We start from the raw sequence: 55,263 nt of genomic DNA on the forward strand, positions 1-55,263 counted from the left end.
TGCCCACCCCGCCGTTCTGGGGCACCCGCGTCATCAAGGGCATCCAGCTCAAGGAGTACGCCTCCTGGCTGGACGAGAGCGCGCTGTTCAAGGGGCAGTGGGGCCTCAAGCAGGCCCGCGGCGGCCCCTCGTACGAGGAGCTGGTGGAGAGTGAGGGGCGGCCCCGGCTGCGCGGCTGGCTGGACCGGCTGCAGAGGGAGAACCTGCTGGAAGCGGCGGTCGTGCACGGCTACTTCCCCTGCTACTCCAAGGGCGAGGACCTGATCCTGCTCGACGAGGACGGCGCCGAGCGCACCCGCTTCACCTTCCCGCGCCAGCGCCGCGGCCGGTATCTGTGCCTGGCGGACTTCTTCCGCCCCGAGGAGTCCGGCGAGACGGATGTGGTGAGCCTCCAGGTCGTCACCGTCGGCAGCCGCATCGGGGAGGCCACCGCCGAGCTGTTCGAGGCCGACGCCTACCGCGACTACCTCGAACTGCACGGCCTGTCGGTGCAGTTGGCCGAGGCGCTGGCCGAGTACTGGCACGCCCGGGTCCGCTCCGAGCTGGGCATCGCGGCGGGCGACCCGGACCACCTGGACGGCATGTTCCGTACGGAGTACCAGGGCTGCCGCTACTCGCTGGGCTACCCGGCCTGCCCCGACCTGGAGGACCGCGCCAAGATCGCCGATTTGCTGCGGCCCGAGCGCATCGGCGTCGAACTCTCCGAGGAGTTCCAGCTGCACCCCGAGCAGTCCACCGACGCCATCGTGCTGCACCACCCCGAGGCGAGCTACTTCAATGCGGGAGGCCGGGCATGAGCGTGGCGCAGTCGGTCTTCGGGGCCGAAGGGCCCTCCTTCTCCTTCGAGTTCTTCCCGCCCAAGACGCAGGCGGGCGAGCGCACCCTGTGGAAGGCGATCCGCCGGGTGGAGGCGCTCTCGCCGACCTTTGTGTCCGTGACGTACGGCGCGGGCGGCTCCTCGCGCGAGCGCACCGTCGCCGTCACCCGCCGGATCGCCGAGGAGACCACCCTGCGGCCGGTCGCCCATCTCACGGCGGTCGGCCACTCGGTCGCCGAACTGCGGGCGATCATCGGCCAGTACGCGGACGCCGGTATCCGCGACGTACTGGTCCTGCGCGGCGATCCGCCCGGCGACCCGCGCGGCCCGTGGACCGCGCACCCCCAGGGGCTGACGTACGCCCGCGAGCTGGTCGAACTCGTCCGCGAGCTGGGCGACTTCACCATCGGCGTGGCCGCCTTCCCCGAGGGGCACCCGCGCTCCGACTCCGCCGAGTCCGACCTGCGGCACTTCGTCGACAAGTGCCGGGCCGGCGCGGACTACGCCGTCACCCAGATGTTCTTCGACGCCGAGTACTACCTGCGGCTGCGCGACCGGGTGGCGGCGGCCGGCTGCGACACCCCGATCATCCCGGAGATCATGCCCGCCACCGACGTACGGCAGATCCGCCGCTTCGCCGAGCTGAGCGACGCGGCCTTCCCCGAGGACCTGGCCCGCCGCCTGGAGGAGGCCCGCGACGACGCTCCGGCCGCCTACCGCATCGGGGTCGAGCACGCCACGGCCATGGCGCGGCGGCTGCTGGACGAGGGCGCGCCCGGCCTGCACTACATCACCCTCAACCGCTCCACGGCGGCCCTCGACATCCACTGCACGATCCGTTCCACCCACGTCTCGCACAGCCGGCAGTCCTGTCGGATCTGCCAGAGCCCAAGGAGCGTAAGTGTCCACTGACTTCACGGACTTCAAGGTCGCCGACCTGTCCCTGGCGGACTTCGGCCGCAAGGAGATCACCCTCGCCGAGCACGAGATGCCCGGTTTGATGGCGATCCGCGAGGAGTACGCCGCCGCCCAGCCGCTGGCCGGGGCGCGGATCACCGGTTCGCTGCACATGACCGTGCAGACCGCCGTCCTCATCGAGACCCTGGTGGCGCTCGGCGCCGAGGTCCGCTGGGCCTCCTGCAACATCTTCTCCACCCAGGACCACGCCGCGGCCGCCATCGCCGCGGCGGGCATCCCGGTCTTCGCCTGGAAGGGCGAGACGCTCCAGGAGTACTGGTGGTGCACCGAGCAGGCGCTGACCTGGCCCGGCGCGGACGGCCCCAACATGATCCTGGACGACGGCGGGGACGCCACGCTCCTGGTCCACAAGGGCGTCGAGTACGAGAAGGCCGGGACCGTCCCCGACCCGGCGAGTGCCGACAACGACGAACTGCGGGTCGTTCTGGCCCTGTTGCACTCCTCCACCCTGAACTGGACGAAGCTGGCCGCCCAGATCCGCGGGGTCACCGAGGAGACCACCACCGGTGTCCACCGCCTGTACGAGATGCACCGCGACGGCTCGCTGCTCTTCCCCGCGATCAATGTGAACGACGCCGTCACCAAGTCGAAGTTCGACAACAAGTACGGCTGCCGGCACTCCCTGATCGACGGCATCAACCGCGCCACCGATGTCCTGATCGGCGGCAAGGTGGCGGTGGTGTGCGGCTACGGCGATGTGGGCAAGGGCTGCGCGGAGTCGCTGCGCGGCCAGGGCGCCCGCGTCGTCGTCACCGAGATCGACCCGATCTGCGCGCTCCAGGCGGCGATGGACGGCTACCAGGTCACCACCCTGGACGAGGTCGTCGAGAGCGCGGACATCTTCATCACCACCACCGGCAACAAGGACATCCTGCGCGCCGCCGATCTGCGGCGCATGAAGCACCAGGCCATCGTCGGCAACATCGGCCACTTCGACAACGAGATCGACATGGCCGGTCTGGCCGCCACCCCCGGCATCGTCAAGGACGAGGTCAAGCCGCAGGTGCACACCTGGACCTTCCCCGACGGCAAGGTCCTGATCGTGCTCTCCGAGGGCCGGCTGCTCAATCTCGGCAATGCCACCGGCCACCCGTCGTTCGTGATGTCCAACTCCTTCGCGGACCAGACGCTCGCCCAGATCGAGCTGTTCACCAAGCCGGGGGAGTACCCGACCGAGGTGCACGTGCTGCCCAAGCACCTGGACGAGAAGGTGGCCCGACTGCACCTGGACGCGCTGGGCGTGAAGCTGACGACGCTGCGCAAGGAGCAGGCCGACTACATCGGCGTCCCGGTCGAGGGCCCGTACAAGCCCGACCACTACCGTTACTGACGTCACGCAACGTCACCCAGTGGCGTAAGGCAACGTCATCGACGGAGGAGAGCTGGAACTATGGTCGCCGACACCCGTGACCCAAAGCTGCCGGGGCGGCTGCTGCGCACCGAGCGGGACGCCCTGATGCCGCTGCTGCGCGCGGTGCCCGAAGAGCGGTTCGCCCTCCGTACGGCCTGCCCCGGCTGGACGGCACGCCAGGTCCTCGCCCACTGCGGCGCGGCCCTCATACGCATCGTGGAGGGCCGCCTGGAGGAGGGCGTCTTCTCGCCCGCCTCCAACGCCGCCGATGTCGCCGAGCGCGACGACTGGCCGCTGGAGCGCGTCCTGGACGAGCTGGAGCGCGGCTTCACCGAGGCCGGCGAGGTCATCGCGGCCGGGGACGGGCGCCTGGACGTGGTGGCGCTGGGCGAGTGGGTGCACGCGGGCGATGTCCGCGAGGCCTTCGGCGAGCCCGGCGCCTACGCGGGCGAGGGCACCGCCGCGGCCCTCCCCCTGCTGGCCGTGGCCTCCCGCATCCGCGAGACGCCGCTGCTGCACGCCACCCTCCCCGGGCACGACGCGCCGCTCTCCTTCGGCAACCCCGTCCAGGGCCGTCCCCCGGCCCGGCTGACCGCCGACGTCCCCACCCTCGTACGCCTCTACGCGGGCCGCCCCCTGGTCGGCACGCGCTACGAGCTGCACGGCGCGACGGAGCGGGAGCTGGTCATCTACAGCTGATCCGTCGCCGTCCTTCGCGGCTCTTCGCGACCCTTCTCGCGGCTTTTCGCGGCTTTTCGCGGCTCTTCGCGGCTCTTCGCGACGCGAGCGGCCCTGCGGGTACCTGCCCGCAGGGCCGCTGTGCGCTCCGTGCGCCCCAGGTCACGCAGTCTCCACGACCTGGAAGGCCTCCGCCAGGCGGCCCGGCGGCAGGCCGCCCGCGCGGGCGTGCTCGGTGAGCCAGGTGCGCAGCAGGCCCGCCAGGTCCTCCAGGTGGGCGGTCTGGGAGGTGTGCAGGCGCAGCGCGTCGACCTTGCGGTCGAAGACCGGGGTGACATCGACGTACTGGTTGGGGTGGGGCCCGGTCATCAGCCACAGCTCCGGGACGGTCCAGGGGGCCAGGCCCTCGGACTTGAGCAGCTCGGGGTGGGCGAAGGGGTTGCGGGACTCGGGGTAGATCGCGCGCAGCGCGGCGTCGCCGACGGCGCGGTGGTCGGGGTGCAGATCGGCGAGCCGGGACCAGTTGATCTCGGGGCTGGGGATGACGGCACGCTGCGGGCGGACCTGGCGGATGACCCGGCACAGGTCGCGGCGGAGCGCCACGCTCGGCTCGACACGGCCGTCCGGGTAGCCGAGGAAGCGGACGTCCTGGACGCCGCTGAGCTTGGCCGAGTGGGTCTGCTCGGCGCGCCGCAGGTCGGCCATGGCCTGCCGGGGCAGCTTCTCGTCGTAGCCGCCGGCGCCGCCGTCGGTGACGATGCAGTACGTGACGCGGGTGCCGTGCGCGACCCAGCGCATCACGGTGCCGCTGACGCAGAACTCGATGTCGTCCGGATGCGCGGCCACCACCAGAAGGCTCTCGGGGGCGCCGTGTTCGGGACCGGTGGGACCTTGGCCGAAGGAGCCGGTGGGGCCGGTTCTGGAGACGTCCATGGAACAAGGCTGTCGGCGCCGGGCACACCGCAGCAATAGGGCGCCGTGGCGTATTCACGTCACGGCGTGACCGCGCAGTCGAATCTCCCGCAGTATTTCCCCGGACCTCTGCAACGATGAACTCGGGATGGAATCCTGGAGCGAGTGTTCCGCGATTTGCCTGCCCAACAAGGGAATTGACGGACTACTTGACAGACTATTCGCGTCGAGTTGCGGCGCGGAAGAATACGGCTTTCCCGGGTCCGGCCCGAGTGGGGAGAAGACGAGGATGAAGTTCGATCAGCTGCGTGTGGTGGTGACGGGAGCGACCCGTGACTTCGGGCGGGCCCTGGCCGTCGGATTCGCGCACCTGGGGGCCGAGGTGTACGTCGTGGCCCACACCGTCGAGGCGGCCGAGCGCACCCGCACCAACGTCATGGGCTCGGCCCGCGACCGTATCCACGCCTTCGGCTGCGACCTGAGCCGCCCCGCCTCGATACGGGAGTTCGCCCGCCAGGTCGCAGAGCGCACCGACCGCATCGACCTGCTGGTCAACAATGGTGCGCGGTGGCTGGACGGCGCCCGTATCGAGGACGCCTCGGACGCGGAGATCGTCGAGGCGATCGAGACCACGGCGGGCGGCACGGTGCTGATGGTCAAGCACTTCCTGCCGCTGCTGCGCCGCTCCGCCCGCCCCGACATCGTCAACATGGTCTCGGTGTGGGGCGGCGGCCAGGAGAGCCACGGTGCCTCGCCCGCGCACGAGGCCTTTTACGCGGCGAAGAGCGCACAGGCCGGATTCTCCGACATCCTCGCCCGGCGGCTGCGTTCGGACGGTATCCGTGTCTTCTCCCTCTACCCGCCGGATTTCGGCACCTACGATCCGCGGCTGTCGGAGTGGGACAGCACGGGACAGAGCGCCCGGCCGCCGTACCCGTCCGCCGACGAAAAGCTCACCACCCAGGCCCTCTTCGAATGCATCGTCTACGCGGTCGAGCAGCCCAGGGACTGCTTCATCCGCTCCTTCCATTTCGAGCCCCGCTGATATTCCGGCCCCGGTCGGGGCCGATCCGATCAGCCCGCCCCGCCCCAGCGCCGCAGCGCAAGGAGGTCCGACCATGAGTACGCCGTTCTGGATCACCGCGACCCCGCCCGCCACCGACGGTGAGCTGCACATCGGCCACCTGGCGGGCCCGTACGTCGCCGCGGACGTGCTCAGCCGCTACCTGCGCGCCGACGGACGGGAGGTGCTGTTCACCACCGGCACCGCCGACCACAGCTCCTCGGTCCAGGCGCGGGCGCTGCGCGGCGGGCGCAAGGCCGAGGAGGTCGCCGAGGGCTATCACGCGGCGATGACCGCCGACTGGCTGCGCTCGGGCGTGCGGTTCGACCGCGTCCTGCAGCCGCTGCGTGACCACGGATACCAGCGCTGGGTCAGGGAGTTGTTCCGCGAGCTGCACGCGCAGGGCGTCATCGTCGCGCGCACCCGGCCCACCCCCTACTGCGAGCCCTGCGGGCGCTGGCTGCACGGCGCCCATGTCAACGGCGGCTGCCCGCACTGCGGCACGGCGGGAGAGGGCGGGCTGTGCCGCGCGTGCGCCCGCCCCAACGACGGCGGCGATCTGATCGACGCCTGCTGCGCGCTGTGCGCCACCCCCGTCCGGCCGCGCCGCTGCCGCCGGCTGTACGTATCGCTGGAGGCCTTCCGCGAGCCGCTGGCCGAACACTGGCTCTCGCGGGACCTGCCGCCGCGGCTGGCCGCCCTGTGCGAGGGCCTGCTGGAGGACGGCCTGCCGGACGTGGCGGTCAGCCAGCCCGGCGAGTGGGGCATCACCGTGCCCGTCGAGGAGTTCGCCGGGCAGCGCATCGACCCCGGCTTCGAGGCCGCCGCGATGCATCTGTACGGCTCCGGGCACGAGTGCCGTCGGCTGCCCGAACGGGCCGTGCACTTCTGCGGGTTCGGGCACTCCTTCTGCCACGCCGTCCTGCTGCCCGCCGTCCTGATCGCCCAGGGCGTCAAGCCCGAGCAGGACTTCTGTGTGAACGAGGACTGCCGCATCGGGGGCGAGACCGTCACCAGTGGCGGCGCGCACGCGGTGTGGGCGCTGGACCTGCTCACCGAGTTCGGCTCGGACACCCTGCGCCGGCACGTCTTACAGGCCAGGCCCACCGGACGCCGCACCGACTTCGACCGCACGGAGCTGGCGCACACCCGCCGGCAGCTGGAGCGCGGCTGGAACGGCTGGCTGGCCCGGCTGTTCGGCGCGGTGCGCGAGGAGTGCGGCGGACTGGTGCCCGACGTCGCGCCCGGCGGCTCGGGGTGGCAGGTGGCGCGGCGGCGGCTGGCCCGCGCGGCCCAGGACCTGCGGGACGCGTACGGGCCCGAGGCGTTCGACCCGCGGCGCGCGGTGGCCGTCCTGGACGAGGTCGTCGGCTCCATCGCCGACTTCGGCCATGTCAACGCACACGAGCGGCGGCGCACCAACGGCACCGACCGCCATCTGCCCTCCCTCGCCGCCCAGTTGGAGGTGGCCGCCGCGCTGACCGCCTGGGCGCGCCCGGTGATGCCCGAGGGCGCCGACCGGCTGGCCGCCGCCCTGCGGATCGCGCCGGGCGGGGCGGTCACCGAGGACGCGCTGGCCGCCCCCGCCCCCGGCACTCGTCTCGCGCCGCCGTCGGGGCCGGTCTTCGGCTTCTGACCCGTACGTGCCGTACGCCCTTATGGCTCAGGCCAGTTGTACGACCGGCAGGGCCCGCACGTACCGCACACGCCGTATCCGCAGCGCCCGCGCCCCGCGCATCGCCATGCTCAGCGTCCACACCTCGCCCCTGCACCAGCCCGGCACCGGCGCCGCTCGCGCCCGGCGTACACGTCCGCCATCTGCCCGCGGGGCCACGCGGCGCCCTGCCCAAGGAACAACTGCCCGCCCGCATGACGGAGTTCTCCCTTTCCCTGCTGCGCGCCGCCTCCGGACCGGCCCGGCCGCCCGTACGACATCGTGCACTCCCACTACTGGCTCTCCGGGCAGGCCGGGCGGCTCGCCGCCGCCCAGTGGCGGGTACCGCTGGTGCACACCATGCACACCCTGGCCCGGGTGAAGAACGCCGCGCTCGCCGACGGCGACACCCCCGAGCCACAGCGGCGCATCCACGGCGAGCGCGCCATCGTCGCCACCGCCGACTGGCTCATCGCCAACACCCCCTTTGAGGCGGCCTCGTTGGCGGAGCTGTACGGCGCGGACCCGGACCGCACCGATGTCGTACGGCCCGGCGTCGATCTGCGCGCCTACCACCCGGGGGACGGCAGGCGGGCCGCGCGGGCGCGGCTGGGGCTGCCCCGCGACGCCTTCGTGCTCGTCGCGCCCATGCGGCGGGCGGCATATCGGTACGCCGCGGAATCGGGCTGGGGCGTGACGGCGGCCAAAACACTCGCGGTCTACGGGCGTTGCTCTCTTTCGGGTGGCCAAAACATAGGGCCGCGGAAAGAGCGGGAGGCATTGTATGTCACATCGGCCGGGTCGCGCTGACGCGTATGCGCCATGGCGGATATGCGTCTCGCCCGTCAGTGGATTCCCGTTCCGGGGCGGGCAATTATCTAGGTGTCTTCACACGATGTGGGGCACCGTTGATTTCCGCTTCCTGGAGGAATGATGTTCAGCAGTACCGCATCCGCCGCACCGATCATGGGGGCCCGCCGCGCCGCCTGTACGGACACGGCGAACGGGTCCGGCAGCGAGTGGCCCCTCACGCCGTGCGGCAGTCGGGACACCGTCCTTTGAAAATCATCTCCGCGGCGTCGATGCGCCAGGCGCTGAGGCTGCCCCGGGGCACCGGTGGCGCCTCGGTCTCCACATTGTCCACCCGGCCGCAGCCGACGCACAGCGCATGCTGGTGCGGCTCCATGGGAATTTCGAATACGGCGGGCCGGCCCGGCCGCTCGAATTTCGTGACGAGCCCGGTCTCCTGGAAATGCCGCAGCATTTCGTAGACCGCCTGACTGGTGAGCGTGCCCAGCTTTTCACGGGCGGCAGCGGTGACCGATTCCACGTCCCAATGGCCGCCCGAGGAAAGCACCGTGAGAACTTCCAGGCGCGGCCCCGTCACCCGCAGCCCGGCGTCCCGCAATTGCTGGATCACCGTCTCGCGGTCCGTCAGCACCGTGTCGCGCGCCATGTCCCCGCCGTCCGGTCGCACCAAAACTTTGCGCGCATCGTACCTCTTGTCCCCTCACCGGGGCCGGGCGCGCCGGGCGCCGCTCAGTCCAGCCAGCCCAGCCGGGTGGCGCGTACGCCCGCCTCGAAGCGGCTGGTCGCCCCCAACTCCTGCATCAGTTCCGACAGCAGCCGGCTGACCGTGCGCAGCGAGACCCCCAGATTGCGGGCGATCTTCTCGTCCTTCATGCCGGAGGCCAGCATCCGCAGCGCCGCCCGCTGCTGCTCGGACAGGCCGTCGCCGCCGCGCTCGGGGCTGGGCTGCTCGCCGTACTGCGTGGCGGTGTGCCAGCAGTGCTCGTACAGCGCCAGATAGGAGCGCACCAGCGCCGGGCCGCGGGCCAAAATGGCGCCCTCGGCGGGGTTTTCGGGGTTCACCGGCAGCAGCGCGAACTGCTGGTCGGCCAGGATCATGTTCATCGGTACGACGGGGGAGAGGCGGATCTCCACGCCCAGCTCGACCTTGCGCCGGAAGTACTCCGCCTGCTCCGGGACCGAGGTGAAGCGCTGGTTGTAGATGGCCCGTACGCGCACGCCGTTCTCCAGCTGGCGGCGGTCGCGGTTCAGCGCCCGCTCGGGGAACTCCCGCTGGAGCGCGCCCGGGTGCATCGAGGCCTGCTCGTGCCGGACGACGTCGGAGATGTCCTCCAGCACCTGCTGGATGCGGCGGTAGTCGGTGAGCACCTCCACCTCCACCGCGGCCTGGGTTATGGTGCCGGCCCGCAGGAAGCGGGCGGCCAGCGCCTCCAGGGCGCCGTAGGAGCGGTCGGCCTGCGCGAGGTGGTCGCGCAGCCGCAGCTTCTCCTTCTCCAGCAGCCGCAGCAGGGCGATTTCGGGGTCGATGACGGCCACCGCGTCCGACTCGGCCTCCGGCGTGGTGCCGGACTGCACGGCCAGACGGCTGTCGTGGGTGGAGCCGGTGGGGACGATCAGACCGAGGTCGAGCAGCTCGGTGCGGCAGCGCTCCTGTTCCTCGGGGGACAGGCCGAGTTCGGACAGCACGTCCGTCAACCCCGAGGCCCCGCGCGAGCGCAGGGCTTGATAAAGGGAGAGGGTGAGGTCGGTGTGCCCGCTTCGTCCCCCGGAACCGGTTCTGGTCACAGCGCAGCAGACCCCCCTCGTCATCCTCAGAGCCGCCCTGCCTGACATTGTCACAAATGCAACGAGGGTTCGTCTCCCGTTGATCGCTGTGTGATGTGAGTCACGTACGGCGCACGGGAGTTGAGGAGGGGCGGCGAGGGTGGGGTCAGGGGCGCCGCGTACGGCAGACCAGCAGGACGCTGTGGGTGCGCTCGTCGATGCGGCGGCAGCGGCGGTCGGCGATGCGCAGACCGGCCGCGCGCAGGTCACGGGCCAAGTGCCCCTGGTCGACGATCCACTTGTCGGTGCTCAGCACCGCCCGGCGCACCCGGCCGCCGGCGCCCCGCGCGGGCCGGTACTCGCAGTGGTAGGAGATCCGCTCGCGCATCGTGGCCGCATCGAAGCGCTGCCGGGCGAGCACCCGCTCGCCGACCCCGTCGAACCGCGGCACCTGGAAGGCCCAGCTGCGGCAGGGGTGTTGGGCCAGCTCGGTGGGGTCGTGCGCGGTGTAGTCCAGCGCCAGGGCGCCGTTGCTGCCCAGGTGGGAGGCGATCTCATGCAGCAGCGCGGCCCGCGCGGACGGCGCGACGGCGCTGACCATGGTGCCCGCCAGCAGGGCGAGTTGGTAGCGGCGATCCAGCCGCAGCCCCTCCAGGTCGGCGGCGGTGGTCGCCAGCAGCCGGTGCACCCGCGGGCCGCTGCGCAGCGCCCAGCTGCGCAGCCGGGACAGGCTCGCCCCGTCGCGGTCCACCGCCTCCACGAAGAAGCCGTGCCGGGCGAAGGGCACCGCCAGCCGCCCGGCCCCCGCCCCCAGATCCAGCACCGGTCCGCCACAGGCCCTGGCCAGATCCAGGTACGGCACGATGTCCGCACTGTGCGGCCCCAGCAACGCGTCGTGCAACCACCCCGACTCGACGTCGTGCGCCGCAACCGACTCCAGCCCGGGCAGCCGGGGCGGCGCGTCGGTTGTTGTGTGCATCGCTCCTCCAGGGGCTTGGGGCCCCGTAAGGGGCGCGGGACGGTGTCGATATGCGGCTCCGCCGCGTGGGCGCGACCAGCCACCGACGGCCCGCAGTCGACCTGCTGCTCGTCCCTGAAGAGCGTGTCGCGAGCAGGGGCCGCCGGGCCAGCCGTACGGCCTGCGCATCCGCGCCATCGCGTGGATCTGCCACGTCCGTACGCCCCTTGGGCGGGCTCAGACCGTACGCATCCAGCGGGTGCCCGCCGGCGCGGCGGGGCCGAAGCCGAGCGCGCGGTAGAACGGCACCGCGGGGTCGTCCCCGCGTGGCAGTGACACGGACTGCCGCCCCGCCCCGTGCTTGGTCATCCGCAGCGTGACGGCGTCCAGCAGCCCGCTGCCGATGCCCTCGCGGCGCCGCGCGGGCGCCGTGCACAGGCAGTACACCTCGCCCTCGCCCGGTGTGGGCACACCGCCCGCCGCCGCGCCGACGACGGCGCCGTCCTCGGCGGTGGCCACCAGCCAGCCCAGCCAGCCCGGCGCGCCGCCCGGAATTCCGATTTCCGCGCTGATACGGGGAAGTGCGCAATGCTGCGCCACCAGCCGCCCCACGGCCGTACTCCCGAAATGTTCCGTATAGCTGTCGCGGATGACTTCGGCCAGCAGCCGGGATAGGGCGGGCGCCTCGGCCGGGACCGCAGGGCGTACCTCCACCGGGCGCATCTGGACAGTACCTCCCCCGGGGCGGGCTCGCCCTTACCTGACCGGCAACGGGCCGCGCAAGGCCCGACAACTGCCTTAACGATAGCCGTGAATTTGCTTTGCAGGGCCCCGAATGCAATCTACGAAATTACTTAGTAAATCAGTAGTGCGAGGGAATCCAGGGCGGCTTTATCCGCTTTACCCGCCCACCGAACAGCACGCCGAGACGAGCGGCGCGACGGCGCCCGCCGCCGCGAAGACGGCGAACAGCCCGTGGAGCACGGGGTGTCCCCTGCGGCGCGGCGCCAGGATGCGCCGCATCCGCACCACGGCGGAGGGCCCGCCCGCCGCGAACGCCTCGCGCGGCGCCTGCGCGACGGCCATCGCGTACAGCGCGGTCGCCAGCGCGTCCCGCGAACACCGGCGCAGCGCACGGTCGTCGGCGGCCATCTCCAGCAGCAGCGGCACCTCGGTGCGTACGCGCCGGGCCAGCGGCAGCCACCGGAAGGTGGCCGCGAAGGCGGCGGAGGCGGCCACCAGGAGGTGGTGGCGGCCCGAGATGTGCGCGCGCTCGTGCGCCAGGGCGGCCTCCAGCTGGGCCGCGGTCAGGGTGCTCAGCGCGCCCGAGCTGACGATGATCTGCGGAGTGCGGCCCGGCAGGCAGTACACGGCCGGCACCTCGTGCTCCAGGACCACCGCGCGCAGCCGCGGCTCGTGCACACCGACCAGCCGCAGGAGTTCGGCGTGCCGCCGCCGCGCGCGGCGGGCCCGCAGCAGCTCCCGTACGAACACGGTGCCGGGCGCCAGGAGGACCGCCGCGGCCGCCGACAGCGCCGCCAGCTCTGGCCCGCTCGGGCTGAACAGCTGCGAGAGCGAGGGAAGTTCGTGATGGGAGGCGCTCCAGGGCATGCAGGCCGTCAGCACCTCCAGCATCCGGTGGCTGCTGTCCATCGGCAGGATCAGCTGCACCAGCGACATCGCCACCGACGCGGTGAACGCCAACGTCAGCCCGCACCACACGGCCGCCGCCAGCGGGGGCGCCTGATGCGTCCAGCGGGCCCGCCCCAGCAGATACGGCGCCAGGAAGCCGGTGGCCAGGGCGAGTCCGAGGGGCGGCAGGAGGTGGTGGCTCAGGTTCACGGACAGCCCTCCGCGCCGGTGCCGCCCAGCGAGCGCAGCGCCGCGTCCAGGGCCTGGACGTCCTCGCGGGACATGTGCTCCACGAAGCGCAGCAGGGCCGCCTGGCGGTCCTGGCTGTTGCCGAGCGCGTCGCGCATCAGGGCCGCGGTGTACTCCTCGCGGCTCTGCTGCGGCTCGTACACCCAGGCCCTGCCGACCTTCTCGCGGCGCAGCCAGCCCTTGCGGTGGAGGATGTCGGCGACCGTCATCACGGTGGTGTAGGCGACGGCCCGGGTGCGGTTGATGTCGTCGACGATCTCGCGGACCGTGGAGGGCCGCTGCCAGCTCCACAGCCGGTCCATTATTTCGGATTCCAACTCGCCCAGCCGGCGCACGGTCTCCCCCTCCTCGGACCTTGGTGGTTCGGGATGTGGCACATCGTACGGCGCGTGCCGTACGGGCAGCGGAGCTCGTACCGGCCCTTCGCCCCGCATACCCCCAAGGGGTACCGTGCGGTCATGTTCTCCTTCACGAAAGAGATCGACCTCAACGGCCTCGGCCGCAGCGCGAGTACGACGGACCGCCCCTGCGCGAAGGTCTGCGGCATCGGCTCGGCCGAACTGGTGCTGCTGCGCCAGGTGCTCGGCCTGTGTCTGCGCCTGAGCCTGCGGCTGTCCGCCGACTGCCCCTCGCACAAGGGCGGTTGACTCCCTCCCGTTCTCCCATCACGCCCGTACGAGCCGGGCGATCGCCTTGGACGCCTCGCCGACCTTGGCGCTCGCCTGGTTTCCGCCCAGCCCGATCGCCTGCCGTACACAGGAGTTGAGGTGCTGGTCGAGCAGGGTGACGGCGAAGGCCTGCAGCGCCGCGCCGGCGGCGGAGACCTGGGTGAGCACGTCCACGCAGTAGGTGTCCTTCTCCACCAGCCGCTGCAGGCCGCGGATCTGGCCCTCGATGCGGCGCAGGCGCCTGACCGCGTCGTCTTTGGCATCCTCGGCGCGCTGCTGGGTATCGGTCCGGTCGGCCACGGTGACCTCTCTTCCTCGCGCTCCGAAGTGTCCGGAGCAGAAGTGTCCGAAGGAGGGCAGGGGGCCCGGCGGCGGTCACCGCCGGGCCCGTCGGCCCCGCCTGTGTGTGCCCCGGTGGGCCGCCGGCTCAGCGGATCGCGGAGCGGAAGCCCCGCAGCCGCAGGCTGTTGCCGACCACGAAGACCGAGGAGAAGGCCATCGCGGCACCGGCGATCATCGGGTTGAGCAGGCCGGTGGCGGCCAGCGGCAGCGCCGCGACGTTGTAGGCGAAGGCCCAGAACAGGTTGGACTTGATGGTGCCCAGCGTCTTGCGGGAGAGCCGGATGGCGTCGGCGGCGGCGCGCAGGTCGCCCCGTACGAGGGTGAGGTCACCGGCCTCGATGGCGGCGTCGGTGCCCGTGCCCATCGCCAGGCCCAGGTCCGCCTGGGCCAGCGCGGCCGCGTCGTTGACGCCGTCGCCGACCATCGCCACCGAACGCCCCTCGCCCTGAAGGCGCTTGACCACATCCACCTTGTCCTGCGGCATGACCTCGGCGATCACCTCGTCGATGCCGACCTCGCGGGCCACCGACTCGGCGACGGCCTTGTTGTCGCCGGTCAGCAGGATCGGGGTCAGGCCCAGCGCCCGCAGCCGCTGGATGGCCTCCGGGCTGGTCTCCTTGACCGCGTCCGCGACCTCCAGCACCGCGCGGGCCTCGCCGTCCCAGGCCACCGCGATGGCGGTGCGCCCCGCCGCCTCGGCCTCGGCCTTGGCACGCGCCAGGTGGAGGGGCAGCTCCATCGCCCACTCGCCGAGCAGCTTGTCGCGGCCCACCAGGACGGCGTGGCCGTCGACGACGCCCTGGACGCCCAGGCCCGGGACGTTCTGGAAGTCCTCGGGGACCGGCAGGGTGCCGACCTTCTCTGCCGCGCCGGTGGCCACGGCCTGGGCGATCGGGTGCTCCGAGGCGTGCTCCAGGGCTCCTGCCAGCCGCAGTACGTCGGCCTCCGCCACGCCGTCGGCGGTGTGCACCGTACGCAGCGTCATCCGGCCCGTGGTGACCGTACCGGTCTTGTCCAGGACGATGGTGTCGACCTTGCGCGTGGACTCCAGGACCTCGGGTCCCTTGATCAGGATGCCGAGCTGGGCGCCGCGGCCCGTGCCGACCATGAGGGCGGTGGGGGTGGCCAGGCCCAGGGCGCAGGGGCAGGCGATGATCAGGACCGCGACGGCGGCGGTGAAGGCGGCGGTCAGGCCCGCGCCGTTGCCGAGCCAGAAGCCCAGGGTGCCGAGCGCGAGGGCGATGACGACCGGGACGAAGACCGCGGAGATCTTGTCGGCCAGGCGCTGGGCCGCGGCCTTGCCGTTCTGCGCGTCCTCCACGAGCTTGGCCATACGGGCCAGTTGGGTGTCCGAGCCGACCCGGGTGGCCTCCACGACCAGCCGGCCGCCCGCGTTGAGCGTGGCACCGGTGACGGAGTCGCCCGCCGAGACCTCGACCGGGACGGACTCGCCGGTCAGCATGGAGGCGTCCACCGCCGAGGAGCCCTCGACGACGGTGCCGTCCGTGGCGATCTTCTCGCCGGGGCGTACGACGAACCGGTCGCCGACGGCCAGCTCCGAGGTGGGGATGAGCTCCTCGCGCCCGCCCCTCAGGACGGTGACCTCCTTGGCGCCCAGCTCCATCAGGGCCTTGAGCGCCGCGCCCGCCTTCCGCTTCGAGCGGGCCTCGAAGTAGCGCCCGGCCAGGATGAAGGCGGTGACGCCGGCCGCGGCCTCCAGGTAGATGTTGCCCGCGCCGTCGGTGCGGGCGATGGAGAACTCGAAGGGGTGCGTCATGCCGGGCGTGCCCGCGCTGCCGAAGAACAGCGCCCACAGCGACCACAGGAACGCGGCGATGGTGCCGACCGAGATCAGGGTGTCCATGGTGGCCGCGCCGTGCTTGGCGTTGGTCCAGGCGGCCTTGTGGAAGGGCCAGGCGGCGTAGGTGACCACCGGCGCGGTCAGCGTCAGCGACGCCCACTGCCAGTACTCGAACTGCAGGGCCGGGGCCATGGCCATCGCGATGACGGGTACGGCCAGCGCCCAGGCGGCGATCAACCGCTGGCGCAGCGGCCGCAGTTCGGCCTCCGCCTCGTCCTCGCCGCCCGCGTCCGCGTCCGCGGCGCCGCCGGTGCGGGCCGGGGCGGGCTCCTTGGCGGTGTAGCCGGTGGCCTCGACGGTGGCGATCAGGTCCTGGACCGCGATGTCCTCGCGGAAGGTGACCTTGGCCTTCTCCGTGGCGTAGTTGACGGTGGCCTCGACACCGTCCATCCGGTTGAGCTTCTTCTCGATACGGGCGGCGCACGAGGCACAGGTCATGCCGCCGATGGCGAGTTCGACCTCGGCGGCGCTGGGGGTCGTGGTGGTCATCACGTGCTCCTCGAAAAATGCTGGAGGGCGGGTGGGGCGGGGCCGGGCCGAGGGGCCCCGCCCGCGACGCAAGGCGGGGAGTGGGAAGGAAGACGAAAGAAGGGGAAAGAAGGAGGGGGCGCGGGGTCAGGCGCGGCCGGCGAAGTCGTAGCCGGCGTCCTCGACGGTGTCGGCGATCCGCGCGTCGTCCGGCTCGCCGTCGGTGGTGACGGTGACCAGGCCCGTGCCGATGCCCGCCTCGACCGTGCGGACGCCGCCCAGGCCGCCGAGGGCGGTGGTGACCACGCCCTGGCAGTGGGCGCTGTCGACGCCCTGGACCCGGTAGGTGGTGGTGACGCTCTGGGGAGTGGACATCGGGGCTCCTCACCGGGACTGGATACCCAGGGGGGGTATCGGTTCGTTGCCTCAATGTATACCCCCCTGCCGTATGTGGCGCAAGGGTGGGGCCGGGGTTGACTTAATACCCCTGGGGGGTATGTTTTGCTGTGTGTGAGCCGCCATCGGGAGCGGCCCCGCCCGAAGGAGACCCCCATGCACACCGGAGTGAAGATCACCGCCTTCGCCGCCGCGCTCGCCGCGACCTTCGGCACCGCGTACGGGGTGGGCACGGGCCTGGACCCCGTCGTCGCCGAACAGCCCGCGCGGCACGGCGGCCACGGCGGCGAGAAGCAGAAGGAGGACGGCGGGGGAGGGCCGGGACACGGCGGGCACGAGACCGCCTCCGCCGCGGCCGGCGGCCTGCAGATCTCCGAGGGCGGCTACACCCTCGACCTGAAGACCCCGCGGCTGGCCGCCGACGAGCCCGGCCGCATCAGCTTCGCCGTGAAGGACGCCAAGGGCCGCAACGTCACCGCCTACCAGCGCGAGCACGGCAAGGAGCTCCACCTCGTCGTCGCCTCGCGCGACCTGGGCACCTACCGCCATCTGCACCCCACCCGCGCGGCCGACGGCACCTGGTCCACCCCCGCAGAACTCCCCGAGGCGGGCGGCTACCGCGTCTTCGCCGACTTCAAGCCGGCGACCAAGGGCGCCAAGGGCGTCACCCTCGGCGCCGACCTCGCCGTCTCGGGCGCGTACGAGCCCGCCGCGCTGCCCGCGGCCGGCGCCAGTGCCGAGGTGGACGGCTACACCGTCACGCTGAAGGGGGCGCTGCGCCCGGGCGCGGCCGGTGAGCTGAAGCTGTCGGTGGCCAAGGACGGCAAGCCCGTCACCGACCTGGAGCCCTACCTCGGCGCGTACGGCCACCTGGTCGCGCTGCGCTCCGGCGACCTGGCCTATCTGCACGTCCATCCCAACGGCGCGCCCGGCGACGGCAGCACGAAGCCCGGCCCCGAGGTGTCCTTCACCGCGACGGCGCCCAGCGCGGGCGCGTACCGCCTCTTCCTGGACTTCCAGCACAACGGCACGGTCCGCACGGCCGCCTTCACCGTGCACGCGGGCGGCCACGGGGGCGGTGGCGCGCAGGCCGGTACGGGTGCCGGCGCGGACTCCGGTACGGACAGCGGCGCCGGATCGGGCGGCGGTCACCGGCACTGACCGCCCGCGGGCCGGGCGGCGGCGCCCGCTTGCCGCCCGCGACTTTGCTCGGTTGTTCCCCACCGGAGGCCGCTGACCCCTTACTCTGGACATTGGACTAGACCTCTCGGCCCCGGCGTCCCCCGTCGGCGCCCGGCGCCCGGCGTCCGCAGGTCCGGTCCCCAACCAACTTCCTCAAGGAATGGGGTCACATGACCGAGCGCGCACTCCTGGAGGTGATCGCCCTCGACGCGCAGGACGCGATCGCCGCTCAGGCCGGCGGGGCGGACCGCCTCGAGCTGGTCACCGACATGGCCGCCGACGGGCTGACCCCGTCGCGCGAGACCTTCGCGGAGATCAGGGCGGCGGTCGACATCCCGCTGCGGGTGATGCTGCGTGCGGCGGACGGATTCGCGGCGGGCGGCCCGCAAACCGTTGCTGCGCTGTGCGCCCGGGCCGCCGAGCTGCGGGCGGAGGGCGCGCGGGAGTTCGTCCTGGGATTCCTGACGCCGGACGGGCAGCCGGACCTGGAGGCCGTACGCGCCCTGGCCGAGGCCGTCGACGGCTGCCGCTGGACCTTCCACCGCGCCGTGGACCGGGCCGCCGACCGCGACGGTCTGCGCAAGCAGCTCGCCGGGCTGCCGGGCCTGGACACCTACCTCACCGCGGGCTCCGCGCGGGGCGTGGCCGACGGCCTGCCCACGCTGGTGGCCGAGGCGGCCCGTACGGCCGCCGCCGAGCCGGGCTACGAGCCGCGCATCCTGGTCGGCGGCGGCCTGACCCTGGAGCATCTGCCGCGGCTGCGCGCGGCGGGCCTGGACGCCTTCCACATCGGGGGTGCCGCCCGGCCGGACGGCTGGTCGGCGCCGCTGTCCGCGGACGCGGTACGCACCTGGCGCGAGGCGATCGACGGCTGAGGCCGCCGCTGCCGCGGAGCGTGCCGAAGGGGGCACCCGGTTCTCCGGGTGCCCCCTTTCGCGTACCGGGGCGCGGGTCCTGTCGGCTGCGTACGGCCGCCGCGTCGGTCAGCTGCGTACGGCCACTGCGTCGGTCAGTTGCGTACGGTCGCGTCGGTCAGCTGCGTACGGCCACTGCGTCGGTCAGTTGCGTACGGTCGCGTCGGTCAGCTGCGTACGGCCACCGCGTCGATCTCGAAGAGCATCCCCGGCAGGGCCAGCGCCGCCACACCGCTGAGGGTCTGCGCGGGCAGGTCCTTGCCCCAGGCCCCGGCCAGGAACTCGCCGAGCACGGCGAGCTTGTCCAGGTCGTGGTCGACGATGTGGGTGCGGATCTGTACGACGTCCTCGAAGCCGAGGCCCACCGCTTCGAGCGCGATACGAAGGTTGGTCAAGGACAGCTCGACCTGCTCGCGGAAGCCCTCCACCGCGACGCCGCCGTCCGGGCCCGAGGCGTACTGGCCCGCGACGAAGACGAGTTCACCTGCGGGGGCGCTGACGACGTGGCTGTAGCCGAAGCCGGAGGGGTCGTGCAGGCCGTCGGGGTTGGTGATGGTGCGCGGCATGGCGGGGTCCTCTCGCTGCGGGCCGGTGGGCCGCTGGTGATCCGATCTTGTCCGTAATCTGGAGCGTATGTGTCCAGAATCGGTTGTGCAACCCCCTTCAGGCGCTGGTCAGATGCGGGAGGCGTCCGTCGCGGCGTGGCCGGAATCCGCCGTCGCGGCCGAGGTACGGCCGGACGCCACCAGCTGCGCGCCGGACCGGGAGCGGCGCCGGGTGGTCGCCGCCGCCACGACGAACGTCACCACGGCCAGACCGGAGGCGGCCAGCGGGAACCACCTCTCGCCCAGCAGTGCTATCTCCGCGCTGCCCGCCGCGCCGGCCGCCGCCATGCCCAGGTACATGCCGCTGCTGTTGAGGGAGAGCAGCAGCGAGGCGTTCGCCGGGTCGATGGAGGACATCCGGTGCGCGAGCGCCACGGAGACCGGCCAGCCCAGGAGCGCGGATGCCGCGCCGTAGACGAACGCGCCGCCCATCGACTGCGAGAGCCAGGGCAGGGCCACGAAGAGCACCACGATCGAGGCGCTGCTGGCCAGCAGTACGGGCCGTACCCCCAGCCGGTCCACGACCCGGCCGCCCAGCCAGTTGCCGGTCACCGAGGCGACGCCGATGACCAGCAGGATCAGGCTCAGGCTGCCGGAGTCGCCGCCGGTCGCCGGGCGCAGGGCCGTGGCCAGGAAGATGTAGACGGACTGGAAGGCGAGGAAGAACAGGAAGGTCGTGGAGACGGCGCCCAGGACGCGGCCGTTGCCCAGCGGGGCCAGGCGCTCGCGCAGTCCGGGGGCGGCGGTGGGTGCGGGCAGCTCGCGCAGCAGCGCCGAGAGCCCGGCGAAGGCGAGCACCCCCAGCCCGACCACCAGCCACATCGCCAGCCGCCAGTCGGTGCTGCCGATGTAGGTGCCGAGCGGGACGCCGAGCGCGGTGGCCACGGTCATTCCGCCGATGACGGTGGCCAGCGCCCGGCCGCGCCGCTCGGGCGGGACGATCGAGGCCGCCACGCCGTTGGCGGTGGGCGTGTAGAGCGCGGCGCCGGCCGCCGCCAGTACCCGGGTGGCCAGCAGGAAGGCGTAGGTGGGGGCCACGGCGCTGAGCGCGTTGCCCAGGGTGAAGACGGCGAGCGCGGTCAGCAGCAGGCGGCGGCGCGGCCAGCGGGCGGTCGCGGTCGCCAGGACGGGCGCCAGCAGTCCGTAGGAGAGCGCGAAGACGGTGACCAACTGGCCGGCGGCCGTGACGGAGATGTCCATGTCGCGGGCGATCTGGCCCAGGAGCCCGGCCATCACCATCGAGTCGGTGCCGACGGCGAAGGTGCCCAGGGCGAGTGTGAGCAGGCGGAGGCGCACGGGTGTCCTTCCGGGAAGGGGAGTGCGAGGCAGGAGCGGCTAAAGTTTGATGTGCGTCAAACAATATGGATTGTTTGACGCTTGTCAAACAGTTGCTGGGGGCGCCTCCTGTTGAATGGACCGTGCGATGGGTCGTGCAGGGAGTTCGGGAGAGGAGTCAGGCGTGGCGAGCGCGGAGGACGGCAGGCTGCTGCCGCAGCCCGAGACCGAGGACATCTCGCTGGTGAAGGTGCTCAGCGCGCTCGGCGATCCCGTACGGATGCACCTGTTCAAGGTCTACGCGGGCGGCGAGCAGTACGACTGCTCCGGCGAGCGGCTGGGCGTCGGCCACCTGCACAAGTCGACCGTCTCGCACCACATGCGCGTCATGCGCGCCGCGGGCATCAGCTCGACCCGCATCGTCGGCCGCAACCGCTACGTACTGCTGCGCCGCGCGGACCTGGACGCCCGCTTTCCCGGCCTGGTCGACGCGCTCCTCGCGTCGATCGACGACGACGTGCTGGATCAGGTCACCGAGAAGGGCTGACCCCGCCCGCCGCGCGCCTCGGCCGCCCCGCTCGCCGCGCGCCTCGGCCGCCCCGCCCGCCGCGCGCCCCGGCCGCCCCGCTCGCCGCGAGCCTCAGGCGAGCCGGTCCGGCAGCGGCGCGGAGTGCAGCACGGTCAGGCCGGAGACCGCGCGGGTCAGGCAGACGTACAGCCGCCGCAGGCCGGTGCGCTCGTCCGGCTCGCCGTCGACGATCGCGGCGGGCTCGTCCAGCACCACGTAGTCGTACTCGAGTCCCTTGGCGAGCGTGGCGGGTACGAGGGTCAGCCGGGCCTCGGCGGAGGTCTCCTCACCCGGCTCCAGTACGGCCAGGCCCGCCTCCTCCAGGGTGGCGCGCAGCTCCGCAAGCCGCGCCTCGGCCGCGATCAGGCCGATCGAGCCCTCCTTGGCCAGTGCCTCGTGGCAGGCGGCGACGGTGGCCCCGGTCAGCTCGTCCGCGGCGGTGCTGCGTACCGCGAAGTCCCCCGCGGACTCACGGATCGAGGTCGCCTCGGCCAGGCCCGGAGCGATGGCCGGCAGCAGCCGCGAGGCGTACGCGATCACCTCGCGCGGCACCCGGAAGCCCTGCGTCAGCTCCTCAACCGCCGCCTCCGGCTTGCCCAGATGGGCCAGCGCCTCCTCCCAGGAGCCGGTCGCCCACGGCGTGGTGCCCTGCGCGATGTCGCCCAGCACCGTCGCCGAACCCGTCGAGCAGCGGCGGCCCACCGCCCGGTACTGCATCGGCGAGAGGTCCTGCGCCTCGTCCAGCACCACGTGCCCCAGCGAGTGCGTGCGCTCCACCAGGTCCCGCGCCTCGTCGATCAACACCGCGTCCGCCGCCGACCACTTGGCGCTCTTGACGCTGCGGGCGGGCTTCGCCCACAGGATCGTCTTCTGCTCCTCGGCGGTGAGAACCCCCTCCGCCTGCGCGGCCAGGAACTCCTCGTCGCCCAGCAGTCGCAGCACCAGCTTCGCCGGGTCCACCGGCGGCCACAGGGCCTTGACCGCCGCCTTGACCGCGGGGTTGCGGGCCACCGCGTCCTGCACCCGGTCGTCCGGCGCCTCGCCCGCCTGCTCCATCCGTACGAGCACCGCGTGCGCGATCCGCTGCGGCAGCGCCTCGCGGGCCGCGCCGTAACGGATGTCGCGCTCCAGCAACTGCTCGACCAGCTCCTGGAGTTCGTACGCCGGGACCCGCCAGCGGCGCGAGCCGCGCACCACCACGCACGCCTCGGTGGGCATGGTGACGTGCGAGCGCACCGCGCGGCGCAGCACCTCGGCCATCCGCGCGTCGCCCTTGATCATCGAGGCCGCCGCCTCGTCGCTCCCGCGCACCTCCACATGCGCCACCAGGTCGTCGACCGTGGCCTGCTTGACCTCCAACTCGCCGAGCGCGGGCAGCACTTGCTCGATGTAGTGCAGGAAGGACCGGTTCGGCCCGATGACCAACGTGCCCGCGCGGGCCAGCCGCTCGCGGTGCGCGTAGAGCAGATAGGCCACCCGGTGCAGGCCCACCGCCGTCTTTCCGGTGCCCGGCGCCCCCTGGACGCAGACCGTGCCGCCGATCCCGGCGCGCACGATCTCGTCCTGCTCGGGCTGGATGGTCGCCACGATGTCCCGCATCGGGCCCACGCGCGGCCGTTCGATCTCCGACTGGAGCAGCTTGCTGGTCTGCTCCGCCTCGGCCGGGTCGGTGAGGTGCTCGTCCTCGTACGCGGTCAACTGCCCGCCGGTGTAACCGAAGCGGCGGCGCAGCCTGAGGTCCATCGGGTCCTTCTTGGAGGCCCGGTAGAACGGCTGGGAGACCGGCGCGCGCCAGTCGATGACCATCGGGTCGCCGTCCGCGTCGTGGACGTGCCGCCGCCCGATGTAGAAGTTCTCCCCTTGCGCCCCCTCCGCGAGGTCGATGCCGGGGGCGTGCAGATAGTCCAGGCGGCCGAAGAACAGCGGGGTGTGCGAGAGGTCGGCGAGCGCCTTGATGCGGGCGTCGATCTCGCCCTGGAGGACCTCGGCGTTGACCCAGTTCGCGGTGACGTCCGCGATGTTGAGGTTCTCGGCGTCCTCGCGCATGGCACGCAGCGCGGCGCGGGACGCGGCGAGGTGGGAACGCTCCTGCTCCAAGGGGTCCTGCTGGGGGGATACGGGGACGTGCGAGGACACGGCGTTGCCTCCGGCGGATGCGGTACGGGTGGATGCGCGTGCGGCGGGTCCGGCCGGTTTCCGACCGGACGGCGGCGCTCCCCAGCGGACGGCGGGAGGCGGGCAGACCGGCGATTGTATCCAGCACGCATGTAGTGCGCGAGCTGATTTCCGCGCCCCGGCGGCTCTGGGGGACCCAGGGCCTTTCCCTCAGGGATGCCGTACATCTCCCGTAGGGGACGGCATGGGTCCCGAGTCTGACTTCTGGCCGATACGAGATGGACCCGTGGGCCGATGTGCTGCAAACGCGTGAAATCCATCATGGAGACATGAGCACAGCGACCATCACCCCAGGCCCCTCGCACACGGCTCAGGGCTCCACTGCTCTGCGCCCCGACACCCACAAGGACCGCCATCTGCTGGGCAACGCCCTGCGCGCGGTCAAGGTCTTCGCCGTCGCGGCGGTCAGCGTCGTCCTCCTCGGTGAGTACGCCGACGACTGACCCCCGCCCGGTCCGGTCCGGCCCCCGCCCGGTCCGGTCCCCGCAGCCCGCCCGCCCCACCGCAGCAACCACCGGTCGACATCCGGACGACATCCGGAAGACCGGAAAGCATTACGGACAGTCGGCCCCTATCGACTAGCGTCGCCGCGGACAGCACATACGGCGCACACGGCGACGAGGAGGCCAACGAGTGTCTGCCGCCGACGGGACGCGAAAGCGCAAGTGGACGCGTACGCGGAGGTGGACGCACAGCGCCACCGGCATCAGAACCCTGCTCGCCGCCGCCCTGCTCGCGGCCTCCCTGGCCGCCTTCGGCGTGCTGTACCACTGCGTACCGCTGCCGATGGCCGACATAGTCGTCTACCGCGCCGAGGGTCAGGCCGCCGCCACCGGCGGTGACCTGTACGGCTTCACGGTCACCCAGTGGCACCTGCCCGCCACCTACCCGCCCTTCGCCGCCCTGCTGTTCATCCCGACCGTCTGGCTCCCGGTCGAGGCCCTCAAGATCGCTTCCGTCCTCGGCAACGTCGCGCTCCTCGCCCTGCTCATCCACCTCTCCTGCAAGGCGGCGGGCCTGCGCAGAGCCCGTACGGCACCGATGCTGCTCACCGCCACCGCGCTGGGCATCTGGCTTGAGCCGGTCTTCCAGACCCTCGCCTTCGGACAGATCAACCTCGCCCTGGCCTGCCTGGTCCTGTGGGACCTCTCCCGTCCCGACGGCACCCGCTTCAAGGGCCTGGCCGTCGGGATCGCGGCCGGCATCAAGCTCACCCCCGCGATCTTCGCCGTCTACCTCCTGATCACCGGCCGCGTACGGGCCGCCCTGACCGCCTTCGCCGGCTTCGTCGGCTCGGCGCTGCTCGGCGCGCTCGTCCTGCCCGGCGCGAGCGTGGAGTTCTGGACGCAGCGGATGTTCGAGACGGGCCGGGTCGGCAAGGCCTGGATCGTGGACAACCAGTCCCTCCAGGGCCTGGTCGCCCGCGCCCTGCACACCCCCGAGCCCGGCCTGGTCTGGATGCTCGCGGCGCTGCTCACCGCCGCGGCCGGCCTGTTCGTCGCCCGCCGGGTCTACGTACGGCGGGGCCTGGACTCCTGGGGCGTGCTGTGCACCGCCGTCACCTCGCTGCTGGTCTCGCCCATCAGCTGGTCCCACCACTGGGTCTGGTGCGTCCCGCTGCTCGCGGCCCTGGCCGCGCACACCCACGGCATCCGCTGGCGCCGCGCCCTCCTGGCCGCCGTCACCCTCGCCTTCACCGCCCGCACCATGTGGATACTCCCCCACAAGGGCACCCTCGACCTCCACCTCCCCTGGTGGCAACAGCCCCTCGCCGCCCCGTACCCGGTCCTGGGCCTGGCCCTCTTCGCAGCCGTCCTCTACCGGACCGGCCACGCCCGCCGCCGCCCCCTGCCCCTCGGCACGGTCCCCACCCCGCGCCCGCACCCCACCCCAACTGAGTACGCCGACCCACACCGCTGAGTACGCACCCCGGTCCGCCCCCCGCCCCCGCGCGCCAGACTCAAGACCATGACCCCCCGGCCCGCCGCCCGCCCTCCCCGCCCACCCGAGGCGGATCACGGCGGCCATGGGGCGCCGGACCGCTGTGGCGGCGGGATGCCGGGCCAGGATGGCCACGAGGCGTCGGTCCCCGGCGGCCACGGGACACCGGACCACGCTGGCCGCGGGGCGCCGGACCACGATGGCCACGAGGTGCCCGTGCGCTGCGGTCGCGAGGCGCCGGTCCGCTGCGGTCGCGAGGCGACCTGGCACGACTCCGCGGGGCGGCGTACGGCGCTGTTCGGGCTGGTGCTGCTCATTCCCGCTGCGCTTCTGGTGGCGCTCCTGCTGGCGGGGCTGCGTATGACCCACGATCACTGTTCCGCCGACGGCTGTACCCGCACCCTGACCGCGCTCACCCCGTGGCTCTTCCGGTCCCTGTGGGCCTCCGCCGCCCTCGGCACGGTCGCCCTGCTGCTCCCCGGCCCCGGCCCCCACATCGACACCGCCCGCCGCCTGGCCGCAGCCGCCCAGGTTCTCCTCCTGGCCGCCCCCTTCGCCGTACTCCCCGCGGCCTGACCCCGCACACCACCGGCCCGAGTACGGACCCCACCTTCATTGAGGTCCGCTACTCAGGACCGCACCCCCGCCCACCTGCTGAACTTCCCCCATGACCACCGACGCACCCGCAGCGGCAGACCCCTGCGCCCCCACCGCCAAAGACCTCCGGATCATGGCCGGCGGCGGTTTCCTGCTGCTGGCCGTCGCCCTGATCGCGTACGCGCTGATCACCCTCAACGACGCCGTAAAGGGCGATGGAGCGGCTGGCGCACTCACCACCGCGGGCGGCTGGGCCCTCTGGCTCTCCTTCTTCACCGGCCTGGCCGCCCTCGCCCTCCCGGCCACCCTCCTGCCCCGCGCCCCGAGAACCGCCCTCGTGGCGGCGCAGTACGCCCTGCTGGTCGCCGGCCCCGTCCTGACCGCCCTCGACTGACACCGGGCGCCCTCCGCGCGGCCGTGCCCCGTAAGGGGCGCGGGTCAGTGTCGCCATGCGGCTCCGCCACGTGGGCGCGACCAGCCACGACGTGCCCGCAGAGGACACCCCGCACATCCAGTGGAGCGCGCAGCGGCAGCGGGGCGCGGCCACCGCGCGGGCTCGTCGCCGGTCAGTCCTCGATCAGCAGGATGTCCGCGTCGTCGAAGATGCGCAGCACCACCAGCAGCAGGCGGCCGCGCGAGACCATGTACTCCGCCACGATCTGTGACGTGAGACGGATCTCCCGGTCCTGCTCGCCACGCCGATCGACCGGGAGAGTTCCGTGTAGGGGTCGCGGGCCAGCAGCTCGACCGCCTTGTCGAACGAGGCACGGCACGCGGGGTCCAGACGGTCGCGTTCGCGGGCCGCCGACTCGGTGAACAGCACCTCGTAGATCTCCGCGTGAGGCATTGCGCCCTCCCTGCCGTAGCCGTAAGTCACCCTTGAGCGTGCCGATGGGGCCACGCGCGAGGCGGTGCTGGTGATTCAGCCCGCCCCGCCCGCCAGCAGCTCGTCCGCGTCCACGATCCGGTACGCGTACCCCTGCTCGGCCAGGAAGCGCTGGCGGTGGGCCGCGAAGTCCTGGTCGATGGTGTCGCGGGCGACGACCGAGTAGAACCGGGCCTCGTGGCCGTCCGCCTTCGGGCGCAGGACGCGGCCCAGGCGCTGGGCCTCCTCCTGGCGCGAGCCGAAGGTGCCCGAGACCTGGATGGCCACCGTCGCCTCGGGGAGGTCGATGGAGAAGTTCGCGACCTTGGAGACGACGAGCACGGAGATCTCGCCCTCCCGGAACGCGTCGAAGAGCTTCTCGCGCTGCGCGTTGGAGGTCTCGCCCTTGATCACCGGCGCGTCCAGGTGCTCGCCCAGCTCGTCGAGCTGGTCGATGTACTGGCCGATGACCAGGGTCTGCTCCCCCTTGTGCTGACGCACCAGCGCCTCGGTCACCCGCTGCTTGCTCGCCGTCGTCGCACAGAAGCGGTACTTCTCCTCCGCCTCGGCCGTCGCGTACGCCAGCCGCTCCGACTCGGAGAGATTGACCCGCACCTCGACACAGTCGGCGGGCGCGATGTACCCCTGCGCCTCGATCTCCTTCCAGGGCGCGTCGAAGCGCTTGGGTCCGATGAGGGAGAAGACGTCCGACTCGCGGCCGTCCTCCCGCACCAGCGTCGCCGTCAGGCCGAGCCGCCGCCGCGCCTGGAGGTCCGCGGTGAACTTGAAGACCGGCGCGGGCAGCAGGTGCACCTCGTCGTAGACGACCAGGCCCCAGTCCCGGGAGTCGAAGAGCTCCAGGTGCGGATAGATGCCCTTCCGCTTCGTGGTCAGCACCTGGTACGTGGCGATGGTGACCGGCCGGATCTCCTTCTTCGTACCGCTGTACTCACCGATCTCGTCCTCGGTCAGCGAGGTCCGCTTCACCAGTTCGTGCTGCCACTGCCGCGCGGAGACGGTGTTGGTGACCAGGATCAGCGTGGTCGCCTTGGCCTGCGCCATCGCACCGGCCCCCACCAGCGTCTTTCCGGCGCCGCAGGGGAGGACCACCACACCGGACCCGCCGTGCCAGAAGCCCTCCACGGCCTGCTGCTGGTACGGCCGCAGCGACCAGCCGTTCTCGTCCAGCTCGATGGGGTGCGCCTCGCCGTCCACGTACCCGGCCAGGTCCTCGGCGGGCCAGCCCAGCTTGAGCAGCGTCTGCTTGATCTGCCCGCGCTCGGAGGGGTGCACGACCACCGTGTCCGGGTCCAGCCGCGCCCCCACCAGCGGCTGCACCTTCTTGGAGCGCAGGATCTCCTCCAGCACCGGCCGGTCGGTGGTGGTCAGCACCAGCCCGTGCGCGGGGTCCTTGGTCAGCGTGAGGCGCCCGTACCGGGCCATCGTCTCGGCGATGTCGACGAGCAGCGCGTGCGGGACGGGGTAGCGCGAGTACTGCACCAGCGCGTCCACGACCTGCTCGGCGTCGTGCCCGGCGGCCCGCGCGTTCCACAGCCCCAGCGGCGTCACCCGGTAGGTGTGGATGTGCTCCGGCGCCCGCTCCAGCTCCGCGAACGGCGCGATGGCCCGCCGGCACGCATCCGCCTGCTCGTGGTCCACCTCCAGCAGCAGCGTCTTGTCGCTCTGGACGATGAGAGGTCCGTTCACGCGCCTCAAGCCCTTCCGCTCGGTGATCCGGGCCGCCCCGGGAGCCGCGGGGCGTCCGCGGTCCGCAGGCCGTACGGCCAAACGTCCAGTGTGCCGCATCGGAGGGAAGGGGCAGGGCGGAGCGGGAGGACGGGCGGGCACGGGCCGTCGGGCCCGGCGGCCTCAGGGGGCGCGTCGTTGCAGTGCGCGCTGCTTGAGGGCGCGGAACCGGTCGACCGCGGCCTGGTCGGCGGGGGTGAGGGCGTTGGGGGTGACGGTGTTCTGGACGTCCTGGAGGGTGTGGGCGAGGCGGGTGCGGGACTGGCAGGCGGCGTCCGTAGTGGCGGTGCGGATCTCGTCTTCGGCGAGGGAGCGCAAGGTGGTGGCGGTGGCGGACGCCAGGCGGTCGGTGATCCGCTGCTGGGGGGCGTCGAGGGTGCCGGCGCGGTAGCCGCTGTCGGCCATGCAGCGGGACCAGGTGCGGATGGCCGCACGGTAGGCGGGGGCGGCTTCGACCGCGGAGTGGACGCGGGCCGCCAGACGGCCGGTGGTGGCCTGGAGGCGGTCCCACTCCGCGCCGTAGAGCCGCGCCTGAGAGCGGGCCACACAGCCGTCGGAGGAGTACATCAGCTTCGAGCCGTCCGGCAGCCGGACGGTCACCCGGTGGCGGGGCGTACCGGTCAGGGCCTGCTGCCACTGGCGCTTGCGGCGCTCGTCCAGCCCGGCGGGGATGGCCGCGTCCCCCGCGGGCGGCGGGTTCTGCTGGAGATGGAGGAATTCGCCGACGATGCCGTAGCCGTCCTGACGGGCGCGCTTTTCGGTGAGGAGCCCGTACGGATTCTTCTGCGCGGCGCGGGGTGAGGTGTCGGCGGGCTGGGGGAGATAGCGGAAACCCCGGTCGGCCATACAGGCGGTGACCGCCCGCTCTTCGAGGTCGTGCAGGCGCACGGCCGCCTCATGGGTGAACGCGGTGGCGCCGGACAGCGGACGCACATCGGGTGCCGGTGCGGGCCCGCGGCCGGACTGCCCCGATGAGGAGCAGCCGGCTGCGGTCAGCGCGCAGAGGGCGCCGATGGCGATGCGCTGTACGGCAGGTCGGCTCAACACCACTTGTTCGAGGCGACGTTGTGCCAGAAACGGGTGCCGGAGAGGTCGTCCGAGACGTACCCCTTCCTGAGCGTCCAGCCGTCACCGCCGTAATTGACCTTGGGCCAGAGAGTCACGTTGCAGGAAGCCCCGTTGTTGTAGAGCGACTCCGCGTTGTTGAACTTGTTGTACTGCAGCAGATTCTTGTTGTCGCCCTTCACCTTTCCCGGACTCCCCGCCCCCTTCTTGCCGAGATAGGCGCACAGATACTGGCTGGGACACTGGTCGTACGACGCGTTCGCTGCGCCTGCTGTGGCGAGAGTCAACCCGCCCAGAAGCGCGGCCCCGCCGATCAGTGCTCCTGCTCTCTTTGCTGCTCGCAGCATGCTGTTCCCCCTCTTTCGATGGCTGCTGATTCTCATCATCGACTCAGGTCAGAGCCGGTTTGAGCTGCCGATCGAGAATGCTAGAGGGGGCCCGGTGCCATTTGAAGACACCGGTGGGTTGATTCGATGCGATACGGATGCAGTATTCGCCGGAGCGGCTACAACTTTCGCGGTACGCCGCCCCTGAGGTTTTTATTCCAGGCGGCTGCGATAGGAAATTTTAAGGTACGCCGATCCGGTTATTGATTTCGCGGTGTCCGCGGTGCGGAATGACGCTACGCAGTTGACTCGTCGGCGAGTTCGGCGACCCCCGTGACGCGGTGCAAGGGGTAGGTGCGGATCTCGTCCGCCGTATGGTCGTACGCCGTCACGAAGCCGCCCTCCACCCGCACGGGGGCGATCACCCGCTGGCTGGCGGCGCCGTCGGCGTTGACGTAGCCGATCCACACCGCGGAGCCGGTCAGGGCCGCGGCCTGCATCGTGGCGAGGGTCTCCGCGGAGGTGGTGCGCGGGAGTTCGCCGCGGGCGGGGGGCTCGGTGGTCACCGGCCTGCGCTCCGCGGTCGCCGCCAGATCGCCCGCGCGGATGGCGCGTACGGCCGCCTCCAGCAGGGCGCGGTCGGGGGCGGGCGGGCCGTCGGGCACGGGGGCCGGGGCGGTGCGCGGCGGGGTGCGGTAGGAGTCGGCGCGGGCGATCAGCACATCGCCCTCGGCGGACTCGGCGGCCGGGGCGTACCCCATCGACCGCAGCGTCTCCAGGAGTTGGTCGGGAGCAGCGGTGCTCGCCAGCACGGTCGGGGCGAGGCGGCGCAGCCGCAGTCCCGCGGCGCGGCGGTCGGCGAGGATCTCCGCGAGCAGCGCGTCGTCGTCGCAGCGCAGGTACGCCGAGGCCGCGCCCACCCGCAGCCTGCCGTGCTTACGGGCCACGTCGTCGATGAGGTACGCCAGCGGCTGCGGCACGGGCGTGCGGGAGTGCGCGGCGAGGAAGGCGTGCAGGTCGGAGGCGGAGCGGCCGGCGTCCAGGGCGCGGCGTACGGAGGCCGGGGTGAAGCGGTAGACCGTGGCGCCGCCCTTGGACTCGACGTCGGCGAGGACCTCCAGCGCGTCGGCGAGCGGCCGGTGCAGCGGGCCGGGCGCGACGGCGGTCAGGTCGGCCTGGAGCAGGACGTGGTCCAGCGGCTCGGGCAGGAGCGGGGCGAGCAGGGCCGCGGCCTCGGTGGCCGATGCGGTGGCTTCGGCGGGGGTGCGGGGGGTGTCGGCGGGCGGGTCCGTGGTGGAGGCGCCGGCCTGCGGGCCGAGCAGGGCGCGGCCGTGCGAGGACAGCGCGCCGCGGCCCGTCACGCCCAGCGACTCGGCCTCGGTGAGCGTCCATTGGGCGATGCGGGCGCGCAGGTCCTCGGGTGCGGGTGCGGGCGTCTCCATGGCCGTACGGGCGCGGGGCGGCGCGGCCGTACGGGCTCCGCGCGCGACGCCGTTGGCGGCGGCGGTCTCCTTGGGGCCCTCGGCGGCCGGGGCGGCGGGCGCGCTGCGCAGCGGCCGCTCCCAGCGCAGCCGGGCCAGTACGGCCTCGGCCGGGACGGCGGTGCCGGGCGGCAGCGAGGCGAGCAGGGCGAGCGCGCGGTGGCGTACCTCCGGCGCGGGGGAGCGGTCGAGCCCCGGGCCGAGCGCGGACAGCGTGCGGCCCTTGGCATCCGCGGTGCCGGCCAGGCCTGCCGTACGGGTCGCGGTGAGCCAGGCGGCGGCCAGCACCGACCAGCGCCGCTCGGCGGGCAGTTGGCGCCACTCCTCGGCGGCGGGCGTGGGCGCGTACCGCTCGTCCGCCTCGCCGTCGGAGGCCAGCAGCCCGGCGGTGTAGGCGAGTTCGAGCCAGAAGGCGGCCAGCGGCTCGGTGGCGTCCAGGGCCACCGCGGTCCGCTTGAGGTCGCGCACGCTCAGCCCGCCGGCCCGCAGCACCGGCGGGCCGCCCAGGTCCCACTCCTTGAGCAGCTCCTCGACGGTGGCCAGCGCCGTGAACGCCTGGCCCGCCGCCGCGGCGTCCACCGTGCCCGGGTCCCGCTGGGTGGCGGGCGCGAGGGCGGGCGGCAGCGGCTCGGGCGTCCGGTGTGCGCGCCCGGCGCGCAGATGCAGGGCGGCCTCCCGGGGGAGGACGACGTTGCGCGGCCCCGAGGGCAGCAGCAGCCCGCGGTCCAGCAGCCACGTCAGATGGGCGGCCGGGCGGTCGGTGACCGCGCCGTAGGGCGGCCCCCAGCACAGCCGGTCCAGTACGGCGGCGGACTCGGCGGGCGCGGTGCGCAGCAGCTCCGCCATGCGCGTCCGGTCGGCGAACAGCGCGCCGAGCGCGGCCACCGCGGTCACCGGGTCGTGCGTCGGCGCCAGCCCGGCCCGCGCGATGATCTCCTGGATGCGGCCGGGGGACATACCGGCGGTGGCCTCGGCGACAGTGGGGCCCAGGCCGGTGGGGGAGGGGCGGGTCGCGGACGGCGCGAGCAGCTCGCGGGCGGTGCGCACCAGGCGCAGGCGGTCGTCGTTGCCCCAGACCAGCGCCTGGGTACGCAGGCTCGCCACGGCGTGCGGCAGGCGGGCCGCGATGTCCGCGCCGCCCTCGGCCCCGGTCCCGCCGTCGCCGGTCATCAGGGCGCTGAGGGTCTCGTACGGGCACGGGTCCGGCGCGACGGCCAGCGCCTCGGCGGTCTGCAGCGCGAAGCGGTCCAGGCGTTCGACCGCGCGCACGACCGAGGCGCGGGTGCCGGCGCGGGTGGCGAGCTGGGTGAGGTCGCCGGGGACGGGGTTGAGGAGGTCCGGGCGGGCCCGCAGCAGGTCGGCGAGTCCGCCCGGGCCGCCGTCGGGGCGGGAGCGGAGCGCTTCGGCGAGCGTGCGGGGCGTGTCACTCATTCGCTCCACGTTACCGTCGCGGGGCGCCGCGCCCGGCCCACACGCCCCACGGCCGACCGTTGGGGGACCGCCGCGCCGCCCCCGTTGCGCGGCCCGCCGCCGGCGGCGTGACGGGCGGCACGGCAGTACAGCCGGGCGGACGGGGACGGCCCCGCCGGGCGGCGAGACGATACCGTCGGCACATCAACAAGGCCGCTCCGCAGGGGATTTCGTGGGGATCGAGAGCGATCAACTCATCTTGGACTATCTGAGCCGGGTCGGGGACCTGGCCCAGCGCGGCGGACTGTCGTCCAAGGACCGTATGCAGCTGGTGGCCCGGCTGCGGACGGAGATAGCCGCCCAGCAGGCCGACACCGTCACCGGGGTCAAGCGGGTGCTGGCCCGTTACGGGACGCCGGAGGAGGTCGTGGCGGCGGCGGGCGGCGCGGGCATGGCCCTGCCGGACCCCGCGCCCGGGGACACCGGGCGCACCGGCAGACCCGGCGCGCGCGAGCGGCTGAGCGGCCTGTCCTGGCGCGGCGCGCTGACGGGGAACGGGCCCGCGGGCAAGGCCGGCAAGGCCGGCAAGGCCGACAAGGACACAGCCGGCAAGGAGGCCGGCCTGTCGGGGCGGGTGCCCCCGCCGCGGGACGGTGAGCGCCCGGTGGTCCCCGAGGCGATGGGCACGCCGCCCCATCTGGCGGGGATGGACGAGGTGGGCGACGGGGAGGTGGAGCCCGACTGGTGGCGCGTCGAGCCGGGCACGTACGCCCCCGACGAGACGGTGCCGGGCTTCGTCGGCGGCATCGAGATCCCGGAGATGAAGAAGCGCCCCGGTGACGAGGGCGAGGAGGGGGACGCGGCGGGCGGGCGGCCGCCGTCGCTGGAGAAGGTGAACGAGCCGGAGCGGGCAGCGGCACCGGCCGCCATAGCGGACGGCGGAACGGCGGCGGGCGAGGAGACCCGGCAGGCCGGGGCCGTCGTGGAGCCGGCCGGGCGGCAGGGCCGGACGCGCCGCGCCCTCGCCCGGTGGCGCGGCACCCGCCGGGGCGCGGTGCGCGCGCCCATGGGCCTGGCCGTGCCGCTGGCGGCGCTGTGCCTGGTGGCGGGCGCCGTGGCGGGCTGGTGGGCGGCGCTCGGGGTGGGTGCCGCGCTCGCCTTCGCCTCGCGCCGGCTGACCTGGGGCGAGGCCAAGTTCGCGGTGCTGGGCGTGCCGGGGGTGGGCGTCGGCGCGCTGGTGGTGTGGGTGTGGGGGCGGCTGGACGGCAGGTGGGGGGAGCCCGTAGCGCAGGGGCAGCTGGGCCAGGAGATCGTCGACGGGCTGCCGGTGGCCGTACGCGCGGCGGCTGTCGCCTCGGCCCTGGTCCTGGTGTGGCGGGCGAGGCGACAGCCGCGGTGAATCACGGGCGGCCCTGGACGGTCACTTCTTCGTCAGGTCCTTCTGCAGCTGGTCGAGGATCTTGTCGGCCGCCGAGTAGCCGATGCCCTGGATCCACAGCTGGTCGTCGATGCGGAAGGTCTTGCCGTCCTTGACGGCCTTCATGTTCTTCCACAGGGCGCCGCCGGTGATCTGGTCCTCGCGGGACTTCTCCTTGGCGCCGTAGGAGGTGTAGAAGATCGCGTCCGCGTCGGCCTTGTTGATCTGCTCGGGGCTGACCTCGACCATCAGGCCGTCCTTGGCGTCCTTGATGAACTCCGTCGGGGCCAGGCCGGCGTCCTTCAGTACGGAGGCGACATAGCTCTCGCAGCCGTAGACGCGGGTGTCGGCGCCCTGGATGAAGCGGACCACGTTGGTGGTGATGCCCTTGGTCGCCGGGTCGGCCTGCAGTGCGGCGGACACCTTCTTGGCGTGCGCCTCGTAGGCGGCGACGACCTTCTTCGCCTGGGGGATCTTGCCGAGCGCGTCGGCGTGCGTGGCGAAGTTCTGCTTCCACGGGTAGCCGGTGGTCTCGGTCATCACCGTCGGGGCGATCTTCTTGAGCTGCTCGTAGCGCTGGCCGTCGCGGACCTTGCTGGTCAGGATCAGGTCCGGCTGGAGCTTGGCGACGGCCTCCAGGTTGGGGGCGGCGATGTTGCCGACGTTGGCGATGCCCTCGACCTTGTCCTTGGGCAGGTAGTCCAAAAAGCCGGACTCGACGTTGGCGCGGGTGGCGCCCACCGGCTTGACGCCCAGCGTGATCGCGGAGTCCAGCTCGGCGGTGTCCAGGACGACCACGCGCTTGGGGGAGTCGGGGACCTCCACCTCGCCGTTGACCGTCTTGACCTTGTGCGTACCGGTGCCCGGGGGCAGCTCGGGGAAGGCGGTGGTGGGCGCGGGCTTGCAGTCGGCGGCCTTGAAGGACTTGCCGGAGCCGGAGGAGGAGCCGCCGTCGCCCGAGCCGCAGGCGGCCAGGGTCAGGGACGCGGCCACCGCGGTGGTCACGGCGAGCGCGGTACGGCGGCCGGAGAGCTTGGTGAGGGGCATGGTCGGCCCTTTCGTGGAGTACGGACTGAGCGGTGGTCAGACCTTGGCCGGGGACTGCCAGGGCCGGCCCGGGACGACGAGGGGGGAGCCGGTCACGGGGTCGGGGACGACGACCGAGGAGAGCCCGAAGACCTCCTGGACGAGCTCGGCGGTGACGACCTTGGAGGGGTGGCCCTGGGCGACGATCCGCCCGGACTTCATGGCCACCAGGTGGTCGGCGTACCGGGCGGCCTGGTTGAGGTCGTGCAGCACCGCCACCACGGTGCGGCCCCGGTCGTGGTTCAACTGCCGTATCAGGTCGAGCACTTCGACCTGATGGGAAATGTCCAGATATGTGGTGGGCTCGTCCAGGAGGAGCAGATCGGTCTCCTGGGCGAGGGCCATCGCGATCCACACCCGCTGGCGCTGCCCGCCCGACAGCTCGTCCACCGGCCGCTCCGCCAGCTGCGCCACGTCCGTGCGCTCCATGGCCTCGGCGACGGCCCGCTCGTCCTCGTCCGACCACTGCTGCCACCAGTGCTGGTGCGGCTGGCGGCCGCGCGAGACCAGGTCGGCGACGGTGATCGCCTCGGGCGCGACGGGCGTCTGCGGCAGCAGGCCCACGGACTGGGCGATCTTCTTGGTGGGGAGGTGCGCCAGGTCCGTACCGTCCAGCAGTACGGAACCGGAGCGCGGCTTGAGGAGGCGGCCCAGCGCGCGCAGCAGAGTGGACTTGCCGCAGGCGTTGGGGCCGACGATGACCGTCACCTCGCCGTGCGGGACGTCCAGGTCCAGGCTGTCCACGACCGTACGGGCCTCGTACGCCAGGGTCAGGCCGCGGGCCGTGAGCCGGCTCTGTGCGCGCGCGTCGCCGTTCTTGCTGCTCTCGGTCACGCTTTCCCTCCGGCGGCCCGGCTGCGGATGATCAAGTAGATGAGGTACGGGGCGCCGATGGCGGCGGTCAGCACGCCCACCGGCAGCTCGGTCGGCGCGAACAGCTTGCGCGCCAGCAGGTCGCCGGCCACGACGATCACCGCGCCCAGCAGCGCCGAGCACAGCAGCGGGATCTGCGCGGTACGGGTGAGACGGCGGGCGATCTGCGGGGCCAGCAGCGCCACGAAGTCGACCGGGCCCGCGGCGCCGGTGGCCAGCGAGGCCAGGACGACGCCGAGCGCCACCAGGCCGAGCCGGGTGCGGCCCAGCCGTACGCCGAGCGCGGTCGCGGTGTCGTCGTCCAGCGACACGGTCCGCTGGGCGCGGGCCGCCCACAGCACGGCGGGCAGCAGGATCAGCAGCGCCCAGCCCAGCGGGGCGGCCTCGGCCCAGCCGCGGCCGTTGAGCGAGCCGGTCATCCACACCTGTGCCTGCTGGGCGACGAGGTAGTCGCCCTTGGTCATGAACAGCGTGGTCACCGAGCGCAGGGCGATGGCGAAGCCGATGCCGATCAGGACGAAGCGGGTGGCGTGCAGGCCGCCGCGCCAGGCGAAGACGTAGACCAGGGCCGCGGCGAGGATGCCGCCGGCCACCGACACGTACGGCAGGACGGTGTACGAGGTGAGGCCGAAGGTCATCGCGCCGACGGTCAGCGCGCTCGCGCCCTGGCTGATGCCGATGATGTCGGGGCTGGCCAGGGGGTTGCGGGCGACGGTCTGGATCAGCGCGCCCGCGATGCCGAAGGCGGCGCCGACCAGCAGCCCCACCGTCATGCGCGGCAGCCGCAGCGTCCCGACCACCAGCTCCTGCGAGGACGGCTGCCCGAGCACCACCTTCAGCGCCTCGCCGGGCGCGACAAAGCTCTCCCCGAAGCAGAGGTACGCCAGGCACGCCGCCGCCAGCACGACCGCCAGCGCCCCGGCGACCACCGCCGCCCTCCGGTGCACCAAAAACGCCCCGCGCCCGGCCCGCACGACGCCGTACCCGGCAGGCCGGACCCGCGGCCGCCGCGCGCCCGTCTCAGCCGCCTCAACCGTGGCGCTCATACCGCCTGCCTCACTCTCATTCGCCGCCCCCCACCGACCCGATCCCCACCGGGCACCACCGCCGAGCCGGCGGTCACCGGTGCCGATCGGTCGGGCCGGGCCGGGTTGGGCACCGCCGTCATGGCGCGTCGTGGTTGCTCGCCGTCGCGGCGGAAGGGGTTGGCCGCCGCGGCGGCGGGACGTACGACGGCGCTTTCCGGCGGTGCCGAGCCGGCGGGCGTCGGTGTCGGTCGGCCGGGCCGGGTGGCGTCGTGGCGGGAGGGGATGGCCGGTCGGGGCCCGACGGCCGGGGTCATGCGGGGACCGCCTTGCGGCGGACCAGGGTGACCAGGAAGGGGACGCCGATGAGGGCGGTCATGACGCCGGCGGGGACCTCGGAGGGCGGGAAGACGATGCGGCCGAGGGTGTCGGAGACGAGGACCATGACGGGGCCCACCAGGGCGGCCATGGGCAGCAGCCAGCGGTGGTCGCTGCCGACGATCGCGCGGGCGATGTGCGGGACGGCCAGGCCGACGAAGGCGATGGGGCCGGCCGCGGCGACGCCCGCGCCGGTGAGGATCGTGGCGCCCAGGCCGCCGACGATGCGTACGGCCGCGACGTTCTGGCCCAGCCCCTTGGCGACGTCCTCGCCGAGCGCCAGGGCGTCCAGGCCGCGCGCGACCGCCAGTACGAGCACGGCGCCCACCAGCAGGAACGGCCAGATCTGGGCGGCCACTTCGCTGTCCCGGCCGGAGAGCGAGCCGACCTGCCAGAACCGGAACTCGTCCAGCGCCGAGGCCTTGGTGGTGAGCACCGCCATCGTCACCGAGACGAGCAGGGCGTTGATCGCGGCTCCGGAGAGCGCGAGTTTGACGGGCGTGGCACCGCCCCGCCCGCCGGCCGCGATCGCGTACACGACCACGGAGGCGATCGCGGCGCCGGCGAAGGCGAACCAGACGTAGCCGGTGAGGGTGTGCACCCCGAGGAAGCTGATGGCTAGCACGATGCCGACCGAGGCGCCCTGGCTGATGCCGAGGATGCCCGGATCGGCGATCGGATTGCGGGTGATGCCTTGCAGTACGGTCCCGGCCATCGCCAGCGCGACCCCGACCATCAGCCCGATCAGCGTGCGCGGCAGCCGCAGGAAGCGCACCACCTGGGCGGCGTCGCTGTCACCGCCGTACAGCACCGCGTCGATCACCTCGGAGGGCGCGAACTGGCGGCTGCCGACGGCGAGGGAGAAGAGCACCGCGAGCAGCAGGGCGAGCACCGCCACCGCTGTCCAGCAGATGCGCCGTTTCACCAGAGAGGCTCTGGGGCTGCTGGCCGTGGCGACTGACATCGGATCCATTTCGCGGTCGTGCGGCGTACACAGGTTCGCGGCGTACGGGATACGTACAGTTTCAGGTAAGGCGAGGCTTAGTGTACTGGCCGGTCGGTCGGCGGTCCCGGGCGCCCGAAACCGCGCCGGCCCCTCTGGGCACAATGGGCACCATGGCCTCGCACCCCCTGACGGTCGGCTTCGACCTCGACATGACGCTGATCGACTCCCGGCCCGGCATCAAGGCCGCCTATCAGGCGCTGTCCGCCGAGACCGGCACCTTCGTCGATGCCGACCTGGCCGTCACCCGGCTGGGACCGCCGCTGGAGCAGGAGATCCGCCAGTGGTTCCCCGAGGAGCGGGTGGCCCAGGCGGCGGCCCTGTACCGCGAGCTGTACCCCGCGCACGCCATCGCCCCTTCGCTCGCCATGCCCGGCGCCCGCGAGGCCGTCGCCGCCGTCCAGCGCCTGGGCGGCCGCGCCATCGTGGTCACCGCCAAGTACGAGCCCAGCGCCAAGCTGCACCTGGCGCACCTGGGCATCGGCGAGGACGCGGTCATCGGCGACCTGTGGGCGGAGGCCAAGGCCGAGGCGCTGCGCGAATACGGCGCGCGGATCTACGTCGGCGACCACACCGGCGACGTGCGCGGCGCGCACACCGCGGGCGCCCTGTCCGTGGCCGTGCCCACCGGGCCGTGCGAGGCGGACGAGCTGCGCGCGGCGGGCGCCGACGTCGTGCTGGGCGGCCTCGGGGACTTCCCCGCCTGGCTGGAAAGCTACGCCGCCGAGCGGTCCTGACCGCCGGGCGGCCGGGCGCGAATGGTCAAAAGCAGGCCGCGACCGATCAGGCGGCGGACCGCGAGCGACGCCGCTGGGCGGTCACCGAGCGCACCACTCCGGCTCCCGCGATCAGGAAACCCACTCCCATCAGCATGCTGACCAAATAGAAGACGGACGGCAGCGGATCGGCGCCGATGAACAGCGGTACCACAGTGGCGAGGGTGGCCACCGCGCCAATTAGGAAAACGATCGCGCCGATTCGGACCAGCAGATCCCCGGCCTGGGGAGTTTCGTCAGACACGGGACCAGGGTAAGTGCGGGCCAGAAGCGCGTAGGAACCACCCGGCGACGTCTTGTCACCAGGCACCGGAGCATTAGCCTTGGTGGTGGCGGGTCCTGTGGCCCGCTGCACTGCTATCCAGAGCTGTTTTCCGCGGAATCCACCGAGGTTCCGGGGCGAGCAGTGACCAGAAACTTCCGACGAGTACGAGGACGAGGACAGACGTGCCTACCGGCAAGGTCAAGTGGTTCAACAGTGAGAAGGGCTTCGGCTTTCTCTCCCGCGACGACGGCGGCGACGTCTTCGTACACTCGTCGGTGCTGCCCGACGGAGTGGACGCCCTCAAGCCCGGCCAGCGCGTCGAATTCGGCGTGGTGGCGGGCCAGCGCGGTGACCAGGCGCTTTCCGTGACGGTCCTGGACCCGGCGCCGTCGGTGGCCGCCGCCCAGCGCCGCAAGCCGGACGAGCTGGCCTCGATCGTCCAGGACCTCACCACGCTCCTGGAGAACGTCACCCAGCAGCTGGAGCGCGGCCGCTACCCCGACAAGGCACACGGTTCGAAGATCGCCGGCATGCTGCGCGCGGTCGCCGACCAGCTGGACGTCTAGTCATTGCGTCGAAGACCGCGACTACACCACCTATACGAAGTTCAGCGCATCCCGGCCGAGGGGCGGCACGAGCCCCTCGGCCGCCGCACGGGTGAGCAGCCCGCGCACCGCGGCGTAGCCGTCCTCGCCCAGGTCGGCGGTGAACTCGTTCACGTACAGCCCGATGTGCTGGTCGGCGACGGCCGGGTCCATCTCCTGCGCGTGCTCCAGCACATAGGCGCGCGAGGCCTCGGTGTCGTCCCAGGCCATCCGTACCGACTCGCGGGCCGCGTCGGCCAGCGCGCGCAGCCGCCGCTCGCCCAGCGACCGCTTGGCGATGATCGCGCCGAGCGGGATCGGCAGGCCGGTCGTGGCCTCCCAGTGCTCGCCCATGTCGGCGAGCTTGTGCAGGCCGTAGTTCTGGTACGTGAAGCGGGCCTCGTGGATGACCAGCCCGGCGTCCACCCGGCCGTCGCGCACGGCGGGCATGATCTCGTCGAAGGGCAGGACCTTCACCTCGCCGACGCCGCCGGGCACCTCGTCGGCCGCCCACAGCCGGAAGAGCAGATACGCCGTCGAGCGCTCGCTGGGCACCGCGACGGTCTTCCCCGCCAGGTCCGCCGCCTCGCCCGGCTCCCGGGTCAGCACCAGCGGGCCGCAGCCGCGCCCCAGCGCCCCGCCGCAGGGCAGCAGCGCGTACTCCTGAAGCACCCAGGGCAGCACCGCGTAGGACACCTTCAGCACGTCGAACTCGCCGCGCTCGGCCATGCCGTTGGTGATGTCGATGTCCGCGAAGGTCACGTCCAGCGCGGGGGCGCCGGGCACCTTGCCGTGCGCCCAGGCGTGGAAGACGAAGGTGTCGTTCGGGCAGGGCGAATAGGCGATCTTGAGCGCGGGGTCCGCGGGCGCCGTGGCGTTCACGGTCTGCTCTGCTGCGTCGGTCACGGCGTCCTCCAGGAGTTCAGGGCCCGCGGCAGCCGGCCGAAGGCGGCGGTCAGTGCGCCGAGCGCCTCGCCGATGCGCCAGGCGGCGCGGTCGCGCGGGCCGACGGGGTTGGAGATCGTACGGAGTTCGAGCACCGCGACCCCGTGGGCGGCGGCGGCCTCGGCGACCCCGAAGCCCTCCATCGCCTCGGCCAGCGCCCGCGGGTGACGGTCCATCAGTTCACTGGCCCGCTCGGCGCTGCCGGTCACCGTCGACCCGGTCAGCACGGCGCCGGGCGCCGCACCGGTGGCCTCGGCCACGGCCCGTACGAGCGCCTGCGGCGGCCGGTGGGAGTCCCGGCCGAAGCCCAGCGCGGTGACCGGGACGAAGCCCTCGTCGGTCTGCGCGCCCAGGTCGGCGGCGACGATCTCCTCGGCGACGACGGCCGAGCCGACGGGGGCCGAGCCGACGGGAGCTCCCGCGCCGTCGGGGCGCCGGAAGCCGCCGCCGATACCGGCCGAGACGACCAGGTCGTAGTGCAGCCCGCGGCAGGCGGCGGCGGTCAGCGCGGTCGCGGTGCCGGCCGCGGCTGCCGCCGGGCCGACCCCGGCGGCGAGCACGTCCAGGAGCAGACCGCCGGACGCCTTCGGTGCGATCCGGTGCACCGCGTAGCCGCCCGGCAGGGCGCTCTCCTCGGGCGGGCCGGGCGCGCACGCGGTCACCGCGTCGCGCTCGGCCGGTACGGCGGTGACGACCAGGATGTGCATCAGGGGCGCTCCCACGGCCTCGGTGCGCTCGGGGAAACCGGCGGCCTCAGGATTCCGCGCGCTTGAGCTTGATGTTCCACACGCCGGTGTACTCGCCGTTCTTGGACGTCACGATCGAGACGACGGTGGAGTCGGCCAGGCTGCGGGTCTGCTGGTTGTAGAAGAGCTGGTCGGCGTTGGGCACCGAGGCGTAGGTCTGCTTGCTGAGGTTGGTGATCGCGGCGTTGTTGGACAGCGCGATCCACCCCTGCTCGGCCATGTCGGGCTCCACGCCGAGCCGGACCTTGTCACCGGGGTGCACGGTGATCGTCTTCTTGGGCTCGGTGGACAGGCACTCCTGGAACTTCTCGCGCGCCTTCTTGTCCTCGCTGCCGAGGTTGCCGAGCACCTTGCCGTCCTCGTAGCAGGAGGCTTCGGCGGTCACGGTGTCCTTGCCAACGGTCACTGTGGCCAGCGGAGTCGGCTTCTCGCAGGCGGAGAGGGCAAGCATGCCCAGGGTCACGGCACCGAAAGCGGCAGCGGCACGGCGGCTCTTGCCCCGGGAAAACAACGCAGCGGTCATGCGGGCAGGCTATCGGGCGGCCCGGCTCAGGCCACGCGGGGGTGCGGCGTGCCGCGGCGGGCCGCGCCCAGCAGGCCCCGTACGGTCGCCGCCGCGCCGGCCGTCACCATCGCGGCGGCCACCGACATCCCGACCACCCCATTGAGCGGCAGCACGATCCCGATCGCACCGCCCAGGACCCAGGACAGCTGCAGCACCGTCTCCGAGCGCGCGAAGGCGGAGGTACGCACCTCCTCGGGCACATCGCGCTGGATCACCGCGTCCAGTGACAGCTTGGCCAGCGCCTGGCACAGGCCCGCCGTGGCCGCCGCGGCCGTCACCACCACCACCGCCACCACCTCGTAGAACACCGCGGCCGTCACCGTCGCGCCCAGCGCCAGCCCCAGCATCACCACGATGATCGCCTCCGGGCCGCGGGCCCGCAGCCAGGCGCCGACGGCCGTGCCCAGCGCGTTGCCCGCACCGGCCGCCACCCCGGCCAGCCCCAGCGACTCGGTCGGGGTCAGCCCGCCCAGCGGGTGCTCGCGCAGCAGGAAGGCCAAAAAGAAGATGAGGAAACCGGAGAGCATCCGCAGCGCGCTGTTGGCCTGCAGGCCGTGCAGCACCGAAGGGCCGACCGTACGCAGCCCGGGCCGCCGCTTGGACAGGACCGTGCCCTGGGTCTCCTCGGCCGAGGCGAGCCGGGCCGGCCGCTCGCCCTTGGCCGAGTCGACCTTGTGGGGCAGCGTGAAGGACAGCACGGTCCCCGCGGTGAACACCGCGAAGGCGCCGTACAGCGGCCAGCTCGGCCCGATCAGATGCAGCGCGCCGCCCAGCGGCGCCGCGGCCCCGGTGGCCAGCAGCCCCGCCAGGGTGACCCGCGAATTGGCCTTCACCAGGGCGATGCGCGGCGGCAGCAGCCGGGGCACGACGGCGGATCTCACCACCCCGTACGCCTTGGAGGACACCAGGACGCCCAGCGCCGCCGGATACAGCTCCAGACCGCCGCCGGCCACCGCGCCCGCCATCGTCAGCGCCAGCAGCGCGCGGGCCAGCATCGCGCCGGCCATGGCAGCCCTGCGGCCGTGCGGGATGCGGTCCAGCAGCGGGCCGATGACCGGGGCGAGGATCGCGAAGGGGGCCATCGTCACGGCGAGGTAGAGGGCCACCCTGCCGCGCGCCTGATCGGTCGGTACGGAGAAGAAGACGGTCGAGGCGAGCGCGATCGTGATCAACATGTCACCGGCGGAATTCACCGCGTGCAGCTCGATCAGCTTGCCCAGGCCCGACTCGCCCGCGCCGTGCGCGTGCGTGGCGCGCCGTATGCCACGCCCGGTGGCCGTGAAGGGCCGTCTCAGGGCATGCCCCACGGCCCGGCCCGCGTCTGCGGCCCGGTTGCCCCGGCGCTTGCCCGGTGCCCAGCCGGACACCCTGCTCGACGACCTCGCGGCAGCCACGTTGGCCATACTGCCCCAACTCGCCCATGTGAGGGCAGTTTCCGCTGGTTCCCGTGGGAGACACGGCGCGCCGTGCGGCCGGGTCGCCTGGGGCGGTGGCGGCTGCCGGTGACATTTGCCGCTCCCACCGGGGGGTCGTCCACGTTTGAAGGGGTAGCGTGTGTAGCGCGCCACCGGCGGTCGTCCTTGGCCGCGCGCCTTACCGCGATCCCGCAGAATGGTTCGTAATAGGTGCGCTCGACCGGGACCGATCGATCGGGCGCGGACGTCGACGCGGTCCCCTGGTCCGCTCCGCCCGCCCCGGCACGCCGGTCGTCCGGACAGGACAGGACAGCTCCGGCTGGCGCACTCGTGAGACGGCGTGGAAGAGAGAATCGATTCTTGTGAGTGCTGCGATGCGAAGCCGTACCCCGGACCGCCTGTGCGCCGAGGCGGTAGACCTTGCCCGCGCCGCGGCCGAGGAGGTCGCGCTCCCCGGCATGGTCGGCGAGCACGCCGACGCCGTGGCCGACGGGGACCGCGTCGTCACGCATCTCTTCGAGTGCAAGGAGCCGGGCTACCGCGGCTGGCGCTGGGCGGTGACGGTCGCCCGCGCCTCCCGCGCCAAGGTCGTCACGCTGGACGAGACGGTGCTGCTGCCCGGCCCGGACGCGCTGATGGCGCCCGAGTGGGTGCCGTGGAGCGAGCGGCTGCGGCCCGGCGACATGGGGCCCGGGGACCTGCTGCCCACCGAGGCCGAGGACCTGCGGCTGGAGCCGGGCTTCTCCGGTGAGGACGCTCCGCCGCCGAACTCCGTGCTCTCCCCGGAGATGGAGGACCGCGCGGCGGCCGAGGACGCCGACCTCGCGCCCGGCTCGCCCGCCGCGCAGCCGGGGGCACCCGCCCGCGGCAGCATCGCGGACCTCGCCGAGGAACTGGGCATGCGGCGCGCCCGGGTGCTGTCCCGGTACGGGCTGCACGCCGCGGCGGACCGGTGGGAAGAGGCGTACGGGCCCAAGACACCGATGGCGCAGGCGGCGCCCGCGTCGTGCATGAGCTGCGGCTTCCTGGTGCCGCTGGCGGGGTCGCTGCGGCAGGCGTTCGGGGTGTGCGCGAACGAGTTCGGGCCCGCGGACGGGCGGGTGGTCTCTTTGGGGTACGGGTGCGGTGGGCACTCCGAGGCGGCCGTGATGCCGAAGCCGCCGCGGCCGGCGCCGCCGGTTTTGGACGAGACCGTGGTGGAGCCGATGCCGTTGCGGCCGGACCGGTCGGGTGGCTCGGTGTCGGACACGGAGCCGGCGGAGGAGCTCGGCCACAGCTAGGCGCTGCGCTGCGCCTGCGTTGTTTTGCTCCGGGTCTGCCGGGTACGGCGCCGTTCGTGCTGTGCCCGCCTGCGGCGGGATCGAGGGTGTTTTCGGGCTGAGCCCCGGTGCTCCGGTGACGGTGGCGGCGGCTCCGGGGTGGGGTACTGGGCTGCTTCGCTTTACGCCCAGTACCCCACCCCAAAGCCACCGCCACCTCCCGTGGTCGTGGGGTTTCGCCCGGCCGGTGGGGGTGGCCGGGGGTGCCCGCCACTTTCCGTTGTGGTGGGTCCGTTCCCGGTGGGGTGGGGTTTACGGCGCGTGCGCAGGGCACCGGTACGCTGCGGATTCGACGAGGTGAGGGAGACGCGGACGTGAGCGGAGCGGGGATGGCTCGGGGGGCTTCCGAAGGGGCGGATCCGTTCGGGACCGCGCGGCTCAGGCGCGGTGTGCTGGATGCCTGGGCGGCCTCGCCGGCCCGGTTCCGCGAGGACGCCAACGCCGAGGAGGACCTCGCGCTGGGCGGCTACCGCGACCGGCTCGCGGTGGAGCTGGCGCAGAACGCCTCGGACGCGGCGGCCCGCGCCGGGATTCCCGGACGGCTGCGGCTCACGCTGCACCCCGCGAAGGCGGACGCGCCCGCCGTACTCGTCGCCTCCAACACCGGTGCGCCGCTGGACGCCAGCGGCATGGAGTCGCTGTCCACCCTGCGCGCGTCCGCCAAGCGGGAGGCCGAGGCCACCGGTGCGGTCGGCCGCTTCGGTGTCGGCTTCGCCGCCGTGCTGGCCGTCAGTGACGAGCCCGCGCTCATCGGCCGTACGGGAGGTGTGCGCTGGTCCCTGGCGGAAGCCCAGGAGATGGCGCGGGAGATCGCCCGGCACAGCCCCGGCCTGGGCAGTGAGCTGCGCCGCCGGGACGGGCATGTGCCGCTGCTGCGGCTGCCGCTGCCCGCGGAGGGCAGCGCGCCCGAGGGGTACGACACCGCCGTGGTGCTGCCGCTGCGCGACGGCGCGGCGCAGGACCTGGCGTCCCGGCTGCTGGCGGGCATCGACGACGCGCTGCTGCTGACGCTGCCCGGGCTCGCCGAGATCGTGGTGGAAACCCCGGACGGCGTACGGGAGTTGAGGCGGCGCCAGGACGGGCCGTACACCGTGGTCGAGGACAGTGCGCGCGGGCCCGTCCGCTGGCGGGTGGTCAGCCAGGGCGGGCCGCTGGACGCGGCGCTGCTCGCCGACCGTCCGGTGGAGGAGCGGCTGCGGCCGGTGTGGTCGGTGACCTGGGCGGTGCCGGTGGACGACGAGGGCGCGCCCGCGCGGCCCGGGACCAACGCCGTGGTGCACGCGCCCACGCCCACCGACGAACCGCTGGGGCTGCCCGCGCTGCTGATCGCCTCCTTCCCGCTGGAGCCCACCCGGCGCCATGTCGCGGCCGGTCCGCTGGCCGACTTCCTCACCGAGCGCGCGGCCGAGGCGTACACGGAGCTGCTGCGCTCCTGGCAGCCGGTGTCCACCGGCACGCTGGATCTGGTGCCGGGGCCGCTGGGCAAGGGCGCACTGGACGGCGAGCTGCGGCGGATGGTGCTGGAGCGGCTGCCGCGGGTGCGCTTCCTGCCGAGCGCGGCTGCTGGTGTGGCGGGTGGTGTCGATGCTGCCGCTGAGGAGTGGGAGGACGCGCCGGAGCCGGGCGGCAAGGGCGAGGAGCGCTATGCGCTGCGGCCCGTGGACGCCGAGCTGGCGGAGGGGGCGGGGGCCGGGACGGTCGCCGTGCTGGCCGAGCTGTTCCCCAGCCTGCTGCCCGCGGGGCTGGAGCGGCGGCCCGAACTGCGTGCGCTGGGCGTCGCCCGGGTGCCGCTGGGCGAGATCATCGACCGGCTCGCGGGTGTCGAGCGCGCGCCGCAGTGGTGGTGGCGGCTGTACGACTCGCTGGGCGGGACCGATCCGGACCGGCTGAGCGGGCTGCCGGTGCCGCTGGCCGATACCCGTACGGCGATCGGGCCGCGGCAGGTGCTGCTGCCGCTGACGCAGGAGGGCGCCGACGCCGCGGAGCGGCACCGTACGCTCGCCCGCCTCGGGCTGAAGGTCGCGCACCCCGGCGCGGTGCACCCGCTGCTGGAGAAGCTGGGGGCCACTCCCGCCTCGCCGCGTGCGGTGCTCACCACGCCGCAGGTGCGCTCGGCCGTCGCGCACTCGCTGGACTCCGAGGACGACTTCGACCTGCTCGGGGACGGCCTTCAGGGGCCGCTGGACGCCGAGACGCTCGCCGAGACCGTGCTCGGGCTGGTGCGCGACGCGGGGCTCGCGCCCGGCGACGAGCCGTGGCTGGGCGCGCTCGCACTGCCCGACGAGGACGGGGAGCTCGCGCCCGCGGGCGAGCTGGTGCTGCCGGGCAGCGCCTTCGAGCAGGTCATCCGTGAGGGTGAACTCGCGGCCTGTGACGCGGAGTTGGCGGAACGTTGGGGCGAGCAGCCGCTGACCGCTGTCGGCGTGCTGGCCGACTTCGCGCTCGTACGCGCCCAGGACGTGGTCCTGGACCCGGACGAACTGGAGCCCAGGGACGGCGACTTCGCCGAACCGGACGACGCCGGGCTGCTGGACGCGGTGGACGTGTGGTGCGAGGACGTCCTCGACGGGCTGCCGGACACCCCCGTGCCGCCGGTGGCCACCGAGCTGGTCGCCGTACGCGATCTGGACCTGGTGGACGACGACGCCTGGCCGCAGGTGCTCGCGATGCTCTCGCGGCCGCCGCTGCGGGACGCGCTCACCGCCCCGGTGCGGGTGCTGCTCCCGGACGGCCGGCACGAGCTGGTACGGCCCTACACCGCGTGGTGGCTGCGCGGGCACCCGGTCCTGGACGGGCGGCGCCCGGCCGGGCTGCGGGCCGCGGGCGGCGACGAGCTGCTGGCCGGGCTGTACGAGGCCGCCGACGCGGGGGAGGTGGACGCCCAGGTGCTGCGCGCGCTGGGCGTGCGCACCTCGGCGGCGGCGCTGCTGGAGGAGCCGGGCGGCGCGGCCGAACTGCTCTCCCGCCTGGCGGACGAGGACCTGCCCGTCGGCACGGCCCAACTGCACGCGCTCTACGGGCTGCTGGCCGACCTGGAGCCCGAGCAGGTGACCCTGCCCGAGGAGCTGCGGGTCGTGACGGACGGCGAGGTGGGGGTGGCCGACGCGGCGGACGCGGTGGTCGCCGACGCGCCGGACCTGATGCCGCTGGCGGCCGGTCTGCCGCTGCTGCCGGTGCGCCCGTCCCGGGCCGCCGACCTCGCCGAGCTCTTCCAGGTGCGCCGTCTGAGCGAGCTGTTCACCGCTGCCGTACGCACCGAGGGCACCCGCCACGAGGTCCCGGACCCCGTGCGCGCCCTCCTCGGCCCCGCCACCCCCGGCTCCTACATCGAGCACGAGGAGCTGTTCCTGGAGGGCGAGGACACCGAGCTGGACTGGCGCTTCACGCCCGACGGCACGCTGCACGCCGCCACCCTGGAGGGCGTCGCGGCGGGCCTGGCCTGGGCGGCCGGACAGTGGCCCCGCCGCTTCGAGGTGGCGGCCCTGCTGGAGGACCCGGACCGGGTGGAAGAGCTGGCCAGGGCCCGCTGGTTCGACTGAGCGCTCCCGACGGCTCAGAAGTCGTCGGCGCCGTTGCGCAGTTCGGGGGTCCAGTAGCCGGTCGCCCACTTCGCCGGGTCGACGGCGATGCCGCTGCCGCCCGGGGCCCGCACCGCGGTCATGCCGCCGCCCTGGAGGGTGACGGAGAAGGCGGTGACGGGCTCGGTGTTCTCGGTGCGCCCGCCGTCGGAGAGCTTCACCAGGGCGTACGCGGGGGCGCCGGGGGTGAGGACGACGGGGGCGGCGGGCTTGCTCTTGGCGACGGCCGGCACGTCCTGCTTGTGGCTCTCCAGGAACTGGATGTGCGGGAAGCCGGTCAGCTTGCAGCTGCGGGAGGCGGTGTTCTTCGCCGTCAGCACGATGTGGGTGTAGGGCGGCCCGTCCTGGTGGGCGGCGCTGATACGGACGTCCTTGGTGGTGCAGGCGGGCGCGCCCGCGGCCCCTGCCCCGGCGGAGGCCTTCGCGGCGCCGCCGCCGTGCGGGGCGCCGGTGTTGTCGCCCGTACCGCCGCCGGTGGCCTTGTGCGTACCGGTGGCCTTCTCGCCGCCGCTCTGGTGCGCGGAGTCGTTCTGCGCGGACTGTTCGGCGGCGGGGGCCTGGCCCGTGGCCTTCGTGCCGGACCCGTCGCCGCCGCACGCGGTGAGAGCCAGGGCGAGCACGGCGGTGGACGCGGCGGCGAGAGCGGTGGAGCGGCTGCGGAGCGTACGCATGGGATGTCCCCCTGGGGAAATGGCGCGGGCACTCGCCCTCTGTTCCGGCGAGCCGCGCCTGACCTGCTGACATCCATGAGTGTTCAGGCCGCCGCTAACGTCCGGCTGCCTCGTCGCTAACGGGCGGCTGACGTCCGGGGCCGGGGAGGGCGCCGCGGCAGGTGTGCTGCCGCGGCACCTGTGTCAGGAGTTGATGTACTTCTTGACGACGAGGCAGATGAGCGTGATCACGGCGGCGCTGATGATCAGCCACTCCCACCACTGCGTGCTGCCCCCGCCGCCGCTGGATGTGCCCTGATGGCCGTAGCGGTGATGTGCGTTCGCCAGAACCTCGACGGCGATCCCCGTTGTGTAAGACATGCGCGGGACTCTAGGGGCGGGTGGGGCGGGGCACCAGCGCCGTCGGGGTCTGTGGCCGGTTCCGGCCGTATCAGGAGGGCTGTTTGCGGCCGAGGACGCGCCAGGTGATTTCCAGCAGGGCGGAGGCGGCGACGGCGATGCCCACGGCGGTCCAGGGCATGGTCGTACCGACCAGCTTCAGCTGGAAGAAGTCCTGGAGCCAGGGGGTGACCAGGACGATGACGAAGCCGAGGCCCATGACGGCGACCAGGCCGATGCGCCACCAGGTGTAGGGGCGGGCGATGATCGCCAGGACCCACATGGCGACGAGGAAGAGCGTCAGGGTCGTGGCGCTGGTCTCCGCCTCAAGATGGCCGGGGCCGCTGTAGTGGCTGCGGGCCAGGAGGTAGGTGGTGAAGGTGGCGGCGCCCGCGATGACGCCCGACGGCAGGGCGTACCGCATCACGCGTTTGACGAAGTTGGGCTGGGCGCGCTCCTTGTTGGGGGCCAGGGCCAGGAAGAACGCGGGGACGCCGATGGTCAGGGTGGACAGCAGCGTGAGGTGGCGGGGCAGGAAGGGGATCGGGATCTGCCAGATGGCGACCAGGATGGCCAGCAGGACGGAGTAGACCGTCTTGGTCAGGAAGAGGGTCGCGACGCGGGTGATGTTGCCGATGACGCGGCGGCCCTCGGCGACGACCGAGGGGAGGGTCGCGAAGCTGTTGTTGAGCAGGACGATCTGGGCGACGGCGCGGGTGGCCTCGGAGCCGGAGCCCATGGAGACGCCGATGTCGGCGTCCTTGAGGGCCAGGACGTCGTTCACGCCGTCGCCGGTCATCGCGACGTTGTGGCCGCGGGACTGGAGGGCTGCGACCATGTCGCGCTTCTGCTGGGGCGTGACGCGGCCGAAGACGGCGCCCTTCTCCAGCACATCGGCCATCTCGGACTGGTCGGTGGGCAGTTGGCGGGCGTCGACCGGGGCGTCCGCGCCGGGCAGGCCGAGCTTTCCGGCCACCGCGCCGACCGAGACGGCGTTGTCACCGGAGATGACCTTGGCCTGGACGTTCTGCTCCTCGAAGTAGCGCAGGGTGTCCGAGGCGTCGGGCCGCAGCCGCTGTTCGAGGACGACCAGGGCGGTGGGCCGTACGCCCTGGGCGACCGCGGGGTCGTCCAGCTCCTTGTCGGAGCGGGCGAGCAGGAGTACGCGCAGGCCCTGGGAGTTGAGGTCGTCGATCTCGGCGAGGGTGGCGTCGCCGGGCGGCAGCAGGACGTCGGGGGCGCCCAGCAGCCAGGCGGCGGACTCGCCGTCGGGGGAGTTGAGGCAGGCGCCGCTGTACTTGCGGGCGGAGGAGAAGGGCAGCGACTCCGTGCAGCGCCACTCCTGGCTGTCCGGGTAGGCGTCGATGATGGCCTGGAGCGAGGCGTTGGGGCGGGGGTCGGACTCGCCGAGCGCGCCCAGCACCTGCTTGACGTACGCCTCGTCGCTGCCGTTGAGCGGGCGCAGCTCCGAGACGTCCATGCCGCCCTCGGTGAGCGTGCCGGTCTTGTCCAGGCACACCACGTCGACCCGGGCCAGGCCCTCGATGGCGGGGAGTTCCTGGACGAGGCACTGCTTGCGGCCCAGGCGGATGACGCCGATGGCGAAGGCGACGGAGGTCAGCAGGACCAGGCCCTCGGGGATCATCGGGACGATGCCCGCGATCATCTTCGCCACCGACTCCTTGCCCGGCAGCTTGAGGGTGAACAGGTGCAGGATGATCAGCGCGACCGAGGTCGGGATCATCATCCAGGTCACGTACTTCAGGATCTGGCTGATGCCGCTGCGCAGCTCGGAGTGGACGAGCGTGAAGCGGGAGGCCTCCTCGGCGAGCTGGGCGGCGTACGCCTCGCGCCCGACCTTGGTGGCGGTGAAGGCGCCGCCGCCGGCGACCACGAAGCTGCCGGACATGACCTTGTCGCCGGGCTTCTTCAGGACCGGGTCGGCCTCGCCGGTCAGCAGCGACTCGTCGATCTCCAGGCCGTCGGCCTCCATGACCTCGCCGTCGACGATGACCTTGTCGCCGGGGCCCAGCTCGATCAGGTCGCCGAGGACGACCTCGGAGGTGGGGACCTGGGCGGCCACGCCGTCGCGGCGGACCGTCGGCTTGGCCTCGCCGATGACGGCGAGGTTGTCCAGGGTCTTCTTGGCGCGCAGCTCCTGGATGATGCCGATGCCGGTGTTCGCGATGATCACGAAGCCGAAGAGGGAGTCCTGGATCGGGGCGACGACCAGGGCGATGACGAAGAGCACGCCGATGATGGCGTTGAAGCGGGTGAAGACGTTGGAGCGGACGATCTCGGCGGTCGAGCGCGAGGACCGTACGGGGACGTCGTTGACCTCGCCCCTGGCCACCCGCTCGGCGACCTCGGCGGTACTCAGCCCCGTATGGGCCGGTGGGGGAGCGGCCACGCCGCTGCCACCGGCGGCTGGGCCGCCCGGCTCGGGTCCCTCGACTTCGGTCTTCGCCCGCTGCGTCATGCATTCGACGGTACGGGCGGACTGCCCGATTTACCCGCTGAATACGCACAGAGAGGTGGTGGGGGTTATTACAACGTCAGGTGGCAACCCCCGGCACCCTGGTTGCGTCCGCCCCCGTCCCGCCATGTGTACGGACATGTCGGGATGTCGTGCGGGCGTATCAGGCCGCGTCCGCGCCGCCCGCCGCGGCCTCGGCCGCGTGCCGCTTGATGGCCGCGTCGCGCTTGCGTACGTACCAGACGCCGAGCAGGCCCAGGGCGCCGCCGGCCAGGCAGGTCCACACCCACCAGGTGTGGCCGTTGTCGGCGAACCAGCCGTAGAACGGCAGCTGGGCGAGGAAGAGCACGAACCAGATGATGGTGCCGCCGGTGATCGTGCCGACGACGGGACCCTCCAGCGGCGGCGGGGCCTCGCGCAGTTCGGACTTCTTCCACATGGGGGTCAGCTTACGGGGCGCCCGTACCCGGTCCTGTATCAGGGAGGCGGGGGCCAGTGGCCACAGGGGTCTACGCGCGGAGATAGCGATCACCGGCTTGTTTATTCATACTGAACCTGTCCGGATCTGACTGGATTGGTTCGTTGAATCCTCCAAGCTGATCCGGTTGTTCATGTTCCGGGGTCTTAGGCCCCTGTGCCTCCCGCAGGCCCGTACGCGACTGAGGTCCCGAATGTCCCCCTCGGCCACCACGCCGGTCGACGCTGCCCCCAGCTCAGGTCCGCAGCCGCCGAAGAACGGTCTCGACCGGTTCTTCAAGATTTCCGAGCGGGGGTCGACGGTCTCCCGCGAGCTGCGCGGCGGCCTGGCGACGTTCTTCGCGATGGCCTACATCGTCGTACTGAACCCGATCATCCTCGGCGCAGGCCAGGACAAGTTCGGGCACCAGCTGGACAACGCCCAGCTGGTCACGGCCACCGCCCTGATGGCGGGCCTGTCCACGATCCTGATGGGCGTGATCGGCAACGTCCCGATCGCGATCGCCGCGGGCCTGGGCATCAACGCCGTGGTCTCCCTCCAGCTCGCCCCCAAGATGAGCTGGCCGGACGCGATGGGCATGGTCGTGCTCGCCGGTCTGGTGCTGATGATCCTGGTCGCCTCCGGTCTGCGGCAGCGCGTCATGGACGCGATCCCCGGCGGGCTGCGGCGCGCCATCGCGATCGGCATCGGCATGTTCATCTCGCTGGTCGGCCTGGTGGACGCGGGCTTTGTGACCCGTAACCCCGATGCCGCGCACACCACCGTGCCGCTCGCGCTCGGCCAGGGCGGTCAGCTCCAGGGCTGGCCGGTGCTGGTCTTCGTGCTGGGCCTGGCGCTGATGTTCGTGCTGACCGTACGCAGGACCAAGGGCGCGATCCTGATCGGCATGGTCGTGATGGCCCTGGTCGCGATCGTCATCAACACGGTGGCGACGATCCCGGACGCGAGCTGGGGCCTGGCCGTGCCCAAGGTGCCGGACAGCGTGGTCGGCGCGCCGGACTTCGGTCTCATCGGCGAGATCAGCCTCTTCGGCGGCTTCAGGGAAGTCGGCGTGCTCACCGGCTGCCTCTTCGTCTTCACCGTGCTGCTCTCCGGCTTCTTCGACGCGATGGGCACCATCATCGGCGTCGGCGAGGAGGCCGGGCTGACCGACAAGAACGGCCAGCTGCCCGGCATGGGCAAGATCCTGATGGTGGACGGCATCGCGGTCGCGGCCGGCGGCGTCGGCTCGGCCTCCGCCAACACCTGCTTCGTGGAGTCCACGGCAGGCGTCGGCGAGGGGGCGCGTACGGGCCTGGCGAACATCGTTACCGGCGGTCTGTTCCTGCTCGCGCTGGTCTTCACGCCGCTGGCGACCGTCGTGCCGTCCCAGGCCGCCACCCCGGCGCTGGTCGTCGTCGGCTTCCTGATCATGGCTTCGAACATCCGGGACATCGACTGGGGCGACTTCACCGTCGCCGTGCCGGCGTTCCTGACGATGATCTCGATGCCGTTCACGTACAGCATCACCAACGGCATCGGCCTGGGCGTGCTGGCCTTCATCCTGCTGCGGTCGGTCACGGGCCGCTTCAAGGAGATCCCGTGGCTGCTGAACGTCGTCGGGCTGTGCTTCCTGGTCTACTTCCTGCTCAACCCGATCGAGCAGGCGCTGGGGGTGAAGTAGGCCCCGGTCTCACTTCGCCTCTTCCGGCAGCGCCGGGGCGGCGTAGAACTTCTCCACCTTGTCGACCGACGTCTTGAAACGTTCGTCGAAGTCATCGCGGATGAGCGTTCGGACCACATAGTCCTGGACGCTCATTCCGCGTTTCGCGGCGTGCTGCCGAATGCGCTCCAGCAGCTCCCCGTCCACGCGCAGGCTGAGCACTCTCGATCCCATAGGCACACAGTCCCGGTAGGTCTGCGTCAGGTGCGTCACTTTCCGGCACGTCCTCACTCATACGGGTGATGTGCGTGGTGCCTCCACCCTCCCGCTTTCTTTAGAGAGGGTAATGAGTTATGCTAACGAACATGCCGGAACTGTCCCTCGGCGACGACGCTGCCGCCGTGAACGCGCTGCGGTCCGCCGTAATGCGCCTGTCCCGCCGACTCAAGCACCAACGGGTCGACGAGTCGCTGAGCCCCACCGAGATGTCGGTGCTCGGTACTCTCGCCCGGTGCGGCAGCGCCACCCCCGGCGAGCTGGCCCGCAAGGAGCACGTCCAGCCGCCGTCGATGACCCGCATCGTGGCGATGCTGGAGGCCAAGGGGCTGGTCCGGCTGGAGCCGCACCCCGACGACCGCCGTCAGAAGGTCGTCACCCAGACCGAACAGGCCGAGGCGATGCTCGAGGAGAGCCGCCGCAAGCGCAACGCATGGCTGGCCGAACTCGCGGCCGGCCTGGACGAGGACGAGTGGGCGGCGCTACGCGCCGCCGCGCCCGTGCTGGAGAAGCTCGCGCACCTGTAAGACGAGAGCCGAGGAGGCGAACCCACTTTGAGTACGGGATCCGGAGCAGACTCCGCCCCCGCACACAACCCCTACGACGACAACCGCAC

53 protein-coding genes and 1 pseudogene (1 of these 54 only partly in view) are annotated in these 55,263 nt (G+C 72.7%); 23 read left to right on the plus strand and 31 right to left on the minus strand.

Annotated features, from left to right (window positions below; translation table 11 throughout):
* From AC4IJH_RS03850 to AC4IJH_RS03865, 4 genes are all read left to right on the plus strand, one after another.
* Nucleotides 1-797: vitamin B12 dependent-methionine synthase activation domain-containing protein (locus AC4IJH_RS03850; protein ID WP_490850047.1), on the plus strand; the 797-nt coding region annotated here is incomplete at its 5' end.
* Nucleotides 794-1,729, plus strand: coding sequence for a methylenetetrahydrofolate reductase [NAD(P)H] (gene metF / locus AC4IJH_RS03855; protein WP_490850048.1), 936 nt, complete (start codon nt 794-796; stop codon nt 1,727-1,729). The genes AC4IJH_RS03850 and metF, both read left to right, overlap by 4 nt.
* On the plus strand, nt 1,719-3,125 hold the full coding sequence (gene ahcY, locus AC4IJH_RS03860) for an adenosylhomocysteinase (protein ID WP_490850049.1): 1,407 nt from the start codon (nt 1,719-1,721) through the stop codon (nt 3,123-3,125). The genes metF and ahcY overlap by 11 nt, the downstream gene beginning before the upstream one ends.
* A gap of 60 nt (nt 3,126-3,185) precedes the next feature.
* Nucleotides 3,186-3,845 (plus strand): maleylpyruvate isomerase family mycothiol-dependent enzyme, encoded by a 660-nt coding sequence (locus tag AC4IJH_RS03865; RefSeq protein ID WP_490850050.1) that lies wholly within the window; start codon nt 3,186-3,188, stop codon nt 3,843-3,845.
* Between the two features lie 141 nt (nt 3,846-3,986).
* On the opposite strand, the gene AC4IJH_RS03870 is transcribed toward AC4IJH_RS03865, so the two are convergent.
* Nucleotides 3,987-4,757 (minus strand): PIG-L deacetylase family protein, encoded by a 771-nt coding sequence (locus AC4IJH_RS03870; protein WP_490850051.1) that lies wholly within the window; start codon nt 4,755-4,757, stop codon nt 3,987-3,989.
* Between the two features lie 268 nt (nt 4,758-5,025).
* On the opposite strand from AC4IJH_RS03870, the gene AC4IJH_RS03875 reads away from it, so the two are divergent.
* The 3 genes and pseudogenes from AC4IJH_RS03875 to AC4IJH_RS03885 all read left to right on the plus strand — a co-directional run.
* Nucleotides 5,026-5,781, plus strand: coding sequence for an SDR family oxidoreductase (locus AC4IJH_RS03875; protein WP_490850052.1), 756 nt, complete (start codon nt 5,026-5,028; stop codon nt 5,779-5,781).
* Between the two features lie 73 nt (nt 5,782-5,854).
* Nucleotides 5,855-7,435, plus strand: a complete 1,581-nt coding sequence (locus tag AC4IJH_RS03880) for a class I tRNA ligase family protein (protein WP_490850053.1) — start codon at nt 5,855-5,857, stop codon at nt 7,433-7,435.
* Nucleotides 7,436-7,457: 22 nt separating this feature from the next.
* A pseudogene (locus AC4IJH_RS03885) lies at nt 7,458-8,089 on the plus strand (glycosyltransferase); the annotation flags it as partial.
* Between the two features lie 391 nt (nt 8,090-8,480).
* Here the strand turns inward: AC4IJH_RS03885 and AC4IJH_RS03890 are convergent.
* The 6 genes from AC4IJH_RS03890 to AC4IJH_RS03915 form a co-directional block, all read right to left on the minus strand.
* On the minus strand, nt 8,481-8,909 hold the full coding sequence (locus AC4IJH_RS03890) for a Fur family transcriptional regulator (RefSeq protein WP_490850054.1): 429 nt from the start codon (nt 8,907-8,909) through the stop codon (nt 8,481-8,483).
* 83 nt (nt 8,910-8,992) lie between these two features.
* Nucleotides 8,993-10,048 carry a helix-turn-helix transcriptional regulator gene (locus tag AC4IJH_RS03895; RefSeq protein WP_490850055.1) on the minus strand — a complete coding sequence of 352 codons (1,056 nt, stop codon included), beginning with the start codon at nt 10,046-10,048 and terminating at the stop codon, nt 8,993-8,995.
* A 145-nt stretch (nt 10,049-10,193) separates the two neighbouring features.
* The gene (locus tag AC4IJH_RS03900) at nt 10,194-11,006 is read right to left on the minus strand and encodes a class I SAM-dependent methyltransferase (RefSeq protein ID WP_490850056.1); all 813 of its coding nucleotides are present in this window, start codon (nt 11,004-11,006) and stop codon (nt 10,194-10,196) included.
* A gap of 216 nt (nt 11,007-11,222) precedes the next feature.
* Nucleotides 11,223-11,708: a GNAT family N-acetyltransferase gene (locus tag AC4IJH_RS03905; RefSeq protein WP_490850057.1), complete on the minus strand. Its 486-nt coding sequence runs from the start codon at nt 11,706-11,708 to the stop codon at nt 11,223-11,225.
* Between the two features lie 177 nt (nt 11,709-11,885).
* Complete coding sequence (locus AC4IJH_RS03910) at nt 11,886-12,827, minus strand: M56 family metallopeptidase (RefSeq protein ID WP_490850058.1); 942 nt, start codon at nt 12,825-12,827, stop codon at nt 11,886-11,888.
* On the minus strand, nt 12,824-13,201 hold the full coding sequence (locus AC4IJH_RS03915; RefSeq protein WP_490850059.1) for a BlaI/MecI/CopY family transcriptional regulator: 378 nt from the start codon (nt 13,199-13,201) through the stop codon (nt 12,824-12,826). Before AC4IJH_RS03915 ends, AC4IJH_RS03910 begins: the two co-directional genes overlap by 4 nt.
* A 123-nt stretch (nt 13,202-13,324) precedes the next feature.
* Here AC4IJH_RS03915 and AC4IJH_RS03920 point away from each other — a divergent pair, with 123 nt between their 5' ends.
* A complete protein-coding gene (locus AC4IJH_RS03920; protein ID WP_490850060.1) occupies nt 13,325-13,513 on the plus strand; it encodes a hypothetical protein in 189 nt (62 codons plus the stop codon).
* An 18-nt stretch (nt 13,514-13,531) separates the two neighbouring features.
* Here the strand turns inward: AC4IJH_RS03920 and AC4IJH_RS03925 are convergent, their stop codons facing one another.
* From AC4IJH_RS03925 to AC4IJH_RS03935, 3 genes are all read right to left on the minus strand, one after another.
* Nucleotides 13,532-13,834 carry a metal-sensitive transcriptional regulator gene (locus AC4IJH_RS03925; RefSeq protein WP_490850061.1) on the minus strand — a complete coding sequence of 101 codons (303 nt, stop codon included), beginning with the start codon at nt 13,832-13,834 and terminating at the stop codon, nt 13,532-13,534.
* Between the two features lie 127 nt (nt 13,835-13,961).
* Nucleotides 13,962-16,226, minus strand: coding sequence for a heavy metal translocating P-type ATPase (locus AC4IJH_RS03930; RefSeq protein WP_490850062.1), 2,265 nt, complete (start codon nt 16,224-16,226; stop codon nt 13,962-13,964).
* A 126-nt stretch (nt 16,227-16,352) separates the two neighbouring features.
* Entirely contained in the window at nt 16,353-16,580 is a 228-nt protein-coding gene (locus tag AC4IJH_RS03935; protein WP_490850063.1) for a heavy-metal-associated domain-containing protein, read from the minus strand.
* Nucleotides 16,581-16,757: 177 nt separating this feature from the next.
* Here AC4IJH_RS03935 and AC4IJH_RS03940 point away from each other — a divergent pair, with 177 nt between their 5' ends.
* A complete protein-coding gene (locus AC4IJH_RS03940) occupies nt 16,758-17,762 on the plus strand; it encodes a DUF8832 domain-containing protein (protein ID WP_490850064.1) in 1,005 nt (334 codons plus the stop codon).
* Nucleotides 17,763-17,953: 191 nt separating this feature from the next.
* The gene (locus AC4IJH_RS03945; protein ID WP_490850065.1) at nt 17,954-18,658 is read left to right on the plus strand and encodes a copper homeostasis protein CutC; all 705 of its coding nucleotides are present in this window, start codon (nt 17,954-17,956) and stop codon (nt 18,656-18,658) included.
* Between the two features lie 206 nt (nt 18,659-18,864).
* Here the strand turns inward: AC4IJH_RS03945 and AC4IJH_RS03950 are convergent, their stop codons facing one another.
* The gene (locus tag AC4IJH_RS03950; RefSeq protein ID WP_490850066.1) at nt 18,865-19,263 is read right to left on the minus strand and encodes a RidA family protein; all 399 of its coding nucleotides are present in this window, start codon (nt 19,261-19,263) and stop codon (nt 18,865-18,867) included.
* Between the two features lie 108 nt (nt 19,264-19,371).
* The gene (locus AC4IJH_RS03955; RefSeq protein ID WP_490850067.1) at nt 19,372-20,598 is read right to left on the minus strand and encodes an MFS transporter; all 1,227 of its coding nucleotides are present in this window, start codon (nt 20,596-20,598) and stop codon (nt 19,372-19,374) included.
* A gap of 163 nt (nt 20,599-20,761) precedes the next feature.
* Here AC4IJH_RS03955 and AC4IJH_RS03960 point away from each other — a divergent pair, with 163 nt between their 5' ends.
* A complete protein-coding gene (locus AC4IJH_RS03960) occupies nt 20,762-21,124 on the plus strand; it encodes an ArsR/SmtB family transcription factor (RefSeq protein ID WP_490850068.1) in 363 nt (120 codons plus the stop codon).
* 93 nt (nt 21,125-21,217) lie between these two features.
* Here AC4IJH_RS03960 and AC4IJH_RS03965 read toward each other — a convergent pair whose 3' ends face one another.
* Nucleotides 21,218-23,281, minus strand: coding sequence for a HelD family protein (locus tag AC4IJH_RS03965; protein ID WP_490850069.1), 2,064 nt, complete (start codon nt 23,279-23,281; stop codon nt 21,218-21,220).
* A 308-nt stretch (nt 23,282-23,589) separates the two neighbouring features.
* Here AC4IJH_RS03965 and AC4IJH_RS03970 point away from each other — a divergent pair, with 308 nt between their 5' ends.
* The 4 genes from AC4IJH_RS03970 (at nt 23,590) to AC4IJH_RS03985 (ending at nt 26,252) form a co-directional block, all read left to right on the plus strand.
* Nucleotides 23,590-23,763 (plus strand): hypothetical protein, encoded by a 174-nt coding sequence (locus AC4IJH_RS03970; protein WP_490850070.1) that lies wholly within the window; start codon nt 23,590-23,592, stop codon nt 23,761-23,763.
* Nucleotides 23,764-23,953: 190 nt separating this feature from the next.
* On the plus strand, nt 23,954-25,240 hold the full coding sequence (locus tag AC4IJH_RS03975) for a glycosyltransferase 87 family protein (RefSeq protein ID WP_490850071.1): 1,287 nt from the start codon (nt 23,954-23,956) through the stop codon (nt 25,238-25,240).
* Nucleotides 25,241-25,477: 237 nt separating this feature from the next.
* Nucleotides 25,478-25,837 (plus strand): hypothetical protein, encoded by a 360-nt coding sequence (locus AC4IJH_RS03980; RefSeq protein WP_490850072.1) that lies wholly within the window; start codon nt 25,478-25,480, stop codon nt 25,835-25,837.
* A 91-nt stretch (nt 25,838-25,928) separates the two neighbouring features.
* The gene (locus AC4IJH_RS03985; protein WP_490850073.1) at nt 25,929-26,252 is read left to right on the plus strand and encodes a hypothetical protein; all 324 of its coding nucleotides are present in this window, start codon (nt 25,929-25,931) and stop codon (nt 26,250-26,252) included.
* Between the two features lie 528 nt (nt 26,253-26,780).
* Here the strand turns inward: AC4IJH_RS03985 and AC4IJH_RS03990 are convergent.
* The 4 genes from AC4IJH_RS03990 to AC4IJH_RS04005 form a co-directional block, all read right to left on the minus strand.
* Nucleotides 26,781-28,430, minus strand: a complete 1,650-nt coding sequence (locus tag AC4IJH_RS03990; protein WP_490850074.1) for a DNA repair helicase XPB — start codon at nt 28,428-28,430, stop codon at nt 26,781-26,783.
* A 162-nt stretch (nt 28,431-28,592) separates the two neighbouring features.
* Nucleotides 28,593-29,519: a hypothetical protein gene (locus AC4IJH_RS03995; RefSeq protein WP_490850075.1), complete on the minus strand. Its 927-nt coding sequence runs from the start codon at nt 29,517-29,519 to the stop codon at nt 28,593-28,595.
* Nucleotides 29,510-29,881, minus strand: coding sequence for a peptidase inhibitor family I36 protein (locus tag AC4IJH_RS04000; RefSeq protein WP_490850076.1), 372 nt, complete (start codon nt 29,879-29,881; stop codon nt 29,510-29,512). The genes AC4IJH_RS03995 and AC4IJH_RS04000 overlap by 10 nt, the downstream gene beginning before the upstream one ends.
* Before the next feature lie 275 nt (nt 29,882-30,156).
* Nucleotides 30,157-32,772, minus strand: coding sequence for a helicase-associated domain-containing protein (locus AC4IJH_RS04005; RefSeq protein WP_490850077.1), 2,616 nt, complete (start codon nt 32,770-32,772; stop codon nt 30,157-30,159).
* A 211-nt stretch (nt 32,773-32,983) separates the two neighbouring features.
* Between AC4IJH_RS04005 and AC4IJH_RS04010 the strand changes: the two genes are divergently transcribed.
* A complete protein-coding gene (locus AC4IJH_RS04010) occupies nt 32,984-34,150 on the plus strand; it encodes a hypothetical protein (protein ID WP_490850078.1) in 1,167 nt (388 codons plus the stop codon).
* Between the two features lie 21 nt (nt 34,151-34,171).
* Here the strand turns inward: AC4IJH_RS04010 and AC4IJH_RS04015 are convergent, their stop codons facing one another.
* The 4 genes from AC4IJH_RS04015 to AC4IJH_RS04030 all read right to left on the minus strand — a co-directional run bounded on the left by AC4IJH_RS04015 (nt 34,172) and on the right by AC4IJH_RS04030 (nt 38,494).
* Nucleotides 34,172-35,215, minus strand: coding sequence for an ABC transporter substrate-binding protein (locus tag AC4IJH_RS04015; protein WP_490850079.1), 1,044 nt, complete (start codon nt 35,213-35,215; stop codon nt 34,172-34,174).
* Between the two features lie 36 nt (nt 35,216-35,251).
* Nucleotides 35,252-36,088: an ABC transporter ATP-binding protein gene (locus AC4IJH_RS04020; protein ID WP_490850080.1), complete on the minus strand. Its 837-nt coding sequence runs from the start codon at nt 36,086-36,088 to the stop codon at nt 35,252-35,254.
* A complete protein-coding gene (locus AC4IJH_RS04025) occupies nt 36,085-37,173 on the minus strand; it encodes a FecCD family ABC transporter permease (protein WP_490850081.1) in 1,089 nt (362 codons plus the stop codon). Before AC4IJH_RS04025 ends, AC4IJH_RS04020 begins: the two co-directional genes overlap by 4 nt.
* Before the next feature lie 292 nt (nt 37,174-37,465).
* Nucleotides 37,466-38,494, minus strand: a complete 1,029-nt coding sequence (locus AC4IJH_RS04030) for a FecCD family ABC transporter permease (protein ID WP_490850206.1) — start codon at nt 38,492-38,494, stop codon at nt 37,466-37,468.
* Between the two features lie 152 nt (nt 38,495-38,646).
* On the opposite strand from AC4IJH_RS04030, the gene AC4IJH_RS04035 reads away from it, so the two are divergent.
* On the plus strand, nt 38,647-39,270 hold the full coding sequence (locus AC4IJH_RS04035) for an HAD family hydrolase (protein ID WP_490850082.1): 624 nt from the start codon (nt 38,647-38,649) through the stop codon (nt 39,268-39,270).
* Between the two features lie 46 nt (nt 39,271-39,316).
* Here AC4IJH_RS04035 and AC4IJH_RS04040 read toward each other — a convergent pair whose 3' ends face one another.
* A complete protein-coding gene (locus AC4IJH_RS04040; RefSeq protein ID WP_490850083.1) occupies nt 39,317-39,553 on the minus strand; it encodes a hypothetical protein in 237 nt (78 codons plus the stop codon).
* 203 nt (nt 39,554-39,756) lie between these two features.
* On the opposite strand from AC4IJH_RS04040, the gene AC4IJH_RS04045 reads away from it, so the two are divergent.
* On the plus strand, nt 39,757-40,140 hold the full coding sequence (locus AC4IJH_RS04045) for a cold-shock protein (RefSeq protein WP_490850084.1): 384 nt from the start codon (nt 39,757-39,759) through the stop codon (nt 40,138-40,140).
* A 30-nt stretch (nt 40,141-40,170) separates the two neighbouring features.
* On the opposite strand, the gene AC4IJH_RS04050 is transcribed toward AC4IJH_RS04045, so the two are convergent.
* From AC4IJH_RS04050 to AC4IJH_RS04065, 4 genes are read right to left on the minus strand one after another with little or no spacing between them, the layout of a single operon-like run.
* Complete coding sequence (locus AC4IJH_RS04050; protein ID WP_490850085.1) at nt 40,171-41,064, minus strand: 1,4-dihydroxy-6-naphtoate synthase; 894 nt, start codon at nt 41,062-41,064, stop codon at nt 40,171-40,173.
* Nucleotides 41,061-41,810, minus strand: a complete 750-nt coding sequence (locus AC4IJH_RS04055; protein ID WP_490850086.1) for a futalosine hydrolase — start codon at nt 41,808-41,810, stop codon at nt 41,061-41,063. Before AC4IJH_RS04055 ends, AC4IJH_RS04050 begins: the two co-directional genes overlap by 4 nt.
* A 46-nt stretch (nt 41,811-41,856) precedes the next feature.
* Complete coding sequence (locus AC4IJH_RS04060) at nt 41,857-42,372, minus strand: hypothetical protein (protein ID WP_490850087.1); 516 nt, start codon at nt 42,370-42,372, stop codon at nt 41,857-41,859.
* A 26-nt stretch (nt 42,373-42,398) separates the two neighbouring features.
* Complete coding sequence (locus AC4IJH_RS04065; protein WP_490850088.1) at nt 42,399-43,808, minus strand: MFS transporter; 1,410 nt, start codon at nt 43,806-43,808, stop codon at nt 42,399-42,401.
* 395 nt (nt 43,809-44,203) lie between these two features.
* Between AC4IJH_RS04065 and AC4IJH_RS04070 the strand changes: the two genes are divergently transcribed.
* Entirely contained in the window at nt 44,204-45,109 is a 906-nt protein-coding gene (locus AC4IJH_RS04070; RefSeq protein ID WP_490850089.1) for a DUF3027 domain-containing protein, read from the plus strand.
* 368 nt (nt 45,110-45,477) lie between these two features.
* Entirely contained in the window at nt 45,478-48,687 is a 3,210-nt protein-coding gene (locus AC4IJH_RS04075; protein WP_490850090.1) for a sacsin N-terminal ATP-binding-like domain-containing protein, read from the plus strand.
* Nucleotides 48,688-48,701: 14 nt separating this feature from the next.
* On the opposite strand, the gene AC4IJH_RS04080 is transcribed toward AC4IJH_RS04075, so the two are convergent.
* The 4 genes from AC4IJH_RS04080 to AC4IJH_RS04095 all read right to left on the minus strand — a co-directional run bounded on the left by AC4IJH_RS04080 (nt 48,702) and on the right by AC4IJH_RS04095 (nt 52,690).
* The gene (locus AC4IJH_RS04080) at nt 48,702-49,397 is read right to left on the minus strand and encodes a DUF4232 domain-containing protein (RefSeq protein ID WP_490850091.1); all 696 of its coding nucleotides are present in this window, start codon (nt 49,395-49,397) and stop codon (nt 48,702-48,704) included.
* A gap of 183 nt (nt 49,398-49,580) precedes the next feature.
* Nucleotides 49,581-49,757, minus strand: coding sequence for a hypothetical protein (locus AC4IJH_RS04085; RefSeq protein ID WP_490850092.1), 177 nt, complete (start codon nt 49,755-49,757; stop codon nt 49,581-49,583).
* Nucleotides 49,758-49,827: 70 nt separating this feature from the next.
* Nucleotides 49,828-52,254 carry a cation-translocating P-type ATPase gene (locus AC4IJH_RS04090; protein ID WP_490850093.1) on the minus strand — a complete coding sequence of 809 codons (2,427 nt, stop codon included), beginning with the start codon at nt 52,252-52,254 and terminating at the stop codon, nt 49,828-49,830.
* 160 nt (nt 52,255-52,414) lie between these two features.
* On the minus strand, nt 52,415-52,690 hold the full coding sequence (locus tag AC4IJH_RS04095) for a DUF2530 domain-containing protein (RefSeq protein WP_490850094.1): 276 nt from the start codon (nt 52,688-52,690) through the stop codon (nt 52,415-52,417).
* Between the two features lie 232 nt (nt 52,691-52,922).
* On the opposite strand from AC4IJH_RS04095, the gene AC4IJH_RS04100 reads away from it, so the two are divergent.
* Entirely contained in the window at nt 52,923-54,392 is a 1,470-nt protein-coding gene (locus tag AC4IJH_RS04100; RefSeq protein ID WP_490850095.1) for an NCS2 family permease, read from the plus strand.
* A gap of 9 nt (nt 54,393-54,401) precedes the next feature.
* On the opposite strand, the gene AC4IJH_RS04105 is transcribed toward AC4IJH_RS04100, so the two are convergent.
* Nucleotides 54,402-54,605, minus strand: coding sequence for a ribbon-helix-helix protein, CopG family (locus tag AC4IJH_RS04105; RefSeq protein WP_490850096.1), 204 nt, complete (start codon nt 54,603-54,605; stop codon nt 54,402-54,404).
* 131 nt (nt 54,606-54,736) lie between these two features.
* On the opposite strand from AC4IJH_RS04105, the gene AC4IJH_RS04110 reads away from it, so the two are divergent.
* Together AC4IJH_RS04110 and AC4IJH_RS04115 are read left to right on the plus strand one after the other, a co-directional pair.
* A complete protein-coding gene (locus AC4IJH_RS04110; RefSeq protein WP_490850097.1) occupies nt 54,737-55,174 on the plus strand; it encodes a MarR family winged helix-turn-helix transcriptional regulator in 438 nt (145 codons plus the stop codon).
* Between the two features lie 27 nt (nt 55,175-55,201).
* Nucleotides 55,202-55,263 carry the beginning of an MFS transporter gene (locus tag AC4IJH_RS04115; RefSeq protein ID WP_490850098.1) on the plus strand. 1,303 nt of this gene lie beyond the right edge of the window, so 62 of the gene's 1,365 nt are visible here — the first part of the coding sequence; it begins with the start codon at nt 55,202-55,204; its stop codon lies off the right edge, out of view.

Source organism: Streptomyces sp. UF-297 (assembly GCF_058245575.1).

Coding starts and splice junctions, on each gene's coding strand:
- metF (WP_490850048.1), top strand. CDS start 794: ATGAGCGTGGCGCAGTCGGTCTTCGGGGCCGAAGGGCCCTCCTTCTCC.
- AC4IJH_RS03865 (WP_490850050.1), top strand. CDS start 3,186: ATGGTCGCCGACACCCGTGACCCAAAGCTGCCGGGGCGGCTGCTGCGC.
- AC4IJH_RS03870 (WP_490850051.1), bottom strand. CDS start 4,757: ATGGACGTCTCCAGAACCGGCCCCACCGGCTCCTTCGGCCAAGGTCCC.
- AC4IJH_RS03875 (WP_490850052.1), top strand. CDS start 5,026: ATGAAGTTCGATCAGCTGCGTGTGGTGGTGACGGGAGCGACCCGTGAC.
- AC4IJH_RS03880 (WP_490850053.1), top strand. CDS start 5,855: ATGAGTACGCCGTTCTGGATCACCGCGACCCCGCCCGCCACCGACGGT.
- AC4IJH_RS03890 (WP_490850054.1), bottom strand. CDS start 8,909: ATGGCGCGCGACACGGTGCTGACGGACCGCGAGACGGTGATCCAGCAA.
- AC4IJH_RS03900 (WP_490850056.1), bottom strand. CDS start 11,006: ATGCACACAACAACCGACGCGCCGCCCCGGCTGCCCGGGCTGGAGTCG.
- AC4IJH_RS03905 (WP_490850057.1), bottom strand. CDS start 11,708: ATGCGCCCGGTGGAGGTACGCCCTGCGGTCCCGGCCGAGGCGCCCGCC.
- AC4IJH_RS03920 (WP_490850060.1), top strand. CDS start 13,325: ATGTTCTCCTTCACGAAAGAGATCGACCTCAACGGCCTCGGCCGCAGC.
- AC4IJH_RS03930 (WP_490850062.1), bottom strand. CDS start 16,226: ATGACCACCACGACCCCCAGCGCCGCCGAGGTCGAACTCGCCATCGGC.
- AC4IJH_RS03935 (WP_490850063.1), bottom strand. CDS start 16,580: ATGTCCACTCCCCAGAGCGTCACCACCACCTACCGGGTCCAGGGCGTC.
- AC4IJH_RS03940 (WP_490850064.1), top strand. CDS start 16,758: ATGCACACCGGAGTGAAGATCACCGCCTTCGCCGCCGCGCTCGCCGCG.
- AC4IJH_RS03945 (WP_490850065.1), top strand. CDS start 17,954: ATGACCGAGCGCGCACTCCTGGAGGTGATCGCCCTCGACGCGCAGGAC.
- AC4IJH_RS03950 (WP_490850066.1), bottom strand. CDS start 19,263: ATGCCGCGCACCATCACCAACCCCGACGGCCTGCACGACCCCTCCGGC.
- AC4IJH_RS03970 (WP_490850070.1), top strand. CDS start 23,590: ATGAGCACAGCGACCATCACCCCAGGCCCCTCGCACACGGCTCAGGGC.
- AC4IJH_RS03985 (WP_490850073.1), top strand. CDS start 25,929: ATGACCACCGACGCACCCGCAGCGGCAGACCCCTGCGCCCCCACCGCC.
- AC4IJH_RS04000 (WP_490850076.1), bottom strand. CDS start 29,881: ATGCTGCGAGCAGCAAAGAGAGCAGGAGCACTGATCGGCGGGGCCGCG.
- AC4IJH_RS04005 (WP_490850077.1), bottom strand. CDS start 32,772: ATGAGTGACACGCCCCGCACGCTCGCCGAAGCGCTCCGCTCCCGCCCC.
- AC4IJH_RS04015 (WP_490850079.1), bottom strand. CDS start 35,215: ATGCCCCTCACCAAGCTCTCCGGCCGCCGTACCGCGCTCGCCGTGACC.
- AC4IJH_RS04025 (WP_490850081.1), bottom strand. CDS start 37,173: ATGAGCGCCACGGTTGAGGCGGCTGAGACGGGCGCGCGGCGGCCGCGG.
- AC4IJH_RS04030 (WP_490850206.1), bottom strand. CDS start 38,494: ATGTCAGTCGCCACGGCCAGCAGCCCCAGAGCCTCTCTGGTGAAACGG.
- AC4IJH_RS04035 (WP_490850082.1), top strand. CDS start 38,647: ATGGCCTCGCACCCCCTGACGGTCGGCTTCGACCTCGACATGACGCTG.
- AC4IJH_RS04055 (WP_490850086.1), bottom strand. CDS start 41,810: ATGCACATCCTGGTCGTCACCGCCGTACCGGCCGAGCGCGACGCGGTG.
- AC4IJH_RS04060 (WP_490850087.1), bottom strand. CDS start 42,372: ATGACCGCTGCGTTGTTTTCCCGGGGCAAGAGCCGCCGTGCCGCTGCC.
- AC4IJH_RS04070 (WP_490850089.1), top strand. CDS start 44,204: ATGCGAAGCCGTACCCCGGACCGCCTGTGCGCCGAGGCGGTAGACCTT.
- AC4IJH_RS04075 (WP_490850090.1), top strand. CDS start 45,478: ATGGCTCGGGGGGCTTCCGAAGGGGCGGATCCGTTCGGGACCGCGCGG.
- AC4IJH_RS04080 (WP_490850091.1), bottom strand. CDS start 49,397: ATGCGTACGCTCCGCAGCCGCTCCACCGCTCTCGCCGCCGCGTCCACC.
- AC4IJH_RS04085 (WP_490850092.1), bottom strand. CDS start 49,757: ATGTCTTACACAACGGGGATCGCCGTCGAGGTTCTGGCGAACGCACAT.
- AC4IJH_RS04090 (WP_490850093.1), bottom strand. CDS start 52,254: ATGACGCAGCGGGCGAAGACCGAAGTCGAGGGACCCGAGCCGGGCGGC.
- AC4IJH_RS04095 (WP_490850094.1), bottom strand. CDS start 52,690: ATGTGGAAGAAGTCCGAACTGCGCGAGGCCCCGCCGCCGCTGGAGGGT.
- AC4IJH_RS04100 (WP_490850095.1), top strand. CDS start 52,923: ATGTCCCCCTCGGCCACCACGCCGGTCGACGCTGCCCCCAGCTCAGGT.
- AC4IJH_RS04105 (WP_490850096.1), bottom strand. CDS start 54,605: ATGGGATCGAGAGTGCTCAGCCTGCGCGTGGACGGGGAGCTGCTGGAG.
- AC4IJH_RS04110 (WP_490850097.1), top strand. CDS start 54,737: ATGCCGGAACTGTCCCTCGGCGACGACGCTGCCGCCGTGAACGCGCTG.